This window comes from Colwellia sp. MEBiC06753, from assembly GCF_053470325.1.
Map to the genome: position 1 here is coordinate 1 of NZ_JBQMTM010000023.1, position 57,671 is coordinate 57,671.

General features: G+C 40.5%; 42 protein-coding genes. 15 read left to right on the forward strand and 27 right to left on the reverse strand.

What is annotated here, in order from left to right; translation table 11 throughout:
- Positions 1-444: 444 nt before the first annotated feature.
- Positions 445-867 carry a CBS domain-containing protein gene (locus ACOB82_RS15610; protein WP_448213914.1) on the reverse strand — a complete coding sequence of 141 codons (423 nt, stop codon included), beginning with the start codon at positions 865-867 and terminating at the stop codon, positions 445-447.
- A 103-nt stretch (positions 868-970) separates the two neighbouring features.
- Entirely contained in the window at positions 971-2,062 is a 1,092-nt protein-coding gene (locus tag ACOB82_RS15615) for an isoaspartyl peptidase/L-asparaginase family protein (protein WP_448213915.1), read from the reverse strand.
- Positions 2,063-2,249: 187 nt separating this feature from the next.
- Here ACOB82_RS15615 and ACOB82_RS15620 point away from each other — a divergent pair, with 187 nt between their 5' ends.
- Positions 2,250-3,053 carry a crotonase/enoyl-CoA hydratase family protein gene (locus ACOB82_RS15620; protein WP_448213916.1) on the forward strand — a complete coding sequence of 268 codons (804 nt, stop codon included), beginning with the start codon at positions 2,250-2,252 and terminating at the stop codon, positions 3,051-3,053.
- Positions 3,054-3,235: 182 nt separating this feature from the next.
- Here ACOB82_RS15620 and ACOB82_RS15625 read toward each other — a convergent pair whose 3' ends face one another.
- The 5 genes from ACOB82_RS15625 to ACOB82_RS15645 form a co-directional block, all read right to left on the reverse strand.
- On the reverse strand, positions 3,236-3,757 hold the full coding sequence (locus ACOB82_RS15625; protein WP_448213917.1) for a DUF3087 family protein: 522 nt from the start codon (positions 3,755-3,757) through the stop codon (positions 3,236-3,238).
- Positions 3,758-3,768: 11 nt separating this feature from the next.
- Positions 3,769-5,763 carry an exodeoxyribonuclease V subunit alpha gene (recD, locus tag ACOB82_RS15630; RefSeq protein WP_448213918.1) on the reverse strand — a complete coding sequence of 665 codons (1,995 nt, stop codon included), beginning with the start codon at positions 5,761-5,763 and terminating at the stop codon, positions 3,769-3,771.
- Positions 5,763-9,365 (reverse strand): exodeoxyribonuclease V subunit beta, encoded by a 3,603-nt coding sequence (gene recB, locus ACOB82_RS15635; protein WP_448213919.1) that lies wholly within the window; start codon positions 9,363-9,365, stop codon positions 5,763-5,765. Before recB ends, recD begins: the two co-directional genes overlap by 1 nt.
- Positions 9,365-12,931 carry an exodeoxyribonuclease V subunit gamma gene (gene recC / locus ACOB82_RS15640; protein ID WP_448213920.1) on the reverse strand — a complete coding sequence of 1,189 codons (3,567 nt, stop codon included), beginning with the start codon at positions 12,929-12,931 and terminating at the stop codon, positions 9,365-9,367. Before recC ends, recB begins: the two co-directional genes overlap by 1 nt.
- Positions 12,932-13,034: 103 nt before the next feature.
- Positions 13,035-13,361 (reverse strand): DUF4870 domain-containing protein, encoded by a 327-nt coding sequence (locus ACOB82_RS15645; protein ID WP_448213921.1) that lies wholly within the window; start codon positions 13,359-13,361, stop codon positions 13,035-13,037.
- Between the two features lie 130 nt (positions 13,362-13,491).
- On the opposite strand from ACOB82_RS15645, the gene ACOB82_RS15650 reads away from it, so the two are divergent.
- Entirely contained in the window at positions 13,492-14,163 is a 672-nt protein-coding gene (locus tag ACOB82_RS15650) for a DUF2982 domain-containing protein (RefSeq protein ID WP_448213922.1), read from the forward strand.
- 49 nt (positions 14,164-14,212) lie between these two features.
- Here ACOB82_RS15650 and ACOB82_RS15655 read toward each other — a convergent pair whose 3' ends face one another.
- The 4 genes from ACOB82_RS15655 to aroG form a co-directional block, all read right to left on the reverse strand.
- On the reverse strand, positions 14,213-16,267 hold the full coding sequence (locus tag ACOB82_RS15655; RefSeq protein WP_448213923.1) for a transglutaminase family protein: 2,055 nt from the start codon (positions 16,265-16,267) through the stop codon (positions 14,213-14,215).
- On the reverse strand, positions 16,264-17,289 hold the full coding sequence (locus ACOB82_RS15660) for a hypothetical protein (RefSeq protein WP_448213924.1): 1,026 nt from the start codon (positions 17,287-17,289) through the stop codon (positions 16,264-16,266). Before ACOB82_RS15660 ends, ACOB82_RS15655 begins: the two co-directional genes overlap by 4 nt.
- A 10-nt stretch (positions 17,290-17,299) precedes the next feature.
- Positions 17,300-18,229 carry an AAA family ATPase gene (locus ACOB82_RS15665; RefSeq protein WP_448213925.1) on the reverse strand — a complete coding sequence of 310 codons (930 nt, stop codon included), beginning with the start codon at positions 18,227-18,229 and terminating at the stop codon, positions 17,300-17,302.
- 133 nt (positions 18,230-18,362) lie between these two features.
- The gene (aroG, locus tag ACOB82_RS15670; RefSeq protein ID WP_448213926.1) at positions 18,363-19,412 is read right to left on the reverse strand and encodes a 3-deoxy-7-phosphoheptulonate synthase AroG; all 1,050 of its coding nucleotides are present in this window, start codon (positions 19,410-19,412) and stop codon (positions 18,363-18,365) included.
- A gap of 488 nt (positions 19,413-19,900) precedes the next feature.
- Here aroG and add point away from each other — a divergent pair, with 488 nt between their 5' ends.
- The 3 genes from add (at position 19,901) to deoD (ending at position 21,991) form a co-directional block, all read left to right on the forward strand.
- Positions 19,901-20,908 carry an adenosine deaminase gene (add, locus tag ACOB82_RS15675; protein WP_448213927.1) on the forward strand — a complete coding sequence of 336 codons (1,008 nt, stop codon included), beginning with the start codon at positions 19,901-19,903 and terminating at the stop codon, positions 20,906-20,908.
- Between the two features lie 10 nt (positions 20,909-20,918).
- Complete coding sequence (locus ACOB82_RS15680) at positions 20,919-21,089, forward strand: XapX domain-containing protein (RefSeq protein ID WP_448213928.1); 171 nt, start codon at positions 20,919-20,921, stop codon at positions 21,087-21,089.
- Between the two features lie 197 nt (positions 21,090-21,286).
- Positions 21,287-21,991 (forward strand): purine-nucleoside phosphorylase, encoded by a 705-nt coding sequence (gene deoD / locus ACOB82_RS15685; RefSeq protein ID WP_448213929.1) that lies wholly within the window; start codon positions 21,287-21,289, stop codon positions 21,989-21,991.
- A 95-nt stretch (positions 21,992-22,086) separates the two neighbouring features.
- On the opposite strand, the gene ACOB82_RS15690 is transcribed toward deoD, so the two are convergent.
- Both ACOB82_RS15690 and ACOB82_RS15695 read right to left on the reverse strand, forming a co-directional pair.
- The gene (locus ACOB82_RS15690) at positions 22,087-24,342 is read right to left on the reverse strand and encodes a TonB-dependent receptor (protein ID WP_448213930.1); all 2,256 of its coding nucleotides are present in this window, start codon (positions 24,340-24,342) and stop codon (positions 22,087-22,089) included.
- 75 nt (positions 24,343-24,417) lie between these two features.
- Positions 24,418-25,644 carry a phosphopentomutase gene (locus ACOB82_RS15695; RefSeq protein WP_448213931.1) on the reverse strand — a complete coding sequence of 409 codons (1,227 nt, stop codon included), beginning with the start codon at positions 25,642-25,644 and terminating at the stop codon, positions 24,418-24,420.
- 384 nt (positions 25,645-26,028) lie between these two features.
- On the opposite strand from ACOB82_RS15695, the gene udk reads away from it, so the two are divergent.
- The 5 genes from udk to upp all read left to right on the forward strand — a co-directional run bounded on the left by udk (position 26,029) and on the right by upp (position 30,181).
- The gene (gene udk / locus ACOB82_RS15700; protein WP_448213932.1) at positions 26,029-26,697 is read left to right on the forward strand and encodes a uridine kinase; all 669 of its coding nucleotides are present in this window, start codon (positions 26,029-26,031) and stop codon (positions 26,695-26,697) included.
- 8 nt (positions 26,698-26,705) lie between these two features.
- On the forward strand, positions 26,706-27,950 hold the full coding sequence (locus tag ACOB82_RS15705; protein ID WP_448213933.1) for a NupC/NupG family nucleoside CNT transporter: 1,245 nt from the start codon (positions 26,706-26,708) through the stop codon (positions 27,948-27,950).
- 34 nt (positions 27,951-27,984) lie between these two features.
- Positions 27,985-28,776, forward strand: coding sequence for a deoxyribose-phosphate aldolase (gene deoC, locus ACOB82_RS15710; RefSeq protein ID WP_448213934.1), 792 nt, complete (start codon positions 27,985-27,987; stop codon positions 28,774-28,776).
- Between the two features lie 112 nt (positions 28,777-28,888).
- Positions 28,889-29,467, forward strand: coding sequence for a thymidine kinase (locus ACOB82_RS15715; RefSeq protein ID WP_448213935.1), 579 nt, complete (start codon positions 28,889-28,891; stop codon positions 29,465-29,467).
- Positions 29,468-29,551: 84 nt separating this feature from the next.
- Positions 29,552-30,181, forward strand: coding sequence for a uracil phosphoribosyltransferase (gene upp, locus ACOB82_RS15720; RefSeq protein WP_448213936.1), 630 nt, complete (start codon positions 29,552-29,554; stop codon positions 30,179-30,181).
- Between the two features lie 159 nt (positions 30,182-30,340).
- Here upp and ACOB82_RS15725 read toward each other — a convergent pair whose 3' ends face one another.
- From ACOB82_RS15725 to ACOB82_RS15750, 6 genes are all read right to left on the reverse strand, one after another.
- Positions 30,341-30,583: a GNAT family N-acetyltransferase gene (locus ACOB82_RS15725; RefSeq protein WP_448213937.1), complete on the reverse strand. Its 243-nt coding sequence runs from the start codon at positions 30,581-30,583 to the stop codon at positions 30,341-30,343.
- An 8-nt stretch (positions 30,584-30,591) separates the two neighbouring features.
- Positions 30,592-30,777 carry a hypothetical protein gene (locus tag ACOB82_RS15730; protein ID WP_448213938.1) on the reverse strand — a complete coding sequence of 62 codons (186 nt, stop codon included), beginning with the start codon at positions 30,775-30,777 and terminating at the stop codon, positions 30,592-30,594.
- A 46-nt stretch (positions 30,778-30,823) separates the two neighbouring features.
- A complete protein-coding gene (locus tag ACOB82_RS15735) occupies positions 30,824-31,042 on the reverse strand; it encodes a DUF7661 family protein (RefSeq protein WP_448213939.1) in 219 nt (72 codons plus the stop codon).
- 23 nt (positions 31,043-31,065) lie between these two features.
- Positions 31,066-32,379, reverse strand: coding sequence for a thymidine phosphorylase (gene deoA, locus ACOB82_RS15740; RefSeq protein WP_448213940.1), 1,314 nt, complete (start codon positions 32,377-32,379; stop codon positions 31,066-31,068).
- 23 nt (positions 32,380-32,402) lie between these two features.
- A complete protein-coding gene (locus ACOB82_RS15745; protein ID WP_448213941.1) occupies positions 32,403-32,831 on the reverse strand; it encodes a cytidine deaminase in 429 nt (142 codons plus the stop codon).
- 267 nt (positions 32,832-33,098) lie between these two features.
- Positions 33,099-36,209: a TonB-dependent receptor gene (locus tag ACOB82_RS15750; protein ID WP_448213943.1), complete on the reverse strand. Its 3,111-nt coding sequence runs from the start codon at positions 36,207-36,209 to the stop codon at positions 33,099-33,101.
- Positions 36,210-36,742: 533 nt separating this feature from the next.
- On the opposite strand from ACOB82_RS15750, the gene ACOB82_RS15755 reads away from it, so the two are divergent.
- The 3 genes from ACOB82_RS15755 to ACOB82_RS15765 are packed head-to-tail and all read left to right on the forward strand — an operon-like array spanning position 36,743 to position 39,936.
- A complete protein-coding gene (locus ACOB82_RS15755; RefSeq protein ID WP_448213944.1) occupies positions 36,743-37,378 on the forward strand; it encodes a TetR family transcriptional regulator C-terminal domain-containing protein in 636 nt (211 codons plus the stop codon).
- On the forward strand, positions 37,375-38,562 hold the full coding sequence (locus ACOB82_RS15760) for an endonuclease/exonuclease/phosphatase family protein (protein ID WP_448213945.1): 1,188 nt from the start codon (positions 37,375-37,377) through the stop codon (positions 38,560-38,562). The genes ACOB82_RS15755 and ACOB82_RS15760 overlap by 4 nt, the downstream gene beginning before the upstream one ends.
- A gap of 12 nt (positions 38,563-38,574) precedes the next feature.
- The gene (locus ACOB82_RS15765) at positions 38,575-39,936 is read left to right on the forward strand and encodes an alkaline phosphatase (RefSeq protein ID WP_448213946.1); all 1,362 of its coding nucleotides are present in this window, start codon (positions 38,575-38,577) and stop codon (positions 39,934-39,936) included.
- A 78-nt stretch (positions 39,937-40,014) separates the two neighbouring features.
- On the opposite strand, the gene ydiJ is transcribed toward ACOB82_RS15765, so the two are convergent.
- Together ydiJ and ppsA are read right to left on the reverse strand one after the other, a co-directional pair.
- Complete coding sequence (gene ydiJ, locus ACOB82_RS15770; RefSeq protein WP_448213947.1) at positions 40,015-43,068, reverse strand: D-2-hydroxyglutarate dehydrogenase YdiJ; 3,054 nt, start codon at positions 43,066-43,068, stop codon at positions 40,015-40,017.
- A 197-nt stretch (positions 43,069-43,265) separates the two neighbouring features.
- The gene (gene ppsA / locus ACOB82_RS15775) at positions 43,266-45,644 is read right to left on the reverse strand and encodes a phosphoenolpyruvate synthase (RefSeq protein ID WP_448213948.1); all 2,379 of its coding nucleotides are present in this window, start codon (positions 45,642-45,644) and stop codon (positions 43,266-43,268) included.
- Between the two features lie 294 nt (positions 45,645-45,938).
- On the opposite strand from ppsA, the gene ppsR reads away from it, so the two are divergent.
- On the forward strand, positions 45,939-46,748 hold the full coding sequence (gene ppsR / locus ACOB82_RS15780) for a posphoenolpyruvate synthetase regulatory kinase/phosphorylase PpsR (RefSeq protein WP_448213949.1): 810 nt from the start codon (positions 45,939-45,941) through the stop codon (positions 46,746-46,748).
- 106 nt (positions 46,749-46,854) lie between these two features.
- Entirely contained in the window at positions 46,855-47,916 is a 1,062-nt protein-coding gene (locus ACOB82_RS15785; RefSeq protein ID WP_448213950.1) for a 3-deoxy-7-phosphoheptulonate synthase, read from the forward strand.
- An 80-nt stretch (positions 47,917-47,996) separates the two neighbouring features.
- On the opposite strand, the gene ACOB82_RS15790 is transcribed toward ACOB82_RS15785, so the two are convergent.
- The 6 genes from ACOB82_RS15790 to sbcD form a co-directional block, all read right to left on the reverse strand.
- A complete protein-coding gene (locus ACOB82_RS15790; RefSeq protein WP_448213951.1) occupies positions 47,997-48,476 on the reverse strand; it encodes a low molecular weight protein-tyrosine-phosphatase in 480 nt (159 codons plus the stop codon).
- Between the two features lie 335 nt (positions 48,477-48,811).
- Positions 48,812-50,110: an amidohydrolase family protein gene (locus ACOB82_RS15795; RefSeq protein WP_448213952.1), complete on the reverse strand. Its 1,299-nt coding sequence runs from the start codon at positions 50,108-50,110 to the stop codon at positions 48,812-48,814.
- Between the two features lie 428 nt (positions 50,111-50,538).
- Positions 50,539-51,021 (reverse strand): FKBP-type peptidyl-prolyl cis-trans isomerase, encoded by a 483-nt coding sequence (locus ACOB82_RS15800; protein ID WP_448213953.1) that lies wholly within the window; start codon positions 51,019-51,021, stop codon positions 50,539-50,541.
- 157 nt (positions 51,022-51,178) lie between these two features.
- Positions 51,179-52,066 carry a DMT family transporter gene (locus ACOB82_RS15805; RefSeq protein ID WP_448213954.1) on the reverse strand — a complete coding sequence of 296 codons (888 nt, stop codon included), beginning with the start codon at positions 52,064-52,066 and terminating at the stop codon, positions 51,179-51,181.
- A 51-nt stretch (positions 52,067-52,117) separates the two neighbouring features.
- Positions 52,118-56,062 carry an SbcC/MukB-like Walker B domain-containing protein gene (locus tag ACOB82_RS15810; RefSeq protein WP_448213955.1) on the reverse strand — a complete coding sequence of 1,315 codons (3,945 nt, stop codon included), beginning with the start codon at positions 56,060-56,062 and terminating at the stop codon, positions 52,118-52,120.
- Entirely contained in the window at positions 56,059-57,399 is a 1,341-nt protein-coding gene (gene sbcD, locus ACOB82_RS15815; RefSeq protein ID WP_448213956.1) for an exonuclease subunit SbcD, read from the reverse strand. The genes ACOB82_RS15810 and sbcD overlap by 4 nt, the downstream gene beginning before the upstream one ends.
- Positions 57,400-57,671 lie beyond the last annotated feature (272 nt).

Below are 57,671 nucleotides of genomic sequence, written 5' to 3' on the forward strand. Positions count from 1 at the left end.
GATTAATGACATCTAGGGCTTGAGAAACGAGCATAAAAAATCCGATAAACAATGTTTATCGGATTTTTACATACTCAGAAGATCGTTCAATTGATCTGTAAATAAATGCCTAACTGATCGGCATTAGGTCAATCGCGGCCCTTAATATAAAGTTTGGTTGTTCCAAATGCATATTAAGCAACAATGAGTGATACTTTTTCAAAACAACCCGAAGGGCTATGGCTAATTTTCAACCTAACTACGTTGAAAATCGTTAATGTAGAATAACTACATTACACGCTTTTCGCCTTGTCATCTTAAAAATTAGCCTATAGCAGAGACTAAAATGAAAGATCACCAGACCCTACTTTTTATATTAACAGCCTGAGTAAAAGTCATAAAAAAAACCATAAAAAAAGGAAACCCAAGGTTTCCTTTTTAAAACAACATTTACCACTTATTTCGTTATTGTTTACTTAAATGGTAAGCGGCGCGTAGGTGTTTATCTACTGCCATCAGCACTTCATTACGACTAATTGTGCCCATTAATCTGCCGTCTTCATCAATAACCGGGTAAATTTTAGGTTTATCACCCATCATTCGTTGCGCTAGTTCAACAATACTGTCATTGGGTTTAGCGGTCAGCACTTCACTGCGCATCACGTCAGCAACATTTGCTATGTGTTCATGATAATAACTTGATTCAAGTAACTTACTTAATAAATCACTTTCAGACAAAAAACCAATAACCCTTTTATTTGAATCGATTACCGGCCCACCAAGTTGCTTAGTTTTAAGCAACCTAAACGACGCTTCTTCTATCACCATATCTGGTGTAAAAGTAACGGGATAATGATTCATGTATTTTTCTACGTTTACTGATTCCATGTGTCGCCTTTTTTAAAACCTAATTACTTCAAATTAACTTTAGACTGAAATCCCCAATAATTCATATTGTTATTGGCAAAAAATTTATTTAGCCAATCACTGCTTATTCCATATCGTCAGCAAATATTGCCGCTTTCGCTGCTTGACCTTCTACTCGGCTAGCGCGATACATACCGCTACTGTTAAATGGCATGGCAATATTACCTTTAGTATCAATAGCAATAACGCCACCTTCGCCGCCCGCCTCAACTAATACGCCGTTAACCACTGTTTCTGCCGCTTCCGCTAAACTTTTACCTTGGTATTGCATCCGAGCACAAATATCGGCTGCAACATGATAACGAATAAAATACTCACCATGACCAGTTGCAGAAACCGCACAACTTTCATTGTTAGCGTAAGTACCGGCACCAATAATTGGCGCATCACCAATACGGCCAAAACGTTTAGCTGTCATGCCACCAGTGCTGGTACCAGCAACAATATTACCTTGTTTATCTAACGCGACCGCGCCGACAGTACCAAATTTATATTCACTGTCTAAGGTTTGATGTGCTGCTTGGAAATCTTTTAACTCTTTTGTTTTTTCCGCTAACTTTTTCTTAGCTTTTAATAATGCCTTATAGCGAAATTCAGTATCAAAATAACTATTTTCAACTGATACTAAACCTTGCTGCAGTGCAAATTGCTCAGCACCTTCGCCACTTAACATCACATGTACTGATTTTTCCATTACCGCTTCGGCTAGGGCAATTGGGCTTTTAACAGTTTTAACCCCAGAAACAGCACCAGCGTTTAAAGTTTTGCCGTTCATAATAGATGCATCAAGTTCGTGGGTTTCATCATAGGTATAAACTGCACCACGACCGGCATTAAAAATTGGCGCATCTTCTAGTATTTGAATCGCAGCAATAACTGCCTCTTGGCTTGATTTACCTTGCTCAAGCAAGGCATAACCGGCATTCACCGCTTCTTTTAGCTTATTTTTATATTGTGCAGTAAGCGCTGGAGTAAACTTGGCTTTATCTATGGTGCCAGCTCCGCCATGAATGGCGATGGCAAAATTTGGGGTGGCGTTACTATCTCCACTAATGCCTTGTCCACTGAGTGTTTGTCCACTTAAAGCTGGGGCTGAAAGTACAGATAACACGGAAAAGATTGCTGAAAATTTAAAAGGCTTGGAAATTGAATTCATTATATTGACTACAAATTAAAATTAATGGCTTCAATTTAGTTGCCTTTAACCGCAATGTAAATAGCACAGTTTATTTACATTTAATGATAAACTGGTTAATGTTTTGTGGTCTAACCAGACTAATAAGGGACATTGCTCTATAGAGATACTGTTCCGCTCCTGCAACAACAATAACTAAGAATTAAAGATGCATAACCCAGTTTCTATCCGTTTCGAAAACAAAATCGCGATTGTCAGTTTAGATCGCCCTGAAAAACACAACGCCTTAAATATGGATATGTTTTATGCGATAAAAAAAGCGATAAAAAAACTGAAAGCAAACCGACAAATTCGCGCGGTTATCGTTAATGGCAATGGCGTTGATTTTTGTACCGGACTTGATGTGAAGTCGGTGATGAGCTCACCACTTAATACCTTACAGCTACTGTTTAAATGGCTACCGGGCCAATCAAATCTCGCGCAATACGTTTCCACTGGTTGGCAAGATATTCCGGTACCCGTGATTATGGTGCTGCACGGCAGAGTTTGGGGAGGCGGTTTGCAAATTGCACTAGGTGGCGATTTTAGGTTTGTCCACACAGACGCCAGTTTATCGATTATGGAAGCGAAATGGGGGTTAATTCCTGATATGGGCGGTACAGTGGCCTTGCGTGAACTTATCGCGACAGATAAAGCAAAACTACTCGCTATGACTGGCCGCGAATTAACCGCTAAGCAAGCTCAAAGCTTGGGGTTAATTACTAAAGCATGTGATGAGCCTTATGAAGCTGCTATGGCACTGGCTAAAGAAATTAGCCTTCAGTCACCTGACTCTGTAGCTGGAGTTAAACGCCTTTATAAGCAGGCTTGGTGGCACACTAAGGCATTTGCACTAGCACGTGAGTCTTGGTATCAAATTAAGATAATCAAAGGGAAAAATCAGCGCATTAAAACCCATAATCAACTAAAGCCAGATCAAGCAAAAGACTTTAAAGATCGCGGCAGTTGGTAATACTGTTCTAGCTCCTGAATTTCTCAAACCTCAAGTTTATCCGCTGAAATGGCTTACATAGCTTGCCATTTCAGCGAGATTTCAATTTACGTGACTTCTTAGCTAGATTACTTCTTAGCTAAGTTATTGTTGAGCTAGGTCTAACCTTAACTACATTTCTTGTTAACTACATTTCATCTTAACTAATAATTATCCAGCATTGATGGTTCAAAGGCTTCAATACTATCATGCACTTGCTGTTCACCCAGCTTTTGCTTTAATCGCTCTATTTCCTGATTAACGCTGCTGATAGTTAAGGTATTATTGTCTAACTCATAAACATACTTTAACGACTGAAAATAAAACGCCAGAATAATATCTGCGTTTTTATCGCCTTCCGAGTGAGCTTGCTTAATTTTAACTAACTTACGATAAATGCGGTTCTGTAACTGCTTTAGTTTCCAGACAAAATATACCGAAGTTAAATAAGGGTGGCGCTTTACACTATTGATGATCATTGCCATTGTCACTAACGCTAGCACAACACCAGCAACATTATATTTAAAGTTACTTTGGGTTTGTGGGTCGGTTATCGGCTCAGCAAACAGCGCTATAAATACACTGCCGAAAATCAATGATAACAGCGCAAATGTCACGACAAATGCGATAGAAAACACATTTAATGACTTTTTATATTCTTGTTGGTTAATTTCAATTAATTTCATAACATCTTAAATTATATGGATAAATTTGAATAACGTTGTACTTTGGCTTCAACACCACCAAACCAAACATTTTCATTACAGCTAATGCTTAGCTGCTGTTTCGCGCGAGTAATTCCGGTATAAACTAGCTCTCTTGATAGTAAATTATTGTCACTTTGTTTTGGCAGTACCATAGCAACATGAGCAAATTCACTGCCCTGAGTTTTGTGTATGGTCATTGCGTAAACGGGCTCATAAGCGGGTAAACGTGACGGGATTATCCCACGAAAACCGCTTTCATTATTAGCGGCATCTTCAAAATAAACCACTAAATTGCCCTGTTCATTTTTCCAAACCAAGCCAATATCGCCATTATACAGATTTAACCCATAATGATTTTCATTGATCATTATGGGTAAGCCGTGAAATAACTGATCGCGATATTGATAACCAAGTAGCTGTTCGATAACTTGCTGATTAAATGCTTCAACCCCTTCACTACCTACGCGGGTAGCGCATAATATTCGAAATTGACTGAGCGCAGCAAAAGCTTGAGCAATATCAGTTGCCTTAAGCAAAGGCCGATAATAACGTTCAACAACGCTAGATAACCATGATTGTTGATCAGACGGCAACAGATAAATATCGCCGTCTTGTTGACTATTTTCTTGCATATATTGCCAACTGCGCTGAGCATTGCCAGCGATAACGTCTATCGCTATTTTGCCAATCGCCCCTTCACCATCAAAACGACGACTTTTCATTAATAGTGATAAATGATCAGCACATGGTGCTTCGACTTGGCTATCCGCTTGGTATTTGGCTTTCGGTAGCTGTTGCCGCTGCTTGGCTGATAAAGCGCAAACCTCAGTTAAATAATCTTGCGCTGCTTGGCTATAACCAAGATGCGGGCGATGAGCAATATCCGCTAAGACACTACCTAACGCCACAGACGGCAGCTGATCGGCATCGCCAAGCATAATTACCTGACAATGCTCTGGCACCGCCCTAAATAACCGAGCCATTAACGGTAAATCAACCATTGAAACTTCATCAATAATTAGCACGTCAGCGTTTAGTTGATTATTAACGCCCTTTCTAAAGTTCACTTGATTAGGGATATACCCCAATAGTCGGTGGATAGTTTGCGCCGCGGTTGGTATTGCCGATAACACATCAGGTTCAATAAAACCGGAAAAGTTAGCCACCGCGCTGGCAATTGATTCAGATAAACGCTGTGCCGCTTTGCCCGTTGGCGCTGCAAGTTCAATGTTTATTTGCTGACCTCTTAACATCACTAACGCCGCTAGCAGTTTAGTGACGGTATAAGTTTTACCAGTGCCGGGACCGCCTGCAATCACGGTAAAGTTTTGTCGAATACTGTTGGCTACCGCCAGCTGCTGCCAGTCAATTTCCTCAACATTTTCAGCATCTGGAAATAGCTGGGTTATCACTCGCGCTATTGCGTTATTTTCAATGGGCAAATGTTGAGACAGCTTTGCTCGCAACGCCTTTTGTAACTCTTGCTCGAAAATAAAGTTTCTACGCATATAAAGGCAGTTATTTGCCAAAACCATTTCTTTTAAGGAAAGTGCTTTAGACGAATGTGGTTTTAGTGAATGAGGCTCTTGGGTATTTACTTCTAGGGTAAGCGACTCTAACTGTTCTTGATAAATACCTACTGCCTGCAAACAGCTTTCAATTTCTGCCAATGCCGGAAACTGATAACCATGATGCGTAATCACTTCTTGCTGTCTCTGAATACCCCAAACATGGTTAGCGAGCTTAGCTAATGGTAAACATGTATGACCTTGCCGTACCGACTCACTAAGAGCTGCTAACAAATGAAACCATAACGTTTGGTATTTTTCTGGAAGTTTTTCTTGCTGCTTGTCTTGGTGCAGCTGGTGATTTGGCTGCTCTACATTCCCCGAAAACTCAGCAACAAATTCTTTAGCAAAAAAATAATCAATAGCGGTAATGCCGGCCAATTGCTGTTGTGCCTGATAAAAACTAGTGTACATCATCAAACGTCTGCTCCAGCAAAAATTGCATCTAATGTCGCGAGCTCTTCGCCAGTGATATTGCTATAAAATACACCGGTATTATGCTGCTCGCTCTCATTGTTATTAGCTTTAACAATGCTGTCAGCGTTTTCACTTGTAATCGATGTAGTCATATTGCCCTGACCACTCTTACCACTCATGTCACTCTTGCCACTCATGCCGCGTAAATACAAATAATAAACCCCGCCAAAGTGTTGTTTGGCATCGTAATCTGGCACTCTAGCTTTCAACAAACGATGCAACGCCAATGAATAAATAAGATATTGCAAGTCGTAGTAACTTTTACTGATATTTTCATAAAGCGAATGCCACTGATAATCAAGGTAGCTATTACCTAAATGGCTAGACTTGTAATCGCAAACATAATATTTGCCCTGATGTTCAAACACTAAATCAATAAAACCATGCATCATGCCTTTTAGTTGCTGATAAGCTGGTAACTTAATCGATAAAGCGGGCTGTAAAGGATTAATTCGTTGACGGTGTTGTAACAATAAATCGGTTAATTGCTTAGCACTAGCATTGGTCATTGGGAAGTAAAATTCCTGCTCTTTTAATTGCTGTGTAGCCTTAAGTTGATTCAGCGTTAAGTTTGTTGCCAGTTGAGTATTAACAATATCGGTTAGCCAAGCATGAAACTCATCATCTTTCCATCCTTCGAGAATTGCCGCGTATTTTCCCCTAAGCTGCTCAATATGAGTGTGCCAATCACCACTTTCAAAGTCAGTTAACTCCATAATATCGTGTAATAAGTTGCCCGCTTGAGCGCCTTTTACCAAATCAAAACGCATATTGTTTTGTTGGCTTTGTCCTTGATGCTCTAGTGCCGACATATCTCGATCTGGCAAGGAAACCCCACCGTGACGTATATTTCGACTTAACGCGGTAAATGAACTTAGCCACCAATTTCGTTCTATCTTACTGGTAAATTTTGCTACTGACGGTTGTTCAATCAATTCGTTATGTACCGACAGTAAAGGCCCGGATTCAATCGCTTGCTCGGTTATAAGTTGACAACCTATTGCTTGAGGGTATTGGCTGGCTAATTCATCAAGTGATGCGGCTATTGATTGCTGTGCTTGCCAACCTAACGTTTTCCCTAATGGTGAGTCACTGGCTTTATCAAATGGCGCCACCATTAAATAACAACGCTGAGCGGCACGAGTAACTGCAACATAGAGTAAGCGTACCGATTCGGCATAGGCTTCTTCTGCCATAAGCAGCTTTTGCTGATCATCGCCTGCAAGCGCAGTAACAAGTTGCTGTTGCTGATTGTGGTACTCGATCACTGTAACTTGGCGATTACCTATCATGCGAGGATCTTTGTGGCGTGAGGCAAATGGCACAAATACCACCGGATATTCCAACCCTTTTGAGCCATGCTGAGTAACGATTTTGATTAAGTTCTCGTCGCTTTCCAGTCGCAGCTCAGCTTCACTGTCCACTACATCTAATTGTTGTTGCTGCTCAAACCAATGTAACAAGGCTAATGGTTGATGATGCCTGCTACTAGCCGACTGCAATAACTCAAACAAATGCATAATATTGGTTAGTGCTCGTTCTTTTTGCCCGTCTTGCACCTGAATATGGTTGTGCAATAGCTTAAGCGCCGCTGAAATAAAGCCTTTATGCTCCCAGTCTTCCCGCAACGCTTTAAATGCATACTTTAAAGACTGCCACTGCTGTTCATCATGGCTTATCGCCAACATTGACTCAGGCGTAAAACCTAATAACCCCGATGCGAGAGCGGCATTGAAATAGCGATCTTGCTCAAAATATAAAATGCCTTTCAACACCAGAATAAGTTGGCTCGCCTGTTCACTTAACCACAAGTTACTGCGGTTACTTAAATACACAGAGGCTATTTGTTGCTGGCTTAGCGCCTGCTTAATGATGTCAGCTTCGGTGCCATCACGCACTAAAATAGCAATATCTGCTGCTGATAGCTGGTCGCGGTTATCACTTAATAAACTAACAATTTTATTAGCAAGCCAAGTTGCCATGTGCGCTCTGAACGCAGGTTTAACCGATTGCCCTTCTTCGCCACCATTAAAGTAAACAAATTGCAGCGCTTTATCGTTATCGTTAAGCTTTAGCGGAACAATGGTATTAGACGGTTTTACCGGATGGTATGGAATCGCCGCACCAAAGGTATTTATGCCAGCGTCTTCTGCTGATTCATCTAATGCTGTGCCGTAAAACAACCGGTTATAACCCAGCAATACTCCAGCATTCGAGCGCCAGTTAGTGTCCATCACCCAAGCATATTGGCAAAACTGTCTTGCCGCTAAATACGTAAAAATATCGCCACCACGAAAACCGTAAATCGCTTGTTTAGGATCGCCAATCAAGGTTAAAAAACTTTGGTCACTTTGCTGGTAGATGGCCTTAAGAATATTAAATTGGTGAGGATCGGTATCTTGAAACTCATCAATCATTGCTGCCGGATATTGCTTAAGCAATTGCGCTGCTAAATGCTGACCGTCAGTTTGGGTTAATTTATTTGCCAGTACTTCTATAAGATCATCAAAACTTAACAGCGATAATTTTTGCTTTTTCTCGGTGATCGCTCGATTAATATCACCAATGCCATCAGCAACGATTTGATAGGCCTCAGCCTTTCGAAGTTGCTCACTTAGCTGTTGCACCTGCTTTTTCACTAAGTTAACGGGTTGGCAAATTTCATTAATTTCAGCTTTTGCCGGTGATCGACCAAAACGACGACCATCAATAAAGTTAGCTGGCATTGCCGACAAGTTTTCAAGTTCACTTGCTATTACCGAAGCCTCGCTTGCTTCAACTTGCGTCAACCAATCAATTAATTGGTTAAATTCGGCAATGCGTTCATCGCGCTTGGCGCCTTTTTGGTTATCAACTAAATACTCAAATAAGGTATTTTGACCATCCAATAAAGATAATTTGGCGGTAACCACCAATTGCTTAAATCGCATGGCAATATCTTGTTTTGATTGCACTTCAAGCGCATGTGCTTTACCTAAAACTTTGCCGAATACTTGAATAAACGACAATGGTTCTGGCCAAAACTCGGAAACTGTTAGGCTATGTTCAGGGGCAATTTTCGCGAGTTGTCGATACCAGTCTTGTACCGCTTCAATGGTTTGTTCCTGACAGTTTGATTCCATGGTTAAGTTAAACAGTAAGCCACTGTCAAAGGCATATTGACTTAACACGCGTTTACAAAAACCATGGATGGTAAAAATGGCCGCATCATCAAGAAATAACAAGGCTTTTCTAAGTAGTGTACAGGCTTTTTCTGCTGAAACCTTTTCAGCTAACGATTGATAAAAACTATCGTTTTGAGCAAGTTCATACCAATTAGCTAATGCGTGTCTTAGGGTATTACCGATACGACTTTTAATCTCTTCGGTAGCATCTTTGGTAAAAGTCATCACCAAAATTTGTTCAACACTTAGCTCGCGCTCAAGCAATAACCGCAGATAAATGCGGGTAATGTTAAATGTTTTACCAGTACCTGCGCTTGCTTCAATTAAATGCTTGCCATTAAGTGGCAAGGTTTGGGCATCAAGTGGAGTTAATTGCATTATTTCACCTTCTCCAACACTTGATACATGGTTTGATAAAGCGGCGTTATGCCTTGCATTACCTCACTTAATTCAGGGCATTGTGGCCAGAAAAATTTCATATAAGGATCATGACCAGGTGAGGTTAAACTGTTGGCATCAAACCAATAATTTTCAAATTGTACCTGCTCAAATGTCCGCGCAGCAAACGCTTTATCTGCAATTGCCGCATTGACTAATAATGGCTGCTGCTGACCAAGTACGTAGGTTTCAATTAGGCGTTGCAATTCCACTAATGGCTCAGCGATATTTGCACAGTGATATTGGATCACTTTTTGTTGCTTAGTATCAAAATAGCAACCGATAACCTCAGTTGCCGTAGTAATATCAGAGTTAGTTTCTCCATTACATGGAACTAACTCCGCTTTCAGTTGCGTCATTAACTTGGCAAAATATAGCGACATTAAATCTTTCGCTTTAGGTGTGGAACTGCGGTAAAAAGCAACGGTTTGAGCATGGTTCGCAGTTTCAGCAATGGGTAAGTTGGCACTTAACCCGACCTTAATTTTACGAGCGCGCTGTTTACTAGCACCCTGTTTTCCAGCCCCCTGTTTACGAATACCATAGCAAGGATCTGAAACCGTAAATACAATTTTAAAATGGTGATCAAGGGTCTGTGCCAGCCCTCGCTCAATAATGGCATTGGCAAACACGTTATTATCTTCCAGCCATTTATCAAAATAGCTGTCAGTGATCGGCGAGTCGGCAAAACTACCGGATAATTTCGCTTGAAACAGGGCCTGACCAATTGCCTGCTCTTCGCTTAAAGCCTGCGGTGTTGTATGAGCGTTGTTGCCGGAAAACGCTAGTTTAGTTTGTAATAATGTTTGCTTTAATTGATAGCTCGCCAGCCGGTCGTAGCTAAAGGTTTCGACATCTGATAACGCTACGCTTTGCTGTTCAAAATATAAGGACAAATTGCGCTGGGCGTAATACTTACTGGGATGTTGATAGAAACGAATAACATCATCAAGTTCTACCTCAAGTTCAATATCAGGCTCTAAATCAAGCTCTATATCAAATAAAGCATCAGCAACATGTTGCTCGGCGCTTTGTTCTTCATTTTGCTCGCCATGTTGTTCGAGTAAGTTATTTTCTGATTCTGCTTTGTTTAGTTCTGATTCATCTAGCTCTGGTTCACCCAGCTCAGGCTTGTTTAAAACTAACTGCAACCAATTTCGATCAAAACTTGGATATTTTCCTAAATAATTATGCTGACTAAATGCCTGCAACGGCATTTGCCTAATATCGCTTGGCTCTGATTCGTGGCTAGTAGATAGAGCCGATAGCTGGCATTTCCAACCGTAACCTTGGCTTAAATAATCAAACAGCTCCTGTAAAATAATACTCGGCTCTCTGGTTTTATTATTTTGAATACTGCGTCCTTGATAACTTAAATACAGTTTTTCTTGCGCTGAGACTAACGCCTCTAAAAACAAATATCTGTCGTCGCCTCGCCTTGAGCGATCGCCTAATTTAGCCGGAGATGTTGCCATTAGATCAAACGCTAATGGCTGACGAAGCCTTGGGTAATCACCATCATTAAGACCTAATACGGCAATGACTTTAAACGGAATACTGCGCATTGGCAGCATAGAACAGAACGTAACCTGACCTATCATAAACTGCCGGCCAGTATCTGGCGTAGCGAAATGCGCAGTTAAAAATTCGCGCACCACTTCCAAACTAAGTTGCTCGCCAAAGTTAGCATGATAGGTGTATTCAGCTAACAAGCCGATAGCTTGATTTAACGCGTTGATACTTTCTTCGGCGCTCGGATGATAAAGGCTTTCAACTAACTGACTTAAGTATTTTTGCCATTGCAGTGGTGTTTTATTCTGCGCCATTGTTAGCGCGCTGTGTTGGAGATTTTCCAAAAACAACATCAACTGCCCTAACAGCCGCGCGTTATCCCCTTCTACATACGGTAAGGTTAACCTATCTTCAACCACACTAATTTCATCACCGAAAGCAAAGCCTCTAATCAACTTTGATAAACCTTGCTGCCAAGTAAAAGCATTTGAAACCTGAGGGTTATTTAACACTTGGGCTTTGTGTTCAATTGACATGCCCCAATGCACGGCGGCTTGTTCTAACCAAAAGCTTAAAGTGTTGATATCTTCAAAGGTTAAATCAAATTGTTGCTGAATTGCGGGTAACCTAAGCATGGCCACCACGCTGGTAACATGAAAACGGCTGTCAGGAAGCGATAATAATTCAACAAATGCGGCAACTAAAGGATCGGCATCTTGCGCATTTCGATCGGCAATGGAACATGGCAGTGGCGGAATATTTTCATCAATATCGTGCCAACCGCGAGTAAAAACCGCATGTACATAGGGTGCATATTGCTCCACTTCTGGGCACATCACTAAGATATCTTTCGGCGTAAGTTCAGGATCTTGATTAAACTGATGCAATAACCAATCATGAAGCGCTTGTACTTCGCGAAATGGGCTGTGACAGCTGGTTATCGTTAAGCTGTCATCAATTAATTGGCTTGGCGCTTGCCTAGCGTCAGTTAACTGGAGAATATCGCGTTGTAGTTGCGATAGAATCGTTTGCTGTACTGTTATTTCGCTGTCGATATCCTCGAATACGTCAATATTAATTGTACTGATATTTTGTAATAACGAGAGAAATTCGCGGCCTTGTTGACCCCAGTTGGCTAATAGTGGGTTACCAACTAATGATGCAATATCATCAACGTTATCTACCCAGTCAGTCACTTGCTTAGCAAGTTGTTTTTCCGTTTGAATATCTCCCCAAAAATCAGCACAAGGATTTAAATGGAAAAAGTGAATATCAACGTACTGACCAAGTCTTTCAAGAAAATTTAGCCACATAGGCGGCATAGCATTAATACCAAAAAATGAAATTCGTTTTGGCAGTAACTCGACCTTTTGCGGTAGCTGTTGATCGGCTATTCGCATTAATTCATTGGGGTTATAAGGCGATTGTTGATGTAAGTGCTGCCATAACTTTCCTTGCCAACAGAAGCTGCTAGCAAAATCTGAGTTATCGGTTAATTCCGCAGGTGTCGTAAAGTCGCCCTGGCTCCATTGGTCAATCCACTGCGGTCTAAAAATTAAATATTGCTCATATAGATCGGCAAGTTTTACCGCTAATTGATAACGTTTATGTTGCTGCTCAGCAATCTTACCTGCGCTGTGCCAATAGCTTGTTGCCGGAGCAAAAGCATTGTCATCAGTGATATCTTGTTGTGCCAAAAGCTCAAATATCCGCCATACCAGCACTTCACGAGAATAAGGTGATTGCTCGGGAATATCATCGTCACTGGCAATATCACGCAAAAGTTTCCAAAGAAATTGTGCCGGCAACGAAAAATGAACATTCATCGATATACCACTAGTTTCGGCAATCGACATGTTTAGCCAATGCTGCATACCGGCATTTTGGACAATAATTTGTTCTTGTTCGAACAGGGAGAGTGGCGAGATTTGTTGGATTTTATTAAATAGCGCCAACAAATTATCCATTTTGTTCGCTGGATATAGGTAAATCAATCGTAAGCCAATTTAGAATTATTTTACGATAAATTTAATCACAGCCGCCCAACGAACTCTAGCGGTAAATTTATATTTAACTAAGAAATTTTAGGTTAGCAGCTTAAGTAATAAACCTGAAATAGGTTTGAAAATCTACTCCTAAATACGGCACTGTGTAGAAATCACCTTTATATGCGTGATAAGCACTGATCAGCCAAAAAACTGCTACAACAATAGTTAGTGCCCAACCAATAAGCGGAATAAAAGACAATATTGCCGACAAAATGATCAGTCCAAGCGCTTGTCTTAAATGAAAGCCAGCTAAGGTACTGCGATGGTTGCCATACAGTAAAATTGCGACTAACCAGCCAACAATGGTGAGATAGCTTAATACCGAAATAAAGCGATCTAAATCATGATCAGAATGTGCGTCCGTGTGCGAATGCATAATTACTACTCCCAATTACACCCTTACTTTAAAGTTAGCGCAAAATTGCCATCTCACAAGACAAACCAGCGTGATAAATTGGCTGATTTCTGATAATTTCTAGCTAGTATTTTGATAACTATCGTGATTTATGCCGGAAATAAAAATTAAAGCAATTGCTCGTAATCACAGCCAGTTTTTAATGGTGTTAGGTACGATTAGTTTGATATTGACAATCGCCCTAAGTCACCACTTTTGGCAAGAATTTCGATTAGCATTAATATTTATGCTGTTAGTTAGTATTGTGATCATTTTTATCGGTTATATCAAAAGGTTAGAGCCTGATTTTAGCTATACACTAACGCCAGAAGCTATACATTATCGTCATAAATATGGAAATTGGACCATAGCGTGGCGTGATATCAGGCGTATAGGGCCGGTTAAAGTAAACACTGGATTCTATCAGCAACAACTGCCTTACATCGGTATTAAGCTGAATGAATTTAGCAGCCTTTTCAGCGCTGTTTCACCAAGGCTTGCTAGCCGCTTGCCTCATGAACAACGCCCGTTGCTAACCATGGCTGTGAGCCAACAGCTTATACCTTTAGCACAAGCACAAATTAACTTTATGCCTTTTAAGCCTGTAAACCAGCGACCAATTAAAGGGCCGGTTGCGATGTTTTTACACCATACCAAAGCATTGGAAACCGCTTATGGCTATCACTTATTTCTTCCTGTATCGTCAATGGATAGGTCAATCGATGAGTTTCTTGCCTTGTTAAACGGTTGTAAACATTACCAATTTAATTATCCTCAGCAATAAGCTAAAAAACATTTCCCAACGCTAAACGTTAATAAGGCTCTACGTTTAATCACTTAACTTTAAACCGTTTAATTTTGCGCGTTAATCGTTTGGCTTGTAGCTCAAAGCGCTGACTTAACTGCGTATGTCGCTTAACGGTTAACGGTTGGTATAACAATTGTTGATATAACTGACAGACATTAATTAACTCTGCCTTTAACTCTGCCTTTAGCGCCGACTCTGCTATTGAAACTGAATGAGCAAACGCGACTGGCGATTGCGCCGCTGTTCGCGTAAAACCTTGTTGCATCAGTTGCTTCAATAACAAGTCAAATTGGTGCTGCCAACGCGGAATAGTTTGACGTACCGGCATGATTTCCTTAAACCATAAAATGAGTACCATCAAAATAAACACCGCAAACATTGCTAATGCAGCTTTCCAAAGTTTGCCGTTGCCAAACAAGCTATCTAACAACTTGGATTGCTTTTCCATGCTAAAGCTAATAACTAAGCGATTCCATTGATAATCAATGGCATCTATTTGCATTTTGATCTGTGTTAACCACGCCAAATTACTTAATGTTTGCCAGCTAAACTGTCCAGCCAAACCTTCACGCTCCTGCCTAAGCGCATCGGACATATTATCACTGACCCGATCGGGGCTTACCGCAGCGGTTGGATCAACTCTTACCCAACCTTGCCCATCAAGCCAAACTTCCGTCCAAGCATGGGCGTCATACTGGTAAATACTGTAATAATTGCCCTGCTGATTATATTCTCCGCCTAAATAGCCAGTCACTAGTCGCGCAGGTATACCTGCTGCTCGCATTAAAAAAGCAAAGGCACTGGCGTAGTGTTCACAAAAGCCAGATTTCGTTTCAAAGTAAAACTGATCCAAACTATTGTTGTTGAGCCTTGGCGGGCTAAGCGTATAAAAGTATTGCTGCTGCCTAAACTGGCTTAAGACATGGTTAATGAGTTCGCGGTTATCACTAAACCTTGCTCGCAAAGATTGACCTAGTTCGGTTAACTGTGGATTGCTATTATCAGGTAAGCGCAAATAAAACCGCTGAAATCGCGCCGGTAATTCAAGATCTTGCTTGGCATTGATAAAGCTTGTCACTTGATAACTTAAGGTTTTATTAATCGGTTTATGATAAATGAAACTAAAATCAGACAATTGTTTAATACGCTGATCATCAGTTTGCGCAGTATCTAGGGCAAATAACCAGCTTTGATTACTAGGCTCAGCCATGACTTGATAGTCATAAGAAAGCCCCGATAGTTCGCTAATATCCGGTTTAAATAACAAATAATTCGGTATGCTTTCTTTTTTGCCACGTGACCATTGGTTGTCATCAAAAATCGGCAATGTCATCGCTCGCCAATACATCGCCTGTTTAGCCGGGGCACTTGAGCTAAATTCAACCCTAAACGCCAATTCATCGGATAATGCCAACTGTGCGATATCGCCCGGTTTAACCTCACTGCCTAAGCCTGTTTTAGCCGTATTGGCCAGTGGTACTTGCCAAAATGGTGATAACCGTGGAAATAAAATAAATAGCGCAATGGCTAATGGCACACTAAACACTAATAGTTTAATGACTTGCTTAGGCGCCATCGAATATTTATCAACCTGAGCAAACTGCTGAAAAAGAAGTGAAAAATTTAGCACTACCGCTGCTACAACTAACAAGGTAAACCAAATACTTTGGAAGAATATAAGCGAGCAGGCGTGTAGAAATAAGCCAATGACCACCAACTGAAAAAAATCTCGGCGCTGTCTAATTTCCAACGATTTTATTGCATAGGCAAAGCAAATTAAGTGCACCATGCTAGAAAGTAACCCTAAGCTTTTACCATAAAGCACAATAATCATAGTGCCGGTTAGCGCAAACAACACCACAATCAATCGCGGGGTTGGTTTAATTTTCTGATTGGTTAAGCCACCAAATGGCTTCATATTAAGGCATCGAGTTAACTGCCAAACAAGGCTCAAACCTATTAATGCCAACATCCAGCCAGAGAGCTCTTGTACAAACAATAAAATAGTCGCCAGCTGTACCAACAACAGTTGTAGAAAATGTTTGCTGGATAATTGAAAGTGAGGCTTAGCACTGGTCATGCATTTTGCCTCACACTTGCTTTAGCACTTTCTTCCCCATTTTGGTTAACCTGATAAGGGTAGCGAGCCAATGCCGTTAAAGATAAATGTTTGTGTTGGTCACCATGATTAATCGCTATTTGTTGATTGGGCAACGATAAGCCAAAGTCCGTGTCGGTTTGGCTATATTGCAAAATTAAATAACATAAATAACTGAGCCGAGTTTCAATTGGCGCTGGTGGCAGCATATCAAGCGATAATACTTGCGACTGCCCTATTTGCTCTTGATAATGCTTAGTAAGTTTACCTTGTCCGCGCGCCAATTGTTTCCATGCCACACGCGACATTGACTCACCCAGTTGAAATGCTCTAAGCTCATAAAACTCATCGCCAGTATTTCCTGTGCTTGCATGCAGCCCTTGTTCACCACATGCCAGCGTATTATTTAATTGGCTGCTAGCAATCGCTTTGGGCGCAGGATAAACCGTAATTTCATGATCAAAATCTAACCATGACCACACGCGAAACAAGCCAAACGGATATTCGCTAACAATTTTTACTCGTCCAGGTTTAATTATGCCGCGCTGGCGTGCTTGATAAACAATGTGCGCTCGCTGTACTTGGTCCACCTGTTTAATCAAGGTCATCGGTAACTGCCGATAGCCTATGCTTAAGTTATATTTAGGCGCTTGCGCCTTGATGACCAGCTCAATATTAATCACCTGCTGATTAAATCCTTTCGCTTTAGCATTGGAACTAACAACAAGACCTTTTACGTTAAAAAATGCCGCTAACGTACACGTAATAAAAAAACTCGCCATTAAATAACTGAGTAAAATAATGACATTATTCTGATAATTAGTACCCAGTAAAAACAGCAATAACACCACAAAAAGAAAGACTAAGCCAAAGCTAGACGGGAAAATAAAAATATTGCGATTGGACAACTCAAATTGCTGTGCTTTAGGTACCCGACGAGTTAGCCAGCGATCAAAACGTTGATTTATCCGCTGGCTAATTATTGACTGTACTTGGGCAAACATAACGCTATTGTTATGGCTTTAACGGCTGTAAGACGTCAACAGCTTCAAGAATTTTAGCTGATAGTGAGTTACCTGACGATAACACAATTACCCCCGCATCTAAGCGATGCTCGCAAACATTAGCAAAAACCGCTTGGACATCTTCAGGTATTACATAGTCTCGTTTCTCCATATAAGCCCATGCTTTTGCGCAGGCCAATAATGCTTTACCTGCTCTTGGGGAAAGTGGGTTACCAGCAAAGTCAGGGTTTCGGCTAACCGTCGACAAACCAATAACATATTCTAACACTGCTTCTGATACCGCAACTTGACTTACCGCCTGCTGAATAGCAATTAATTGCTCATGGCTTAAAATTGTCGAAATAGCGGCAATTTTTTGTTTTAAACTATCTCCCAGTAAAATTTGTTTTTCTGCTTCAACATCAGGAAAGCCAAGGGATAAGCGCATGGTAAACCGATCTAATTGCGACTCAGGTAACGGGTTGGTACCGGCATGAAACAATGGATTTTGTGTAGCGATAACAAAAAATGGTGATAACAATTCATGGGTCACGCCATCAATACTTACCTGATGCTCTTCCATTGCTTCAAGCAGTGCACTTTGCGTCTTAGGGCTAGCACGGTTAATTTCATCCGCCAGCATTAACTGGCTAAAAATAGGCCCTTTATGTAGCACGAACTTATTAAGTTCAGCATCGAATATTGAAATACCGGTGACATCAGAAGGCAACATATCACTGGTAAATTGTGTACGCTGAAAGCTTAATCCAAATACTTTTGCCAACACTTGTGCCAGCGTGGTTTTACCCATGCCAGGTAAATCTTCAATCAACAAGTGTCCTTTAGCCAATAAACAGGCAACGGCCAACTTTACTTGCTTAGGCTTACCTAAAACTACTTGGCTTATTTGCCCTATCACGTTATCAATTAAGTTTTCCATATTGCCAGTTACCACATTTAATTCTGCTTGCTACTATCTCAGAAAATATCATCTGACACAAAAAACACGTATAAAAAAAGCCGCTAAAAGCGGCTCTGTTAATTCAATGTTTAGGGTAAAACCAATAAACTAATTAGCTATTACGTGCACCAACTGCTTCATTGAGTTTAGCTAATAAGGTTTCCGTATCATTCCAGCCAATACAAGCGTCAGTAATACTTTGACCATAAGTTTCTACCTTGCCATCAACTAAATCTTGGCGACCTTCCACTAAGTGACTTTCTACCATCACACCTGCGATATCGGTATTGCCTGCTTCAATTTGACCACAAACATCTTCACAAACCAGCATTTGGTTTTCAAATTTCTTGCTGCTGTTAGCATGACTAAAGTCAATCATAATGCGGGTATTCACACCAGCTTTATCAAGTTGGCTCGTTACTTCCTGAACACTATCACTATCATAGTTTGGCGTTTTACCACCGCGCAAAATAATATGACAGTCAGGGTTACCCGCTGTTTCAACAATCGCGGAATGGCCAAGTTTAGTTACCGATAAAAAGTGGTGTGAAGCACTAGCGGCACCTATCGCATCAATGGCAATTTTTATTGTGCCATCAGTACCATTTTTAAAGCCAACAGGACATGATAAACCAGACGCTAATTCACGGTGAACTTGGCTTTCAGTGGTACGTGCGCCAATTGCGCCCCAACACATAAAGTCCGCCATATATTGTGGCGTGATCATGTCTAAGAACTCACCGGCTGTTGGCAAGCCCATGTCATTTAAATCTAACAATAATTTACGTCCCATACGTAAACCATCATTTAAATTAAAGCTGTTATCGAGATAAGGATCATTAATTAACCCTTTCCAGCCGACAGTGGTGCGCGGTTTTTCAAAATACACTCGCATGACCACTTCTAAATTATCTTTATATTTTTCACGTAACTTTACTAAACGTTGACCATATTCAATAGCAGCGTTAGTGTCATGAATTGAACAAGGGCCAATAACCACTAACAAACGATTATCTCGTCCGTTATAAATATCACTTATCGCTTTACGGCCTTCAAAAACTGTTTCCGACGCTTTCTCAGTGGCAGGAAATCGCTCAATTAAGGCGATAGGAGGTAATAATTCTTTGATTTTACTGATGCGAATATCGTCGGTTTGATACATGTTTATTCTCTTTTTTTTACTTCATTTACTAAATTATATTTACGTCTAGACACCTAGATGACTTAACCCGCAGTTAATCTAACAGGATATCTGAGCAATACCAACATTAAATACGAAAAACAGGGTATAATTTAACGTAACTTTAACAAGTGCCGATTTTGCTCAACGATAATTAGCTTAGGGCGTGTTGCTCTTTCAAGTTTGTTTTGCAGCAGTTTGTCGAAAATTTATACACGGAAGCACTTTTGATGTGTGGTTATTCCCCATGATAAAGTGCTAACACAGTAGAAATGACAACAAACGCTGCCTGAAAGGTTCGGCTAAAAGCGTTTTACTCATTGTTGTGAGGTGGTTTGCTTAGATGACTAGGCGTCACACCTCACGCCGCGATTAAAACGCTTTTATCTCGAACGAAAATTAAACAGCAAAGATCAACACGCCCTAATGAGTATGTTTATTTAACTGGCACAGATAATACATTGGACCCTATGACAAGTTACAATACTGCATTGCCACTGATTGACTTGCATCGTCATTTAGATGGCAATATTCGCCCTAGCACCATTTGGCAACTTGCCGAAAAGCATCAAATTGCCTTACCCGAAAAAACACTGAACGAATTTTTACCTCATGTCCAAATTCAGCACAGTGAGCCAGATTTACTGGCATTTTTAAAAAAGCTCGATTGGGGCGTAAAAGTTTTAAAAACCTTAGACGATGTCAAACAAGTTGCTTTTGAAAATGTCGAAGATGCCTACAATGCTGGCATTAGCTACGCGGAATTAAGGTTTTCTCCTTTTTATATGGCCATGACCCATCAATTACCGGTTGCCGATGTCGTTGCCGCGGTTATTGACGGCGTTGCCAGTGGTCAAAAACATTACCCAGTAAAAATTAATTTACTGGGCATTTTAAGCCGGACCTTTGGTGTTGAGCATTGCACCACTGAGCTCAACGCACTTTTGGCTCACAAACAGCATATTACTGGGCTTGATTTAGCAGGTGATGAATTAAACTTCCCAGGCGATCTATTTACCGAATTGTTTACTACCGCGCGAAATAATGATTTTCGCATTACAGTGCATGCTGGTGAGGCGTGTGGTCCCGAAAGTGTTTGGCAAGCAATTCAGGTGTTGGGCGCAGAGCGTATCGGTCATGGCGTAAAAAGTATTGAAGATCAGGATTTACTTGACTATATGGTCAAGTATAATATTGGACTCGAATCATGTTTAACCTCGAACTTTCAAACGGGCACGGTTAGCGACTTGCATCAGCACCCAATAAAAGCGTTTCTACGTAACGGTAACTTGGTATGTCTTAACACCGACGACCCAGCTGTAGAAAATATTGAACTTAAGCATGAATTTGAATTAGCAAAACAGCTGTTCGACTTTAGTGAACAAGAAATTACTCAATTGCAAGAAAATGCCATTGCCATGAGTTTTCTCTCAGACAGTGAAAAACAACAGCTACGTACAATAAAAACAACACGTTAAGGAAGTACAGATGACAGAAGTACTTATATCACTAGCAACTGGTGCATTAGTTGGTATTGTCTTCTCTGCAATGAAGTTGCCATTACCTGCCCCGCCAGTTTTTGCTGGTATTGCTGGTATTTTCGGCATATATCTAGGCGGCGTTGGCTATCATTGGATAGTTGAACGATTTTTTAGCTAAACTTTTTAATTAAGTACATAGTTAAGTACATTATTAAATACTTGGTTAAATGCATAGTTAAATACTGATTAGCGAATATATTGACTAAAATAAAAAACATTCATCTTATTATTGAACATAACCCTTCAGTAAAACACCCTTGATAGCAGTACTTTCTGGCTTGAAACTTACTGAAACCTACGACAAAAGGTTTTATTATGACTACACCTCATATCGAAGCAGCAGTTGGCGATTTTGCCGAAACCGTATTAATGCCAGGCGATCCGCTACGCGCTAAATTTATTGCTGATAACTTTTTAGAAAATGCCAAATGCGTAACACGCGTGCGAAATATGTTTGGCTATACCGGCACTTACAAAGGTAAAAAAGTTTCTGTAATGGGCTCAGGCATGGGTATTCCATCAATTTCAATTTACGCCACCGAACTATATAAAGATTACGGCGTCGAAAACATCATTCGCATTGGCTCATGTGGCGCAGTGCGTGATGATATCAAAGTACGCGATGTCATTATCGGCATGGCAGCCAGCACCGACTCAAACGTTAATCGCAGCCGTTTTAATCAATATGATTTTGCTGCTTGTGCTGACTTTAGCTTACTGCATAAAGTAGTAAACACCGCATCAACCTTAGGTAAAAGTATTCATGTTGGTAATGTATTTACTGCCGATTTGTTTTATACCCCTAACCCTGAAATGTTTAGCAAAATGGAACAAATGGGTATTTTAGCGGTAGAAATGGAAGCAGCGGGCTTATATGGTGTTGCTGCTGAATATGGCAAAAAAGCGTTAGCGGTATTAACCGTAAGCGATCATATTAAAACCGGTGAGCAAACCACCGCTGATGAGCGTGAAAATACCTTTAAAGATATGATGGAGTTAACGTTAGAAAGCGTGCTTTAATTAACTTCTCATTCTTCATCGATGAGTAAACATAAAAAAGGCTAGCAATTGCTAGCCTTTTTAGTCTATGTTTTATTTAGCGTGAATATTACGAATTAGAAGAAATTCGCTTTAAATTCAATACCAAAGAAACGACCTTCATTGATATAACCCGTTAAGTTATTAAAGTCGATTGCACCAGTGAGTTGCTCTTCGTCAGTAATATTACGGCCATATACTGCTACTTCATATTCAGCATCATCACCAAACCACTCATAACCTACACGTAAACCACCTTCTAATAAGGCGTCACCTTCAAACTCTACTGACTCGTATAAGAAGAAGTTAACGTCGCTGCGGTATGACCAATCTGAATAAACGTATAATTCACCGTTGCCTAATTCTTTAGACCAGCGAACAGCAAGGTTTGCAATCCACTCTGGTGATTGTGGTAGTGCATTACCATCAATTAAAGCAAAACCTTGATCGTTGATTGGATCTTTAACTGTACAGCTTGCACCACATGGCGCTACACCTAAGTCACTCTGTTGAATTTCAGTGTTGTTATAGCTAACGCTACCGGTAAACACTAAATCTGCAGTTGCGTAGTATTCACCATCTAATTCAAAACCGTAACCCACTGCTTTATCAGCGTTTAATAACGTTGCTAAGTTGCCTGAGCCACCTACCGCTGTTAATTGTTGGTCTGATACTTGATAATAGAAAATCGCACCATCTAAGCGCCCCATATTATCGGCAGTCGTTGTTTTAAAGCCGGTTTCAATAGAGGCAACCGTTTCTGAATCAGCAGTTGTTGCGTTACCAGAGAATAACAAGTTACGACCTTGAATACTTGGTGCGCGGTAACCTCGAGCGATACGACCATAAAGGTTAGTTTGATCGTCATAGTGATAGTTAATGCTAAAATCACCACTAACTTGAGAATCTGAAACATCTGTTGCTTCGCTAAAGCCTGGAGCGCCAAATGGAGATTGTACTAAAGTACCGTCCCACTCACGTTCATCGTCTGAATAGCGTAAACCACCGTTAATTTTTACTTTATCAGAAACATCGTAATCAATTGAGGCAAATACCGCCCATGCCGTTGTTTGCATGTTTTGAACAGCTAAACCATCTTGAGCACCGTTAGCTAAGGTGTTAAAACTTAAGTTATTAATCGTTAAATCTTCATCAAAGTAGAAGAAACCAAATTGATAATCCAAAGCGCCTAACTCATTACTTGCGATACGAAGTTCTTGAGTTAACTGCTTGTGATCTGGCATTTTAGCGCCAGTTTCTGATGGGAATGGAATAAAGCCAGGGCCCATATACGGTAAAAATGCCGCACCATAACCACCGTCAATATCACCAACTGAGAACATTTCAGCTGACTCATAACCACTTACAGACGTTAACGTGTAATCGCCCATATTGTATTCAAGCTTTAAGTTCGCACCTTTCATGTCGATAGTTTGCTTGTTACGGCTTGCGGCATCGTGATAAATAGTATCGCGATCAAAACCACTGACTAAGTCATTAGTACCTGGCTTAATGATGTTGGCACGAAATACACGGGCATCGGCTTCAGCATCTCTAAAGTGGTAGTTTAATAATGCGTTAAAATCAGCATTTGGTTCCCACAATAATTGAACTCGACCAGCAGTCTCACTGTAACCGCCTAATTGATCTTTTTGCTCAAAGCCTGGCGCTTTGTTATCAATGTAGTCATCGCGATCTTGTTGTAAAAGTGAGATACGACCTGACAAGGTATCAGTTAAGCCACCACCAACAGCTACACGGAAATCTGTTGAGCCGTAGGTACCGTATGAACCAGAAACATTAGCATCAAAATCTTGCGTTGGTCTTTTCGACTGAACTTTAATAATACCGGCAGTAGTGTTACGACCAAACAAAGTGCCTTGTGGGCCGCGTAAAACTTCTACGCGCTCGATATCAAACATCGGCATACCTTTGGTCAAGGCATTTTCCAAAACAACGTCATCATAGATTAATGAAACTGGTTGCGAAGCAAGTAAGTCAAAATCGGTATTCCCTAAACCACGCATGTAAAAACGCGGAAAGGTACGGCCAAACGATGACTCAATTAATAAGCTAGGCACTTTTGCAGACAAAGCACGAACGTCCATGCCTGAAGAGCCTAATACTTCTAATTTTTTAGGGGTTAATGCGGAAATGGCAATCGGTACATCTTTGACGTTTTCTGTTCTTTTACGAGCAGTAACTTCAATAACTTCGATGCCGACAACTTCATTTTGACTTGCCGCTTCTTCTGCGTAAGCTAGGTTTGCGCTAGTTGCTGCGATAGCTGCATTCACGCATAGTGCTAAAGACGACTGTTTTAACAGTTTCATCATATTCTCCCAAGGATTAAAAAAATATTTATTTTTAGTGAGTTATTATTATTATTTTCACTTTATCTTCGGGAGCTAATTGTAATCGTTAAATAACAATTCGTCTAAAAAACTTGACCCATAAGGCAACTTTTTTACATTAAAAATGTCAGAAATTGTTTGGCCTAAGTCTGCAAAGGTGTTGCGTTTGCCTAATTCAACGTCGCCAATATTATGGTGATAAGCAATAACGGGGACATATTCGCGGGTATGATCACTTCCCGGCCAAGTAGGATCACAGCCATGATCAGCAGTAAAGAATAAAATATCATCTTCACTCATTGCCGCTTTAATATCACTGATGCGCAGATCAAACTCTTCAAGTGCTTTACCATAGCCAACCGGGTCACGCCTGTGGCCATAATCTTGGTCAAAATTAACTAAGTTGGTAAAAATTAATGAATTATCAGGTGCGGTTTTAATATGTTCAATGGTGGCATTAGTCAGCGCATCAATACCCGTTGCCTTAGTTTTAATCGTTACCCCTTGATGGGCAAAAATATCAGCAATTTTACCGACACTTATAACCGTGCCACCACTTGCAGTTAAGTGATCAAGCACTGTCGGTGATGGCGGTAAAATAGAATAGTCGCGACGATTACCAGTGCGTTGGAAACTTTTTGCATCTTCACCGACAAATGGACGGGCTATTACTCGACCAATATTTAACGGTTCAACAATTTTCTGCACAATTTCACAATAGCGGTATAAATTTTCTAAACCAAAATGCTGTTCATGAGCGGCTACCTGAAACACGCTATCAGCACTGGTGTAACAAATAGGTAAGCCAGTTATAATATGCTCTTCACCCAGTTGCTCAATAATCACTGTACCAGAGGCATGACAATTACCTAGCATGCCACTAAAACCGGTCGCCTGATTAATTTTCGCCATTAACTCATCAGAAAAACTATGGGTTTTATCGTGAAAATAGCCCCAATCAAATAGTACGGGAACGCCAGCCATTTCCCAATGACCAGACGGAGTATCTTTACCGGTACTGATTTCTGCAGCATAACCGTAAGCCCCTTTTATCTTGCTGTTTTCATCGGTATGGGCAATAACTTTGCCACTGGCTTGATTAGCCAATTTAAATAATCCAAGTGACGCCATATTGGGCATATTCAATGGTCGACCTTCGGACTGTTCAAAAACTGACGCTAGATTGGCTAAGGTATTGGCGCCAACATCACCAAATTTTTCAGCGTCTGGGGCTTCACCTACGCCAAAGCTATCAATGACCATTAATATGACTCGTGCCATTATTACTCCTAAAAGCTTGATTCATCAAACTGACGAACGTCAATGCTAAAGTGCGCTATCGTCAGTTATTATCTCTTAAATTTTAAGCGATCTGCGCTTATTAAGCGAAAGATCACACTTAGCTTTATAAATGCAATAAATGAATAACTATCATCCATTAATTTTAAAGTTTTTACATAATAAACATGACCAATCGGTCAGCTTATGGTAATTTAGCACTTTTTTAAACAAGACAACATATTTACCGAACGATTAGTTTTACCACAATCAATCTCGCTATTTCTCTTCCGCTAAAATGGACATTAATTAGCCAAAGAAAAATGAGAATTCATCAGTAAAATAAGTCAGAATACGTAACAATTGTTAAAGCATAGATCAAATTGCATGAATCCTAACCAAGAGCCTTCTCGCCTCGCCACCAAGCCTACTATAATCGCAGTTGTAGGTGCATCAGCCTCCGGCAAAACATTATTTTCTCAAACCGTTTATGATGAGTTGTTACCAGAGCTTGGTGAAAATGGCATTTCTATCATTAAAGAAGACGCTTATTATCGCAATCAAGACCACCTGCCGATGGCTGAACGAATTAAAACGAATTACGATCACCCCAGTGCTTTTGAACATGAGTTACTACATCATCATTTAACAACATTAATGCAAGGTAAAAGTATTAACTGCCCCGTGTATTGTTATAAAAATCATACACGTACAAATGATACCATTCGTGTAGCGCCTACCCCTATTATTCTCATTGAAGGCATCATGTTGTTAACTAATGAGCAATTGCGTGATTGCTTTGATATTAAAGTTTATATGGATACTCCGCTCGATATCTGCTTAATTAGACGCATAAAAAGAGATACATCAGAGCGCGCTCGCAGCATTGAATCAGTAACCGAGCAATATTTGGAAACCGTGCGCCCAATGTATTATCAGCACATTGAGCCAGCTAAATCTTATGCCGATATCGTCATTACCCGAGGCGGTAAAAACCGTATGGCAATAGAGGTAATTAAGGCGAAAATACGTCAACTAACCAATAACTATAATTAGAGGTCTTTATGGATTTAACAGCAATACGTGGCGTATTGGGTGTTTTTGCCTTACTCGTGATTGCCTTTGCCCTTTCTTACAATAGAAAAAATATCAATTGGCGCACCGTAGGCTTAGCGTTTATTTTACAAGTTAGCCTTGGTGCGTTTGTGTTATACATTCCTTTTGGAAAAGACGTATTGGCGTCAATGTCCAATGGTGTACAACATGTAATTGACTCAGCCAAAGCAGGTATCAACTTTTTATTTGGTGGCCTAGGTACCGATGCCATGTTTGGTAACGGTGTTGGCTTTGTGTTTGCCATCCGAGTATTGCCAGTCATTATCTTTTTCTCTTCACTGATCGCCGTCCTTTACTATTTAAATATCATGCAAAAAGTGGTGACGGTCATTGGTGGCGGTTTACAAAAACTATTAAAAACAAGCAAAGCAGAGTCACTTTCAGCTACCGCTAATATCTTTGTTGGCCAAACAGAGGCGCCATTAGTTGTTCGCCCATACATTAAAAATATGAGTCAATCTGAGCTTTTTGCCATTATGGTCGGTGGTTTGGCTTCTGTAGCAGGCTCAGTATTAGCAGGTTATGCCGGCTTAGGCGTTGAACTAAAATACTTAATCGCTGCTTCATTTATGGCAGCGCCTGGCGGTTTATTAATGGCGAAAATTATTTTGCCTGAAACTGAAAAACCCCATAGCGCAGACCAACCTATCGAAATTGTTGAAGATGAAAATAAACCAACGAATGTTATTGATGCAGCAGCTTCTGGTGCCGCTTCTGGCTTAAAATTAGCAGTCAATGTCGGCGCAATGTTATTAGCCTTTATTGCACTAATTGCCTTGCTTAACAGCATGGTACAAGGCTTAACAGGTTTAATTGGCTTTGAAGGTATTACAATAGAGTGGATTTTAGGCTACGTGTTTGCACCTATCGCATTTATTATCGGTGTGCCAGTTGAGGAAATGCTGCAAGCAGGCAGTTTTATTGGTCAAAAAATCGTGGTCAATGAGTTTTTTGCCTACGTGCAATTTGTTGAGGTTAAAGAAACACTTAGCGCATCGACACAAGCTATTATTACTTTCGCGTTATGCGGTTTTGCGAACCTATCATCAATTGCTATTTTACTTGGCGGTATTGGCTCTATGGCGCCGACACGTCGTGCCGACATCGCCCGTTTAGGGGTAAAAGCGATGTTAGCCGCAACATTAGCCAACTTAATGAGTGCAGCAATTGCCGGTGTATTTATTGCACTTTAATTAGCATTAATTCGCATTTATAAGGTAGATTCAAATGAATAATAAAGCACTTCAACACTACGCCAAACAAGCGTTGTCGTTGATGGATTTAACTAGCTTAACTGATAATGAAACGGCAGAAGATATTGTCAAACTTTGTCACAGTGCCCACAGCCCAGCTGGCGACACTGCCGCCATTTGTATTTTCCCACGCTTTATTCCACTAGCGAAAAAAACACTTAATGAACTTGGCGCGACCAAGATTAAAGTGGCCACTGTCACCAACTTTCCATATGGCAATGACGACCTTGATATTGCATTAGCCGAAACTAAAGCGGCTATCGAATATGGCGCAGACGAGGTTGATTTAGTATTCCCCTACCACGCACTAATGCAAGGTAATACTGAGATTGGCTTTACGATGGTGGCACAGTGTAAACAAGCATGTAAAGAACGCGGTGTACTGTTAAAGGTGATCATTGAAACCGGTGAATTAAAAACACCAGAGTTAATTGCTCAAGCCAGTGAAATTTGCATTAACGCAGGTGCTGATTTTATTAAAACCTCTACCGGTAAAGTTGCGGTAAATGCAACGTTAGAAGCGGCTGAGGTCATGCTTAATGCCATTAAGCGACTAAATAATCAGGTTGGCTTTAAAGCCGCTGGCGGTGTGAAAACCGCTGAAGATGCCAGCAAATACCTTAATTTAGCAGCCGACATTAATGGGCAGCAGTGGGTAAATGCTACTACTTTCAGGTTTGGCGCTAGCGGTTTATTGGCCAGCCTTCTTGATTGTCTAGGTCACCTACAAGAAAATGATGCTGACACTAATAAATCGCATTACTAAAAGTACGCAGCTAATGTACCCAGCGAAAACACAGTGTAAAGCACACTGTTAAAACCGGCTATTAAACGCCCAACAAATAGCACTAATGAAGCAATTATATAACCACTAAAACATGGCTCAACTTTATTTTTACTACTCGGCGATGAATGCCGGCAAATCAACGCACTTACTGCAGTCAGCGTATAACTATGAAGAGCGCGGAATGCGATGCGTACTTTATACCGCGCTAATCGATGACAGATTTCAAGCAGGAAAAGTCGCATCACGACTAGGTATTCATGCTGACGCTGCGCTTTTTGATGACTCAACCAACTTGCTGGAGCAGATTTCCAAGCAAAATAAAGCAAGTAAAGTAGATTGTGTATTAATTGATGAAGCGCAGTTCTTAACCGAACCACAGGTTCAACAGTTAACTGACATTGTCGATAATTTAAATATTCCGGTATTAGCCTACGGTATTCGTACTGACTTTTTAGGTAAAACCTTCTCTGGTAGTGCCGCATTACTTGCTTGGGCTGATAAATTAGTGGAATTAAAAACCATTTGTCATTGCGGAAAAAAAGCAAATTTTGTCGTACGCTTAGATGAAAATGGTCAAGCGGTCACTTCAGGCCAACAAGTGGAGGTTGGCGGTAACGACCGTTACGAATCACTTTGCCGTAAGCACTTTAAACAGTTGGTTTGGCTATAACTTTAATTGTTGTAACACAGTTCAGTTAACACTTAATTCAATTAACATTTAGTTCAAATAAAAACGCGCTAATAAGGATTACGAATGTCAGTTTATGAAAGTCAGCATCCACTAGTTAAACATAAAACTAGTTTACTTCGCGATCACCATATTTCAGTAAAATCATTTCGTGAATTAGCTAATGAAATTGCCATGATTTTAACCGTTGAAGCAACAACTCAGTTAGCGTTAAAAACCACACCAATTACTTGTTGGTCAGGCACTATTTCGGCACCTATTCTTGCGGATAAAAATCCAACCTTAGTGCCGATTCTACGCGCAGGTCTTGGTATGTTAGACGGCGCGTTAAAAGTATTACCTTGTGCCAAAATTAGTGTCGTTGGCCTGCAACGCAATGAAGATACACTTGAACCAGAAAGTTACTATGAAAATATAGTTGGTGACATTGCCGAGCGCACTGCCATTATTATTGATCCTATGCTGGCAACTGGTGGTTCAGCATTAGCGGCAATTGACTTATTAAAAGCTTCGGGCTGTAAACATATTGTCGCGTTATTTTTAGTGGCGGCACCTGAAGGAATTGATGCCCTGCAGTCAGCGCACCCAGATGTCGATTTATATATTGGTGCCATTGATGAAAAGCTTAATGACCAAGGTTATATCCTACCGGGATTAGGTGATGCAGGTGATAAGCTCTTCGGTACGTTAGCTTAAGTGCATTGTATTAAGTGCATTGGCTTAACGGCTTATTGAAACTAACAATATCTAATAATGTAGAGTTTGAGGCGAGCCCCAAACAAAGGGTTTTCGGTTTTATCAGTTAAAAGCATTCGCCAGAAAACCCAATTATGCTAGCAGCTGATTAACGCTGAATCACAATTCAGTTATTGAAAAGTGATGACTGGCGATATTGAAACCATGTCTAAGATAAAAACGATGGGCAGCAAATCGCTGCTCACCCGAGTCTAAATGCAGTTGCTGGCAACCTTGCGCTTTAGCATATTGCTTAAGCCAATCAATAAGCAAGGTGCCAACACCTGTTGAGCGATATTGTTGATTTGTCACTAAATCATCAATATAAATATGCTTGCCCCACGCCAATTTTTCACCAATCACAAAGCCTGCTACCGCCAATATTTCATTAGCTGATTTACTATTACCCTTTTTACATAAGCGAGCTGGTAGCCATGAGATTGTTGTAACTTTATCTGCTCAATAATTGCAGCTTGCGTGTATTGTGGCCGCAGTTGTAATAGCACTTCGGCAACATTTACTAGTTCGGCTTCAGATTTAACGAATTCAACGTCCATATTTCTTTCATGCAAAAACTATTAGCTGGCAATAACGCAAACGCCATTAAGGTATAGCAAATACTTTAGCGTATTTCTCAGACGAATATTCATGGTAAATATCATCTAAATAACTTGCTAACTGTTGTTCAGATAAGTCAACTGGAATGACAACATCATAAACTCTCGAACGAATACCCGTATCCGATTCATTAAATAGCAACCATTCGCCATCTTTTCTTTGTACCGACATTGCCTTACCAAACACATTAAACTTAATAAACACTTTCTTTCCTAATCATTTTTGAGCTAATCAATCACCTGATAAATTTCAGGCAACGATTCAGGTACGTGGTCGCTAAACCTTAAAGCTGATAAGTATTGCTGTGAAGCTTCAATTGCTTGCTGTTTATCTTTAGCATGAACTCTGGCAATAACCTCGCCTTTGTTGACTTTAACTCCAACCGCTAAAATTTGATCAAAACCAACCGTATGATCTATTACCTGATCGCCAGCCGTTCTGCCGCCGCCCATTGCAACAATAGACAAACCAATGTCACGGGTTTGCATAGCAGAAATATAGCCGGCTTCTGGCGCTAAAATATCACCCACAACATTTGCCTTAGTCATTGAGTGCCAAGGTGCTTCCAGTAAATTCGTTGGCCCGCCCATTTGATGGATCATTTCACTAAATTTTTCTGCGGCAGCCCCTGAGTCCAACACTTGATTTATTTGAGTTAATGCTTCTTCGAGGCTAGCAGCAAGCCCAGTATTTATCAGCATACTTTGCGCTAAACGCACGACGATTTTATGTAATCTTGGCTCTCGATATTTACCGGTTAAATAGTCAACGGTTTCAATAATTTCTAACGCGTTACCAGCACTATTGCCAAGTACTTGATTCATATCAGTAATAATCGCCTGCGTCTTCACGCCTGCGCCATTAGCAACGTTAACAATACTTTGGGCTAATGCGGTGGCACTTTCAATATCTTGCATCATAGCGCCATTGCCAACTTTAACGTCCATGGTTAGCGCATCAAGTCCAGAGGCTAATTTTTTCGATAAAATTGACGCTGTAATGAGCGGCAACGATTCAACGGTAGCTGTAATATCACGAATACCATATAAACGTTTATCTGCAGGGGCTAAATCACTCGTTTGAGAAATAATCGCTAAACCCAAACGTTTAACCAATTGCTGGAATTCATTGATTGACGGTTGCGTATTAAATCCTTTAATTGCTTCTAATTTATCAACCGTACCACCGGTATGGCCTAAACCTCGGCCAGCGATCATAGGCACATAAGCGCCATAGCAACTCACAATGGCCGCCAACATAAAGCTTACTTTATCTCCAACCCCACCAGTTGAGTGTTTATCAACAATTGGCGCATCAAGTTCAGGCCAACTAAGTACGCGGCCCGAATGCATCATCGCGGTAGTTAATTCAACAATTTCTTCGGTATCCATACCTTGTAAAAATATCGCCATCGCCATTGAACCCACTTGCGCGTCATTAAATGCACCTGTGGTTACTCCATCGACAAAGTATTGAATTTGCTGTTTATTTAATGACAATCCATTACGTTTTAAGCGAATGATTTCTTGCGGTAATAACATTCCTTTTCCTTTTATAGATTAAATTAGTTCGATGAGATCAAGTCGTTTGGTGTAAAAGCATCGGGCAATAATGCTTGTACTGCCCAAGTTTTCTCACGACCTAAATGATTCATTGCTTTAATTTCAGCTGTTGGTGCCATAAATTCCGCGATAACCTGTCGGCAAGCACCACATGGCGGCGTAAGCTTTTCTTGCTCAGTATAAATAACCAGTGCGGTAAGCTCTCGGCAACCATTGATAACCGCTTGCGCCATACAGTTGCGCTCTGCGCATACGGTCAGGCCATAAGAAGCATTTTCAACATTACAGCCACAATAGTAGCTACCTTGGCTGTCTTGCGCTGCTGCCCCCACCTGAAAACGACTGTAAGGCGCATAAGCCCGTTCAAAACCTGTTTGGGCAAGCTGTTTAAGCTGTTGCCAGTTTGCATTGTTATTTTTATCTATCGTCATCAACTTCACTATCACCGTTGTTAAAGCGCCTCTTACCTTACTGTACTTAAGTGGCGCTTATATATTTTTGTCTAATTGCTTTTGGATAAATTAACTTGTTCATTAACTTTAAGAGTAATTACCTTTACTGCAATTGCTATCCAAAACCATTTACCTGACCAAATAGTCAACTTTATTCATCTTAATTGCTTGATAACTTTATTACTAGCCTAAAAATAAAAAACCGCACTAAAAAGTGCGGTTTTAATAAATTAACTAAAGTTAATCCTAGAACTTATATTCTACACCCATGCGCATTTCCCACAATGATGCAGGTTGTGCAGTAGGCTCTGGACGGAAGAAGTTATCGTAGATATAAGTGTTTGTTGTTGGATCAATAGTCGCTTCAACAACACTTTGCGTATTAAAGTTGTATTGCTCTAACACACCCCACTCGTCATTAAGTAAGTTGCCTACGTTTTCAATAACAAAGAACACTTTACCTTTATGACCTTCAACAAAACCAGGAAGTTCTTGGCTGATTCGTAAATCAACTTTTGTCCACCAACCCACATCTAACTTATTACGAGGGGCAATTTTACCGCGGTATTTGCCTAAACCAACATCGCTGATCCAATCTTGGAATGCAGCTACGTCGAAACCTTCAGCATATTGTACTAACGGATCGTTTTCAGTTGGTACATACATTAACTGACTATCACCAGACCAGTTAGAGTCACCAAATTGACTGTCTGAATCATAGAAAGTATATGAAATACGCTTGCCTTCAGAGCGTGTCGCGAATAACGAGAAGCGAGTTGTATAACCGTCGAAGAAATCAACACCGTAGCTTAAGTTTAATGTAAAGCGATGTGGAATTTCGTAATCAGACGTTGCTACACCTGGGTTATTATTATCAGTACGTGCAAAGTAAGAGAAGTTAGAACCCGCAACAGAACTTGTCATTGGGCTAACATCTGATGAATCAGTGTAAGCATAACCAAATGATGCATCTAAGCCGAAGTCATAACTTTTCGCAACGCTAAATGATAGAACCGTAGAATCACCATCATCACCTTTAACGTTGGTTAACATAAAATCAGAGAAACGACCTGCAACTTTTTGCTCATAGATTGGACGACCATCTGGTGCTGTTTGACCTTCAGCATAATCATACGCGATATTATTAATTAACGCAGAATCTTGTTTCTGTGTGTAGATAATATCAGCATTGAAAATATAATCGCTTTCAGTCACGTAAGTAGCACCTAATGCGTACTTCCATTCTGAAGGTACTTCAAAATCTGGGTCAATCGCGTTTACGTCACCATCACCACCATTTTCAGGGGTATTTGCCACTTGATCGTATAAACCTTGTGGGATGTCATAAATTGGACGGCCTTCACCTGTTAACTCTTTTTCAAATAACGACTCACCAGAACGATCTTGGAACGCTAATTGTACTAGACCATCGTTAGAGTAACTGTTTGAAACCCAAACATTCGGGTTACCACCAGAGAATAAGCCAAAGCCACCACGTACTTCTAATTGATCATTTGCTACCCAGTTAAAACCAAAACGTGGTTGAATTAAATCAATACCATCGAAGTTATTGTTGTTAGCAAAACCGTAACGATCAAAGAACTGGCTGTTGTAACGAGGCTTGTCATCACTAGTGTACCAGTCATAACGTAAACCGTAAGTTAAGGTTAATGCGTATTCATCTAACGTCCACTCATCTTGGATAAATAATGAATTAGTTTGATATTTGAACGTTGCTGCAACATCATCTGGATTATTAGTACCAGCCGAGTTGTTATAGTAAATACGTCCAGGTGTACCTGCTTCAAAATCATCAATGCTATTAAAACGGTATTCACCTTGGGTGTGTTGCATAAATAGGTTGAATACTTCTAAATCTTCGTATTCATAACCAAAAGTAATTTCATGCTCGTCTAAGTAATAAGTACCGGCAAGTTTTAATGATAAATTGTTCCAGTTTAATTCGTTTGATTGACGTGAATCATCTGGACCAATAAATAGCGTTTGACCATTGTGACGAATCTGTACTTCAGCAAAACTTGATGCTGCATCTAACGATTTTTGGCGGTATTTTAAATCAGATTTTTCAACACGAACTTCTGTAGAGAAATTGCTTGTCCAGTCAGAATATAAAGAACCAACATATGACTTCATCTCTGCACCACGCTCATAGAAGTGGCTGTCAAAGGTTAATGCCCAGTCATCTGATTGGTTTAACGAGAAACCATCGTTGTAGTTATACACTAATGCTGCACGGTGATCTTCATTAATGTTCCAGTCTAATTTAACTAATAGTTTTTCATCATCAACGGGCATACTGGCTGGGTTGCCACCAATATCGTAATCATATAAGTCACTAGCAATTTGACGAACGCGGTCAATAGCGGCCTGATCAACACTGTCACCTAAACCAGGGTAAGTAAATAATTGTGCGCCTTCTAACTTTTCATACGCCATGAAAAGGAATAATTCATCTTGAATTAACGGTAGGCCTACGTTGAAACCGTAACGTTCTTCCGTGTAGTCGCCGTTATCGACCTTCTCACCGTCAATCTTGTCACCTTTTAACGAATCAGAGGTGTAATCGTAGAACACACCACCGTGAATTTCGTTAGTACCTGATTTAGTAACAGCATTGATGTTACACGCAGTAAAACCACCATAATTTACGTCAAATGGTGCCAATTCTACAGCTACCTGCTCGATCGCATCATAAGAAAAAGGAATACGCTCAGTTGGGTAACCGTTACTATTTAAACCAAAACGGTCATTCATACGAACGCCATCTAACGTTAACGAGTTAAAACGAGGGTGAGCGCCGCCACATTGGATTGAATCTGAGCTTGTTTCATCGATGTAAATACGTGGATCAACACGAACCACATCTTTAATGTCACGGTTAATAGCAGGTAAGTTTTCTAACTCTTCAATACCAAAATGAGTTGCTGGGCCTGTACCACCAGCATTAGCGCTGATAACACGACCGGTAACTTCAATACGCTCAACTTGATCAATGGCGTTTAAAGTAACATTTAATGGGTACGCTTCACCTACAGTTAGATAAACATCATTAATCACTCGATCTTCTAAAGACTTAGAATCGAATACAATGGTATATGGACCACCAACACGTAAGCCTTTAGTTGAGAAGCTGCCCAATTGGTTAACAGCAATAGTTTTGCTAGTACCAGAAGGAACGTGAGTAATAGTAACCGTTGTATCAGTAACCGGGGCACCGTTTGTATCAACGATTTGACCTTTTACTGCTGAAGTAATGGTGTTTGCCATTACCGGACCAGATAGACCAAGTGCTACTACCACCGCACCAGCTATATGTGAGAGACGATGAGTTTTCATCAGAATTTTCCCTTAACGTTGTTAAATTTATGATCTCGATACATAGTCGAAATACTTATTACAGTTTTATGACCCTGCTATTAAAGCAGAAATAAATGACAAAATCATTACACTTTGTCTACATGGTCAACATTTTTTTCTACTTTTTTGAAACAGTAATTTATTTTCATCTATTAGGCATTGGTTGTGTTTTTTGTATAGTAAATGAATGGCTATGTATCTAACCTAACATCCACTGCAAAACACCAAGGGCTAACACCTTGTTTAATTTAGCTTTTAGTTGACCCACAGGTTAGTTTTTTTCAATTGTAAAACCTGAGCTTAACGGCGCTTGGTTATGATGGAAAATAACCTAATCTTGTGACCAATAGATGAATATTTTTCAACTTATTTATGACAGTATCATTGCAATCGCTAATTAAATAATCTGACTACTTGGTTAGCACTGTTTTATTATTTTTATCTCAGGTACACTTGGTAAAAGTTAAAAAAACAATAACCATAAAAACCGATTAACTCGGCTCAAACCACCTATGAATGACGACAACAAATTATCTAAACAAGGACGAATTCGCGCCCAAAGCGAAGCCAAAATCTTAGAGGCAGCTCAGGAAGAATTTATTCTGCAAGGATACAAAGGTGCAACGGTTCAATCTATTGCTGATCGTGCGAAATTACCCAAAGCCAACATTCTTTATTACTTTAAAAGCAAAGAAAATATCTACCATGCGGTGCTCGAGCGCACACTAGATATGTGGGATAAAGGTATTGGCGATATAAACCCTGAAGATGGCCCGAAAGTGGCGATAGAAAAGTTTATCGCCTCTAAAGTAAAAATGTCGTTCCATCATCCAAGTGCCTCTAAAATTTACGCCATGGAGATTATTCAAGGCGCCCAACACTTAAAAGAATTCGCTCGTACTTATCTTCGCAAATGGGTGCGTGAAAAAGCGGGTTTGTTCCAACACTGGATTGATAACGGTGAAATGGCCGATGTCGACCCATACAACTTAATCTTTCTTATTTGGTCTACTACCCAGCACTATGCCGATTTTGAAACGCAAATTTTAACGGTAATGAATCGCGCAGATTACGAAGAAGAAGATGAAACTCAGGTCACTGCGTTTTTAACCGACTTTATTTTACGTGGTTGTGGACTGAAAAAATGAATACTCGTTTAAAAAAAATGTTGCTTGGGGCTGGCGCCCTACTAACTTCGGTTAATGTTGCTATGGCTAATGACACATTAAAAATTGCGACCTTTAATGTTTCTATGGAAGCATTAAATTATATGGAAAAAGGTGAGCGTGGTACGGTTATCCCCAAGGGCAGCGAACTGCAAACCGCAATTTCACAACAGCACCAGCAAATTAAAAATATTGCTGAAATTATCCAGCGCGTAAACCCTGATATTATATTACTCAATGAGTTTGATCGTTGTGATAGTAACAATATTGCCTTAACGACTTTTATTAATGATTACCTTAATAAAAGCCAGCATGGTCAAACAGCCGTTAGTTACCCATACTTTTATCAAGGCCCAGTTAACACCGGCGTAAAAATGCCAATTGATGTTAATGGTGATGGTGAAATAACGGCGCCACAAGATACCTATGGCTTTGGTTATTTTCCTGGGCATTTTGGTATGGCATTGCTGTCAAAATACCCGATTGATCACAGCCAAATTCGCACCTTTCAAACCTTTAAATGGCAAGATATGCCAGGTGCGCTAAAACCAATAATCCCTGAAACAAATCAAAGCTATTACTCAGAAAAAGTCTGGCAACAATTAAGACTGTCTTCAAAGTCACATTGGGACATTCCTGTGCTCATTGGCGACAAAACCATTCATGTGCTTGCCAGCCACCCTACACCACCTGTATTTGATGGCCCTGAAGATCGTAACGGTAAACGTAATCACGATGAAATTCGCTTTTGGCACGATTATATAACCCCTGAAGTTTCTGATTATATTTACGACGATCAAGGTCTCAAAGGCGGTATGCAGTCAAGCTCACCATTTGTCATTCTGGGTGATTTAAATGCCTCCGTTGTTGACGGTGACGCTAATACTGACGGCATTGCCAGCTTAATTAATCATCCAAAAATCACTGATGCGATGCCAGTAAGTAAAGGGGGCGAATTACATAAACCTGATAACCAAAATGCTAAACATCATACCGCCTATTGGGGCATGCGAGCTGATTATGTGTTGCCATCAAAAACTGGCTGGCAAGTTAAAGACAGCGGTGTATTTTGGCCAACAAAAGAATCAGAGCTCTATCGCTTAATTGATAGCCGTTCAGCCTCTTCAGACCACCGATTAGTGTGGTTAGAACTAATGTTAGATTAATACGAGAAACACATGCGTAAATTACTGTTATCCTTATGTCTTGCCTCAAGTTTTAGCGCAGTTGCTACCCAGCAACCACAAAATATTATTATGGTAGTTGCCGATGGCATGGGCCCAGCTTATACCTCAGGTTATCGCTACTTTAGCGACGATCCTGCAACTGAGGTGATTGAACGTACAATTTTTGATAAATACACCATAGGTTCATCAACGACATACCCTGCCGCTGTTTCAGGTTATGTGACAGATTCCGCTGCTGGTGCTACGGCATTATCTACCGGACACAAATCTTATAATGGTGCAATTGCCGTTGATGTTAATAAACAACCACTAGAAACCGTATTAGAGCGAGCTAAACGCTTAGGTTATAAAACCGGTAGCGTTGTTACCTCACAAGTAAACCATGCGACACCAGCCGCTTATATCAGTCATAATGAGAGCCGAAATAACTACGACGCAATTGCCGACAGTTATCTCGATGAAAAAATTAACGGCCAGTTAAAATACGATGTCTTACTTGGCGGTGGATGGCGTTATTTTATTCGTAAAGATCGAAACCTAGTTAACGAGCTCAAAGGCTTGGGCGCTCAATATATTGATAGTTATGAGCAATTAACAAAATTAACCAATGATTCAGTCGCTGTTGGCTTATTTGCTGATAAAGGCTTACCGTTTGCCATTGATGATAGTAATCGCCACCGTTTATCGATGATGACGGAAACGGCAACAAAGCTACTTGAAAATGATCAGGGTTACTTTTTATTAATTGAAGCGAGCCAAGTTGACTGGGCAGGTCATGGTAATTTAATTGCCGAAGCGATGACAGAAATGGATGATTTAGCCAAAACCATGGAGTATTTAGAAAGCTATGTTGCCAAACATCCGAATACTACCGTGATCTTAACCGCTGATCACAGCACGGGTGGCCTAACCTTAGCGGCAAAAGGTAAGTACATTTGGGATCCAAAAGTACTACGGTTACAACAACATTCTACTGAAACTATTGCTAAACGCGTACTTAAAACGGAACTTAGTACGGCATTTATAAATGAGTTGTTTAACTTTACCCTAACCGAAGAAGAATACGAAAGTATCGTTAACGCCAAAGCAGATGCTAATCAACAATTAGCTAACTACAACGCGCTTACTTCTGAGCAACAAAAAGCAACGCGTAAACCTTATCTTGAGCGTATTGTTGGCAAAGCAATTAGTGGCGTGCTTGATAGCCGCTCTAACACCGGCTGGACTAGCGGTGGCCATACCGCTATTGATGTACCTATTATTGCCTTTGGCCAACATGCTAGCCTATTTAAAGGGAATCAAAACAATATTGATATCGGCAACAAGATCTTTGGCTTACTAGAAAATAAATAGTCGATTAATTTAGCCTATTAAATCAGCCCAATAAAAAAGACATTCCGAAAAATAGCTGACCAAGTATCTGACAAAATATTAATCAGACAATACACTTGCCAGTGCTTCAACCGGATGGCGCGACTGTACTTTAGCAAAGCGTTTAGCCTGACTACGACAAGAAAACCCTGTCACCAATACTTGCTCGTCATCTAACTCATTTAACTGCCCTTGCCAACTCATTTCAAATAAGCTTTTTGAATTATCGTAATTAGTTAATTCATGGCCATAAGTACCCGCCATTCCGCAACAGCCCACCGCTACTTTTTCCAGTGTTAAACCAAATGCAGCAAATATTTCAACCCACTGTGCTTCTGATTTAGGTTGGGCTGTTTTTTCTGTACAGTGCGCAAACAATTTAAATGCTGGCTGTTCAGTTGCACTGGTAACTGGCGTAATTTGCTTGCTAATATTCGTTAACCACTCGTGAGCTAATAGCACCTGAAACTCGCCACGTTGCTCACCAAGTATTTGTCGATATTCATCGCGAAAGCAAAGTGCTAATGAAGCATCTATGCCAACCATTGGAATATTTAGCTGGTGAAGTTCATTAAGAAACTCCGCCATATTCTGCGCAGTTTTGGCGAAACGCTTTAAGAAACCTTTGACATGTTGCGGCTTACCATTCGGCTTAAATGGCAACAAAATAGGCTCAAAGCCCAGTTTTTTCGCCAGTACCATTAACGCTTCAACCGATTTAGCATCATAAAACGAGGTAAATGGATCTTGAACAATAAGCACGGTATTAGCTTTTTCTTCAGCCGACTTTGCTTTTAACTGCGTTAAATTAAATGGCGTGAACGCTTGTTTGGCAATACGTTGTTTTAATGTTGGGTAGCTTAATAACGGCGTATCGACATAACCAATAGTGGCAGCAGAAAATTTTTGATAAAGCGTTGATTTAAGCACGCTGTTAGTCAGCTTAGGCATAGTTGCCATTAATGGTGCCAGTTGTTCAACGTTGGCCACCAAATGATCTTTTAACGGTCTGAAGTATCGGCTGTGATAAAGGTTTATAAACCGAGCGCGAAAATCTGGCACATCGACTTTAATTGGGCACTGGCTAGCACAAGCTTTACACGCCAAACAGCCTTGCATTGCTGCCATCACTTCATGCGAAAAATCTTCGCTTTTATTTGGCTGAAAGACATTGGCGATTTTATCTAACAACTGTTTCACCGACCAACCGTTGATATTTCGCTCTAATGCTAAAATATCAACGCCGTTATTTTCTAGCAGTCGTAGCCATTCGCGCATTAATCCGGCTCGACCTTTTGGAGAGTGACGACGATCGCGGGTAACTTTTGATGACGGGCACATAGGGCTAGCAGTGTCATAGTTAAAACAAAGGCCATTGCCATTACAGCCCAGTGCGGCTTCAAAAGAAGTTTTTACCGGTGTTGATATTTGACGGTCAAAATAACCACGCTTGGTATCATCAACACTGACTAAAGATTCGGCTGATTCAATTGGCGTACAAATTTTGCCAGGGTTCATTTTATTTAATGGATCAAACGCGGTTTTTATTTTTCTTAGCTCGGTAAATAACGCCTCGCCGAAAAACTCTGGGCCATATTCACTGCGATAGCCCTTGCCATGCTCGCCCCACATTAAACCGCCATATTTAGCGGTAAGTGCCACCACTTGATCAGAAATAGTGCGCAGTAGCTTTTCTTGTTCAGGATCGCACATATCTAGCGCTGGCCTAACATGTAAAACCCCAGCATCTACATGGCCAAACATGCCGTAGTGCAAGTTATGGCTATCGAGTAACGCTCTAAATTCTGCAATAAAATCGGCTAAATTTTCAGGTGGTACGGCAGTATCTTCAGCAAATGCTAGTGGTTTTTGACTACCTTCAGTATTGCCCAATAAACCCACCGCTTTTTTACGCATGGCATATAGTCGGCCAATGCTCTGTAAATCATAGGTAATTTGATAACCAATAATGCCTTTATCAGCCTTCATATCACTGGCTAACATAGCTTCTAAATCAGCAATTCTAGTTTCTAACGCCGCAATGTTTTCATCGTTGTATTCCACCATATTTAAGCCATCCATGACTTTATCAGGAACATCGGTGATCAAATCACTGACCGAATGCCAGATAATATCTTGTTTTGCTAAATTTAAGACTTTACTGTCGATGGTTTCTACCGATGTCGCTTTGGCTGCGACTAAATCAGGCGAATGACGCAGCGCTGAATCAAAGCTATCGTATTTAATATTAACCAGAGCTTTTGCTTTGGAAATAGGCGTAAGATTAAGCTTTGCTTCACAAACAACGGCTAACGAGCCTTCTGAGCCGGTAATAATGCGACTTAGATCGAACTGAGTAAGCTCATCATTAAACACATGTTCTAAGTCATAACCGGTTAAAAAGCGATTTAATCGTGGAAATTTCTCTAAGACCAATGCGCGGTTATCAAGGCAGCTTGATAACACTTGCTTGATAATGTTACCTGCCGTTGAACCTTGCTCAGCCATACTTTGTGCTTGTTCAATAGACATTGGGCTAGTATCGAGCAAAGTGCCATCAGCCAAAACAGACGTTAACCCTAGTACATGATCTGAAGTTTTACCGTAAACTAATGAGCCCTGACCTGACGCATCTGTATTGATCATTCCGCCAATCGTGGCACGGTTTGACGTTGATAAATCAGGTGAAAAGAAAAAACCATGTGGCCGTAAATAATCATTAAGTTGATCTTTAACTACGCCCGCTTCAACACGCACCCAATTTTCTTCAACATTAATCTCCAAAATTCGGTTCATAAATTTGGATAAATCAATGACTATACCGGGGGTTAAGCTTTGGCCATTAGTACCTGTACCGCCGCCGCGGGCACTAAATTTAATCTCATCAAACCGAGTTTGGCTGGCAAGCTCAGTAATTAACTGAATATCTTGCTTACTTCGTGGGTGTAACACCAGCTGCGGTAATTGCTGGTAGACACTGTTGTCAGTTGCCACTGCTAAACGCGCACTATACTGGCTATTAATTTCGCCTTTGTATGCGGTTTGCTTTAGCGCATTAATAAAATCTTGATAAAGGGGTTTAATTAATTCAACAGGGTCTAACCTAGGTAACATAAGGGTTTACAGCGATTATTTGGTCAAAGAAAGACAGTATATCACGCAATATTTTTTATGGCAGTGAGCAAATAAAAAAGCCTAAGAAAAATTTTATCTTTCTTAGGCTTATCTGGTTATTACCGTTCTTTTTCTTAAGCGCTAATTTTCTTAAACGCTAATTGTGTTAAACGCTAATACTTGTATAACTTACATGGCTATTTAGCGTTAGCTTGCTCAGCTAAATATAACCAAGTTGGCAATACCGTATCTGGATTAAGTGAAACACTATCAATCCCCTGCTCAACTAACCAAGCAGCAAAGTCAGCGTGATCACTTGGGCCTTGTCCACAAATACCAACATATTTACCACGTGCTTTACATGCTTTAATTGCCATTTCTAACAATGCTTTAATTGCTGGGTTACGCTCATCGAATAAATGAGCAATTAGGCCTGAGTCACGATCTAAGCCAAGGGTTAACTGAGTTAAATCGTTTGAACCAATTGAAAAACCGTCAAAGTGATCTAAGAATTGGTCGGCAAGTAAGGCATTCGATGGTAATTCACACATCATGATCACTTTTAAACCATCTTCGCCACGTTTTAAGCCTTGCTCAGCTAAAATATCAATAACTGCAGAAGCTTCTTCTAATGTCCGAACAAATGGGATCATAATTTCAACGTTAGTTAAACCCATAGTATTGCGAACGCGCTTAATTGCTTCACACTCAAGAGCAAAACAATCACGGAAGTCTTCTGAAATATAACGTGAAGCACCGCGATAACCTATCATTGGGTTTTCTTCTTCCGGCTCGTATTCTTCACCGCCAACTAAGTTAGCATATTCGTTTGATTTAAAATCAGACATACGAACGATAACACGCTCTGGCGCATAAGCGGCAGCTAGCGTTGAAATACCTTCAGTTAACTTAGCAATATAGAACTCAACTGGGCTTTCATAACCGGCAATAATGTCATCAATTTCTGCTTTTAATGACGCTGATTGCGCATCGTAATTTAATAGTGCTTTCGGGTGAATGCCGATCATTTTGTTAATGATAAACTCTAAACGCGCTAAGCCGATACCTGCATGTGGCAAACGAGCAAACGAAAACGCACGATCTGGATTACCAACGTTCATCATTATTTTTAACGGCACTTCCGGCATTTTATCGATTTCAGAGGTTTTAACCGTGTAATCAATTTTACCTTGGTATATAAAGCCAGTATCACCTTCGGCACAAGAAACCGTTACTTCATCGCCAGCTTTAATTAATGAGGTAGCATTACCACAACCAACTACCGCAGGAATACCCATTTCGCGAGCAATAATTGCTGCGTGACAAGTGCGGCCACCACGGTTAGTCACAATTGCTGAAGCCTTCTTCATGATCGGCTCCCAGTCAGGATCCGTCATATCAGTGACTAAAACATCGCCCGGCTGAATTTTATCCATTTCATCAAGTGACGATAAAACTTTAGCGCTACCGCTACCAATTTTGTGACCAATGGCGCGACCTTCACAAACAATCGCAGCGCTGCCTTGTAATTGGAACTGTTCCATTACATTGCCACTTTCGCGACTACGTACCGTTTCTGGACGTGCTTGAACGATATATAATTTGCCGTCTAAACCATCTTTTGCCCACTCAATATCCATTGGACGTTGGTAGTGCTGCTCAATGATCACCGCTTGCTTTGCCAACTCCATGACTTCTTCATCAGTCAATGAAAATTGGTTAGACTGCGCTTGGTCAATATCAACAATTTCAACTTGCTTGCCGTGTTCTTGCGTATCGGCATACACCATTTTAATTGCTTTACTACCAATGGTACGGCGAACAACTGCAGGGTTACCTTTGGCTAACGTTGGTTTATGTACATAGAATTCATCTGGGTTGACTGCGCCTTGTACCACCATTTCACCTAAGCCGTAACTTGAGGTGATAAACACTACATCTTCAAAGCCTGATTCAGTATCAATTGAGAACATGACACCACTTGATGCGATATCACTGCGCACCATGCGCTGAATACCAGCAGATAGCGCTACACCACGATGGTCGTAGCCTTGGTGAACACGATAAGAAATAGCACGGTCATTAAATAGCGAAGCAAATACATGCTTAATAGCAACTAATACTGCGTCAAATCCTTTAACATTAAGAAACGTTTCTTGCTGACCAGCAAATGATGCATCTGGCATATCTTCTGCGGTTGCAGATGAACGAACAGCAAATGAAGCATCTTCGGTAAATTCACCAGCTAGTTTGGCATAGGCTTGCTCAATATCTTGCTGCATTTGCGGAAGGAATGGTGTATCGATAACCCACTGTCTGATGGTAGCACCACATTCTGCTAGCGCATTCACATCATCAACATCTAAGTTATCAAGTAATTGATGAATTTTGTCGTTGAGTCCACTTTGTTCGAGAAATTCGTTAAAGGCAAAAGATGTGGTAGCAAAACCACCAGGCACTTGCACACCCATATTAGATAGGTTTGCAATCATTTCACCTAATGATGCATTTTTACCACCTACGCGGTCTACATCATTCATTCCCAAATCTTCATACCAAAGTACGTTTTCTTGCACGACATATTCTCCAAGAGCGTTTATGAAAGTATCACTTTTTTGAAAGTATCATTTCTAAAAGTATATAGTTAAGTAACTTTACACCTTTATACTTAAGGGCTCGTTATAAACCACTTAAGTCTAAAGCTACTTGAATATAAACCTTGGTCATACCCGAGAATATCGATTACGTTACATTTAGCTAAACAAGTGAACCAAATGCAACTAACGCTTGGTATTTCAAACGCGGACATTCTACACTGTCGCTAAAAATTTCCAAAACTGTTTTTAAAAGTTTTCAAAAGAGAGATCAAAATGCGCCCTGCTTTTTATATTTCCGACGGTACTGCCATTACTTCTGAAGTATTCGGTCACGCCTTATTATCGTTATTTCCAGTTGAATTTGAGCACCACACCATTAGTTTTGTTGAAACCATAGAAAAAGCTAACGAAGCTAAAGCAAAAATTAATGCAGCAAGTAAACGTACGGGCCAGAAGGCACTGGTTTTTCATACCTTTGTTAACCCAGAAATAAGAACCATTATCGACAGTTGTGATGGTGTTATTTATAACTTTTTAGAGCACTTTGTTGCACCTCTTGAAAAGGAATTAGATATTCCAGCAAAACCTAAAGCGCACAGAACCCACAGCATTCATGAAAATAGTTATGATTATCGAATTGACGCGGTTAATTACGCCTTAGCCAATGATGATGGTTCAAATATCAGCAACTACAGTGAAGCAGATATCATCTTAGTCGGCGTCTCGCGCTCAGGGAAAACTCCTACTTCGCTTTATTTAGCGTTGCAATATGGCGTAAAAGCGGCAAATTACCCATTTACCGATGATGATATGGATGAGTTAAAGCTGCCGGAATTTTTAAAGCCGTATAAGAAAAAAATCTATGGTTTAACCATTGATGCTGAGCGTTTAATGGATATTCGTGATAACCGCATGGCTAACAGTCGATATTCGTCAGCGCGCCAGTGTCGCATGGAATTACGAGAAGTAGAGAAACTCTATAAAAAAGAAAAAATACCGTTTACTAATACCACCAAATTTTCAGTTGAAGAAATTACCGCCAAAATTCTCGCTGAAAAAGGTCTACAGCGATATAAATATTAAGCTTTGCTAGAAAACCGGTTCACTTAAGCAAGGATTTTCGTTATGTTAGGCGCAATAAATTGATGCCGCTAATGCGGCATGCATAAATCGAATTAATTACCTATTAATGACTATTAAAACTGACGAAATTAGAACGACGCTAATTGAACATTTAGCGTCACCTGCTGAGCTTGCCCAGCAAATTCCTCTTGATGAACAAACGGCACAATTTATTTTAGATAGCCGCCAAGCCATTGAAGCAATTATTAACCAACAGGATGATCGTCTTGTAGTGGTAATTGGTCCTTGCTCTATTCATGACACCGAAGCAGCACTTGACTACGCCCGTCAACTAAAAGCGCTACAAGAAAAATACCGCAATGAACTTTATATTGTTATGCGAGTTTATTTTGAAAAGCCACGCACTACTGTTGGTTGGAAAGGCCTTATTAGCGATCCCGATCTGGATAAAACTTTCCATGTCGCCAAAGGACTAAATTTAGCCAGAACATTGTTATTAGAAATTAACCAGTTAGGTCTTGCCTGCGGTACCGAGTTTCTCGATATGGTCACCGGCCAATATATTTCTGATTTGATCAGCTGGGGCGCTATTGGTGCCCGCACTACAGAAAGTCAGGTTCATCGAGAACTAGCCTCGGCTCTTTCCTGCCCTGTTGGCTTTAAAAATGGCACCGATGGCAATGTTAAAATTGCTGTGGATGCAATTAAGGCCTCAAGCGTACCGCACGTGCTTTATTCTCCAGATAAAAATGGCCAAATGTGTATCTACCAAACCCATGGTAATCCTCATGCCCATGTTATTTTGCGCGGTGGTAAAGCGCCGAACTATCAAGCACAACATGTACAGCAAGCCTTTGATACTCTGCAAGAAGCGAACATTGACCGACCTCTTATGATAGATTGTAGCCATGGCAATAGTAATAAAGATCATAACAGGCAAGCACTTGTTGCCGATGATATTGCTAAGCAAATTGAAAGCGGTACCAAAGCCATATTTGGCGTAATGATTGAAAGCTTTTTGGTGGCAGGAAAACAAGAGGTGACTAACGGTAAAGCTGATACTTATGGACAAAGCATTACTGATGCTTGTGTTGATTTAAGCACTAGCGAAGTGATGCTAGCAAAGCTTGCCGAGGCCATAAACCACAGAAGAAATATCCGCAAATAAAAATTAAAAAAGATAATAGAAAAGGCTGCAAATGCAGCCTTTTTAATACTTAAAATTCATAAAATTACGCACTAAAGCTTTTAACTGTGTGCTAATAATTGTCGAATTAAGCCATCGCTGGCATCTTCCACTAAATCTAAAACAAATTTAAAGCCACCGGCTCCGCCATAGTATGGATCTGGCACTTCTGATTCATCGAAATTTTCAGCGTAATCTAAAAACAATTTCACTTTATCTAAATGCTGAGCAGGTGCAATAGCGGTTAAGTCTTTGAGATTTTGATGATCCATCGCAAGTACTAAATCAAACTGTTCAAAGTCTTTAGTAACAACTTTTCGTGCTCTAATTCCATCAAAGCGATACCCTCGATCAAACCCTGCTTTTTGCGCACGATGATCAGGCTTTTCTTTACTGTGAGCCCCTATGGTACCCGCTGAATCAATAGTTAAGCTAAGCCCAGCTTGCTTGGCTTTCTCCTTAAAAACCGCTTCAGCTGTCGGCGAACGGCAAATATTGCCCATACACACGAACAAAATGCTGTTTATTTCCTTATTATTCATAGAGGTACCAAGTAATTTTATAGTTAGCGTAAATTTAAAATTGCATATTTCCCATATAACAAAATCAATAAGTTACCCTTTATTGTTTTGTCAAAAATTATGCAGCTACTGTATTCGTTTGTTTAACAAATGTTAATAAGTTTTTAACAATAAAAAAAGCCCTAAAAAGGGCTTATTTTTATCAGGTTTTATTGAACGTTATTGCTTGCTTGAAATTAATGCTTGTTTGAATCAATAACAGTTCTATCAATATAATGGTCCTACCAATGCCACCATAAAGGACAATATGCTTGAACATCATTCACTTTAAAGAAGCGGCATTCGCGCTAAGAGCATTAAAATTTAAAAACTTTACCACCTTTCATTACGAAATCGACATCTAAAAGCTCTTCAATATTAGTTAATGGGCTTGCATCGGTTGCAATAATATCGGCATATTTACCAACCTCTAACGTACCTAAGCTATCACTCATGCCAATTAAGTCAGCAGCATTAACGGTTGCCGATTTTAAAATATCTGAGGTCGTCATACCTGCTTGGTGCATAAGTACCGCTTCTCTGGCATTAATGCCGTGATTGGAGACACCACTATCGGTACCAAACGCAATTTTTACACCGGCTTTATATGAGCGAGTAAAGTGTTCCATCATGTCGCCGCCAACACGGATCGCTTTTTCTTTTACTGGTGCAGGCATACGTTCCGAGGCTTTTGCCATAGTAACTACGGTATCACCAGCAAGTAAAGTTGGCACTAAGTAAGCACCGGTCTTTTTAAATAACTTAATACTTTCTTTGTCTGCATAACTACCGTGCTCGATACTATCGACACCGGCGCGAAGTGCCGCATTAATACCTTCAGCGGCATGCGCATGGCTAGTGACCTTACGTCCTAATGAGTGTGCGGTTTTAACGATTTCTTGTAACTCGTCATCTTCCATTTGCTGACCAGTACCAGTATTTGTATTAGACAAAACGCCGCCAGTTGAAGCAATTTTAATCATATCGGCGCCATATTTAATCGCATAGCGGGTGATTTTTCGACAATCATAAGGGCCGTCACAAACCGTAGGCGCGGTTTTTAAGGCAAGCAGATCAGGCGCCATACCATCGACATCTAAATGACCGCCAGTAACCGACACACCAGCGGCAGCAATGATACGCGGTCCATCGATCCAGCCTTTTTCAATACCATCGCGCAGTGCATACATTTGTTCACTTTCACTTAATAAATCACGAACGGTGGTAAAGCCCGCCATTAAGGTTTTATTGGCATAGTGAACGCTGTGCATAGCAACATCTGCATCGGATAACTTTAGTTTTTCCGCAGCACGATCTGAGCCGTATTCGAATTGTAAATGCACATGCATATCCATCATGCCGGGCATAACAAAACTTGAAGATAAATCAATCAGCTCTGCGTCATCACCATAGTCTTTTGCAGCAACAAAACCTTTTTCAACTTGCTTAATTTTGCCATTTTCAATAACTAGGGTGTGTTTTTTTAATGGCTTTTCACCCGGAACGGCAAGTAATTCCCCGGCATGAATAACTTTAATATCCGCCAAGGCACTGGTGGAAAAGCTAGCAGCTAATGCTACTGCCAAGACTGAAAGCGGTTTATAGATTTTCTTCATGTTGTTCCCTTATTGTTTTTATCTTAATTATCAATCTACATTAACAGCAAATGCTCAGATGACAATCACCAATAATCGCAAAAATTAAGCAACTGAACAGATAACTGGCTATTTTTGTTGAAAATAAAATCTTGTACCCGTACTTCAGATTTTTTATCAGCCAACTTTTGATGTATTAACAACCAACTTGTTGTTAATTTATTCTTTTTGCTAAAAATAACGCAGGTAATTAAAAATTTATTTAAAAGCGTTTAAGCACTAGCAACAAGCAATTTGAGAAATAAAAAGCGATATGGACAGAGATAGAGAGAAAAGAAAAGAAAATAAAAAGGATTAAAAACTAAAAAACACAGGAATAACCAAAAGGGAAAATCACATATACGATGGAAATTTGAGTTAGCAGCTCGCTACTGCTAACTCAACTAATATTAGTGGTGATGACCACCTACGCCATGGGCATGGCCATGAGCGATTTCTTCTTCAGATGCTTCACGCACATCAACCACTTCCAAATCAAAGGTTAATGTTTTACCCGCTAACGGCGGATTTAAATCACAAGTCACCATAAAACGGCCTACTTTTAATACCGTTACTTGACGTTGACCTTGCTCAGTTTGAACAACAGCCACCATACCTGGCTTCCAAGTTGCAGCACCGTGTAAGTGTTTTGTTGGGATACGTTGAATAGCATCTTCTTGACGCTCGCCGTAAGCATCTTTTGGCTCAAGCGTTACGGTAAATTTATCACCAGCCGCTTTATCAGCTAATGCATTTTCAACACCTGTGATCATGTTGTTATGGCCGTGTAAATAAGCCATTGGATCGCCACCGCTTGATGTTTCAATTTGTTCACCTTGTTCATCTTTAATTGTGTAATGAAATTGAACAACTGTATCTTTGGTAATTTGCATAATCGTTTCTTAACTTTTATTTAAATAGGTTGGTTTTCAATGGCGGCAAGTTTAGCAAACTTTTACTAAATATTACGCTAAATTATTTATCTTGCGCGCAACTATTTTCATCCCCTGCTTTTTACACTTTTTATGCCATTCTCTTACAAGTGCGTTATTACGCCCAAACCAGCAAAATGATCACGCTAGCAACAATTAATGCCATTCCAATTAATTCAGCCAATGAGATTTTTTCTTTAAAGATTCGATAAGTCAGCACAAGCGTAAAAAAGAACTCTATTTGCCCTAATGCTTTAACATAAGCGGCAGTTTGATAACTAGCAGCGGTAAACCAACCAATTGACCCTAAAACACTGGTAACGCCAACAAATAACGATAATCGCCAATAACTAAACATCCCGCTAATTTGCTTAGGATTAGTGACTAAAAGATAAGCTAATGCCAGTAGCGATTGAGCGGTCACTAAAAACACTAAGGTGATGGCAGCGCTCACCATTAAATGGGTGTTCAGGGCTAAACTCGATTCTCTGATCAATAACGTGGTGATCGCTAAGCCTAAACCAGACGCTAAACCGTAACCGGCACCAGGATTACCAATAAAGTCCGCCAGTCTAAATTTAACTTTTGACAGCAACAACACCCCAAGCACACCAATAATTACCGATAGCCAACCTAAAAAGCTTAAACTGGCTGAAAAGACCATAGCGCCAATAATTGCCACTTGAATGGCTTCGGTTTTAGCAAGACTAGTAGCAACGGCAAAGTTACGATAATTAAAGGCTGCCACTAAACAGGCGGTGCCAATTAACTGCGAAACACTAGCGATGCTGGCATACTGTAAAAATTCGGCGTTAAGTGTGGGAAAATCCACCTGATAGATGGTTATCATCCAGTACAGATAACCCCAAGCAAATGGCAAGGCAAAAATATACCTAACGCCGGCGGTTGCCATTGCCGAAAGTTTTTCACCCAGTTGCTTTTGCCCTGCGGTTCGCACAGATTGCATGAACGCGGCCAGCAAAGTAAACGCTATCCAAGTGTCCATTGTATTAATTCTTCCTTGTTATTTTCTGGTTTCGCCTGATTTATAGGCTGTTCAACTGGGCTGATAAGCAAATTGTGGTGATAATTTACTGATACCTAAGCCACTGATTTTATCTACTTTAATTTGCGTAGCAATACGCTCTTTTAATGTATCTATATGACTGATCACACCAATCATTTTTCCTGAAGCATTTAAGCTATCGAGGGCATCAAGTGCAACTTCTAAGGTATCGTTATCTAAAGTACCGAAACCTTCATCTAAAAATAATGAGTCAATTTGCGTTTTTGTGCTGACCAAATCACTTAACGCCAAGGCCAGCGCTAATGAGACTAAAAAGCTTTCACCACCGGATAACGTTTTGGTGTCGCGCGCGGCATCGGCTTGCCAAGTATCAATGACTTCCAATGATAATGACTCACCCTGTTGGCGCTGCAGCTGATAACGACCATGTAACCGCATGAGCTGTTGATTAGCTAAATGTACTAAATACTCTAGGGTAAGGCTTTGGGCGAAGCGTCTAAACTTAGCGCCATCAGCCGAGCCAATTAAGCCATTTAAATGGCTTATATCATCAAGCACAGCTTGTTTTTCGGCGATGGTTTCAATTAATTGCTGCTGAGATTGGCGCTGCTGAGCATCTTTTTTAAGCTCAAAGTTCACTTCAGATAGGCCGTTTTGCTGCGCTTGCAACTGCAATTTTTGCTGGGCCAATTGAGCTTTTAACTCTGCTAAAACCTGTTCAAGTTTTTCTGCGGGTTCATTTACCAATGCACTGAGTTCAAATGCTGACGGCAATTGCTCGCCAAGCTTAGTCGGCTCATTTAACTTAGTCGGCTCATTAAACCAAGCAGGATCGTTTGCCATAGTTAAATCACTTTGCTCAGCTTGCACAGAAAGACGTTGTAACTTAGTTTGATATTCTTTAATTAGTGCTTGGTTATTGGCTAGCGCTTGCGAAAGTTGTTCTACAAGCTGTGTCCAGGCATTAAACTCATCTGGTGCAATTCGCGCCGCTAAAAAGTCTTCTTCATTAGCAAATGGACTTTCTTGCATAGCTTGCTGCCAATTTTCGAGCGCCGTATCGAGCTTTTGCTGCAACACCGCTAATTGCTCTTGGACACTTTGCTGCTGCCCTATTAATAGCGCATGTTGTGATTTAGCCTCACTAAGCTTAGTTTTATCGTCCTGAATTTGCTGCTCTATGGCCTGCTTTTGTTGTTGAACTTCAACCCTTGCCTGCTGAGCGGTTTGGCCATTTAACCATTGGCTTAGCTGTTTAGCCAATGCCGATAGCTGGGTTGTAACTTGTTGATTTTGGGTTTGCAGCTGAGTTAACTGATATTCAAAAGCCTTTAATTGCTCTTGCTTGACCGCTAAGTCACTAGTCAACGCTTGGATCGTTTGCTTTAACTGCTCGCTTGCTTCAGTTGTTGTATGAAAATGCGCTAAGTCTTGTTGCAACTGCTCAGCCCACTGAGCAAAGTTATCAACGCTCGGTAATGATAACGAACTATCAGGTCTCGCTTGCTCAGTACCATTGTTCTCACCTGATCTTTGTTCAGCGCGATTTTGCAAAGAACCGCTATATAACAGCTGCTCAATTTCATCAATTATCGCCGTCCAAAGCTCATTAGCACGTATGGTTAGCTGTTGTTGCTGCTGCGAGTTGTTATTTAACTGCTGGTCAATTTGTTCAACACGCTGCTTGGTGATCGCTTGCTGCTGACTAATTTGCGCCAGCTGCTCTGAACATTGAGCCAATGCTTGCTGACTCGATTGTTGTTGACTAGTTAACTGACTTAGTTGGCTAATAGCTTGTTGAAAATTTGCCAGCAACTGTTCATTGCCAGTAATCAACTGCGCCAACTCCGCACTTTGACCAATAGTTAGGTTAAATGGCTCGGATGTTATTGGCGTAGCGGTTAATGTCGTTTGCGTTGGTTCGAGCGTAGTTGCAATAGTCTGCCACTCTTGCTCAATCTGGTTTTGCTCAGTTTGTAGTTGCTCGGCTTCTTGTTGCAGATTAACTAATAACTCAGATAAATGCTTTTGTTGCTGGTTCAGCTCTATGCCCTGCTGCTTAAGCTGTTCAACCAATAGCGTTTGCTGATTTAACTCCACTTGCTCTTGTGAACTATCGACTTGTTGATATTGCTCAATTGCCGGATGTTCAACAGATCCACATAGTGGACATGGCGTATCAGGCTGCAATTTAGCGCGAAAATCCGCCAACTGCATAATGGTTTTTTGTTGCTCAACAATGGTCGTTAGGTGTTTTAAGGTATTTTGCGCCTGAGTATATTGTTGACGACGCTCAATAAGTTGCTGTTCAAACGTTTGATATTTGCTTTGGCTGTCAGCAATTTGTGCACATTTTTTCTGATAGTTACCCGATAGCTGCTGATAGCTTTGTCCTAAATGGCGCAACTGAGCGAGTTGCTGCAGCCGATGCTGTGCAGCCTGATAAGCTTGTTGTAACTGATTGTTGTCAGTAAAATTCAGCTGCAGAAATATTGCATTAATTTGCTCATCTACTGCCGCTTGAGCATTAACAACTTCAACTTTTTCTTGTTCGATACGAGCTCGTTGCTCATTATCATTTCCACCAGTAGCAAGTAACTGTTGTTGCTCATCTTTTAATGCCAAGCATTGAGGTTCTAGCGCAGTCAGTTCAGTGGTAATGCTCTGCCATTGACTAAATTGGGCTTGCCAGCGCGGCAATTTACTATCAATTGTTTTTAAATAGTGATGTTGAGCTAAGTAGTCTTGCTGTTTAGCAAGCTGTTGTTGCTGGGCGGCCAGTTGTTGTTGAACCACCGCGATTAATTGCTGTTGCTGTTGATAATTGCTGTTAATAGCTGAAATTTGACTATTAAGCTCAGCCTGTAACTTTTGCTGATCAAGGTGTTCTTTTTCCATCGGTAACACTTGTTCAATCAAGTGTTGTTCACGCGTAGTCAGTTCAGCCAATTTTTGTTGCTGCTGAAGTGCATTGGCTGTTAACTGATTTTCCAACGTGCTAAGCGCTTGTGAACTAGCCTGTATTTGCTGATCAAACTGCTCAATTTTTTGGCTAACACCAGTAAATTGTTGCTTTGTATCCGATTTAATTTGATAGGCAGTTTCCATTTTTTGAGCGGGCTTTGCTCGCTCTAACGCTGCTATTTTTTCAGCTTCATTAGCCTGCTGCGTTTTTAATGTCTGATGCTCAGCATCAAGCTTTTCCAATTGCTGTTTAACGTCGCTAAGTTGACTTAATTGTATTGATTGTTGCTCAAGTCGCTCTAGCAAGGTTTGCTGATCGTTAACTTCTGCCTGTAAGCGTTTAGCCTGTTGGTTAAACTCACTAATTTGCTGCTCATCAAGCAGCTTCATGCCTTTTTGTTCAGCTTGCAACAGCGCTAATTGCTCATTAGTTTCTTTATACTGCTGGTAAACATAACGCGAAATTTCACCGTAAATTTCTGTGCCGGTAAGCTCTTCCAGCAACTCTGCACGATCATTTGCCGAGGCATTTAAAAACGCGGCAAACTGCCCTTGTGAAAGCATCATAGACTTGGTGAAACGAGCAAAATCTAAACCGGTGATCGCGGCAATTTCCGCTTTAACCTGTTGCAGCTTTTCTGCCAAAATTTCACCATCAAGGGTGGATAACTCAGCCTTTGCTGCCTGTAACTTACCGTCTAATTGATTTTTTGCTCGACGTTGACTCCAAAACGCGCGATAGCCTTTACCCTTAACTTCAAATTCTACTTCAGCTAAGCAACTCGCGGTATCTCGCGTCATTATTTGATTGCTTTCAGCAGACACTTTTAGCCTAGGCGTTTCATGATACAGCGCTAAACAAATTGCATCTAAAATAGTGGTTTTACCGGCGCCAGTCGGGCCGGTTATGGCAAACAAGCCACTACCATCAAACGGTGGCTGGCTAAAATCAATGTGCCAATGGCCTTTTAGTGAATTTAGGTTTTCAAAGCGTAACGATAAAATTCTCATGACGCACTACCTTGACCAGCGCCCTGATGTTTGATTTGCTCGACCATTTGGCCAAATAGTTCGGTTAAGCGCTGCTTTTTATTTTGATTGCCCTGATGACCTTCAACTTCAACTTGATCTTCAGCTTGAATGTCGGTGAACTCTGGGTATTCCTGCGCTAAACGGGCAGCAAATACATCATCAATCGAGAGTTCATCTAACGTTACCGAGCGCTGACTTTCTAACATTTGCTGGCGCTGCTGCTTGCTGCGGCGGATCAGTAAGACCTCAATCGGTTTATTTTCAATAAGTTGCTCAACACGGCTTGAAATATCAGGCAAATAACCTTGGGCGGTAATTTCTATATCTAGCCATAGCGTTAATCCGTTCTGCTGCTCACTTTTTTGATGTTGCTTGGCTAATACGTCAAGTTCCTCGGCGAGTTGCTCAACATCAGTTTTCAGCATCGCCATAGGTTGAAAGCGCGGAATAGTTATGACTGAAACATCGACTATTACGCCATCGCTATCGGATTGGTTTATTTCAACTAAATTAACGGTTTTATCATAACCTGCTTCATCAAAACTTAGCGGAATGGGGGAACCGCAATAGCGAATAACCTCGCTACCCGCGACTTTTTGCGGACGATGAATATGGCCAAGGGCAATATAATCAGCTGGCGGAAAGGCACTTGCTGGAAACGCATCTAAGGTACCAATATAAATATCGCGCACTGAATCGGTAGTTTTACTGCCGACCGTGGTTAAATGGCCAGTCATAATCACAGGTAACTGATATTTTTGAGCCTGTTCAAATAAGCCCTGGTAATGATCGCTGATAGCTTGTTGTAAATTTTTTTGCTTTTGATCGGCACTTTGTCCGGCCTGACTTTTAATTAAATCTCTTGGCCGCAAAAATGGAATCGCGCAAACAACGATTTGCTCTGTTTTTGCTTTGTTAGAAAGTGTGATCAGCTGTTCACTGACATTACTGGTCTCTGTTTCTGGACTCTTACTTGCGGCACTTGGGCTTTCGGCAACCGTTATGACATGGGTATTTAGTTGCGATAACAGCACTTTTGCTTCGTTTAACATAGCAACCGAATCATGATTGCCTGCCAACACTACAAGTTGGCAATTAAGCTGGGAAAGTGCAGTGATAAAGTCAAAGTATAACTCTCGAGCATAACTAGGCGGCGTACTGGTATCGAAAATATCTCCGGCAACAATCACCGCATCAATATTTAGTGTTTCAACTTGCGATAATAACCACTGAAAAAAGGCTTTGTGTTCATTAGCTCGGCTTTTGCCGTAAAAATATTGACCTAAATGCCAATCAGAGGTGTGAAGTATTTTCATTAACCGCAAAAAATTATTGTTCTTAATTAAGGCAATTTTACCTGAACAAGCAAATATAGATAGTCTAACTTTGGCGGGTTCACCGCTTAACCAACGAAATGATATTTAACACTATTTTTCAATCTTAATTTGACTAAATATTCCCCTACTTCTATTGTTAATTTAATTATTTACATCGAGTTAACACAATATCAACCTATGTTTTTTTGATAGCTTTTCGATAGGTAATAGGCTCGAAATAATTAAAGCAACTAACTTGGTACACCGAACAC

What these genes read in the sequence shown, in the direction of transcription:
- ACOB82_RS15610 (WP_448213914.1), bottom strand. Translation starts at nt 867, where the DNA reads ATGGAATCAGTAAACGTAGAAAAATACATGAATCATTATCCCGTTACT.
- ACOB82_RS15615 (WP_448213915.1), bottom strand. Translation starts at nt 2,062, where the DNA reads ATGAATTCAATTTCCAAGCCTTTTAAATTTTCAGCAATCTTTTCCGTG.
- ACOB82_RS15620 (WP_448213916.1), top strand. Translation starts at nt 2,250, where the DNA reads ATGCATAACCCAGTTTCTATCCGTTTCGAAAACAAAATCGCGATTGTC.
- ACOB82_RS15625 (WP_448213917.1), bottom strand. Translation starts at nt 3,757, where the DNA reads ATGAAATTAATTGAAATTAACCAACAAGAATATAAAAAGTCATTAAAT.
- recD (WP_448213918.1), bottom strand. Translation starts at nt 5,763, where the DNA reads ATGATGTACACTAGTTTTTATCAGGCACAACAGCAATTGGCCGGCATT.
- recB (WP_448213919.1), bottom strand. Translation starts at nt 9,365, where the DNA reads ATGCAATTAACTCCACTTGATGCCCAAACCTTGCCACTTAATGGCAAG.
- ACOB82_RS15645 (WP_448213921.1), bottom strand. Translation starts at nt 13,361, where the DNA reads ATGCATTCGCACACGGACGCACATTCTGATCATGATTTAGATCGCTTT.
- ACOB82_RS15650 (WP_448213922.1), top strand. Translation starts at nt 13,492, where the DNA reads ATGCCGGAAATAAAAATTAAAGCAATTGCTCGTAATCACAGCCAGTTT.
- ACOB82_RS15655 (WP_448213923.1), bottom strand. Translation starts at nt 16,267, where the DNA reads ATGACCAGTGCTAAGCCTCACTTTCAATTATCCAGCAAACATTTTCTA.
- ACOB82_RS15660 (WP_448213924.1), bottom strand. Translation starts at nt 17,289, where the DNA reads ATGTTTGCCCAAGTACAGTCAATAATTAGCCAGCGGATAAATCAACGT.
- ACOB82_RS15665 (WP_448213925.1), bottom strand. Translation starts at nt 18,229, where the DNA reads ATGGAAAACTTAATTGATAACGTGATAGGGCAAATAAGCCAAGTAGTT.
- aroG (WP_448213926.1), bottom strand. Translation starts at nt 19,412, where the DNA reads ATGTATCAAACCGACGATATTCGCATCAGTAAAATCAAAGAATTATTA.
- add (WP_448213927.1), top strand. Translation starts at nt 19,901, where the DNA reads ATGACAAGTTACAATACTGCATTGCCACTGATTGACTTGCATCGTCAT.
- ACOB82_RS15680 (WP_448213928.1), top strand. Translation starts at nt 20,919, where the DNA reads ATGACAGAAGTACTTATATCACTAGCAACTGGTGCATTAGTTGGTATT.
- deoD (WP_448213929.1), top strand. Translation starts at nt 21,287, where the DNA reads ATGACTACACCTCATATCGAAGCAGCAGTTGGCGATTTTGCCGAAACC.
- ACOB82_RS15690 (WP_448213930.1), bottom strand. Translation starts at nt 24,342, where the DNA reads ATGAAACTGTTAAAACAGTCGTCTTTAGCACTATGCGTGAATGCAGCT.
- ACOB82_RS15695 (WP_448213931.1), bottom strand. Translation starts at nt 25,644, where the DNA reads ATGGCACGAGTCATATTAATGGTCATTGATAGCTTTGGCGTAGGTGAA.
- udk (WP_448213932.1), top strand. Translation starts at nt 26,029, where the DNA reads ATGAATCCTAACCAAGAGCCTTCTCGCCTCGCCACCAAGCCTACTATA.
- ACOB82_RS15705 (WP_448213933.1), top strand. Translation starts at nt 26,706, where the DNA reads ATGGATTTAACAGCAATACGTGGCGTATTGGGTGTTTTTGCCTTACTC.
- deoC (WP_448213934.1), top strand. Translation starts at nt 27,985, where the DNA reads ATGAATAATAAAGCACTTCAACACTACGCCAAACAAGCGTTGTCGTTG.
- ACOB82_RS15715 (WP_448213935.1), top strand. Translation starts at nt 28,889, where the DNA reads ATGGCTCAACTTTATTTTTACTACTCGGCGATGAATGCCGGCAAATCA.
- upp (WP_448213936.1), top strand. Translation starts at nt 29,552, where the DNA reads ATGTCAGTTTATGAAAGTCAGCATCCACTAGTTAAACATAAAACTAGT.
- ACOB82_RS15730 (WP_448213938.1), bottom strand. Translation starts at nt 30,777, where the DNA reads ATGGACGTTGAATTCGTTAAATCTGAAGCCGAACTAGTAAATGTTGCC.
- deoA (WP_448213940.1), bottom strand. Translation starts at nt 32,379, where the DNA reads ATGTTATTACCGCAAGAAATCATTCGCTTAAAACGTAATGGATTGTCA.
- ACOB82_RS15745 (WP_448213941.1), bottom strand. Translation starts at nt 32,831, where the DNA reads ATGACGATAGATAAAAATAACAATGCAAACTGGCAACAGCTTAAACAG.
- ACOB82_RS15750 (WP_448213943.1), bottom strand. Translation starts at nt 36,209, where the DNA reads ATGAAAACTCATCGTCTCTCACATATAGCTGGTGCGGTGGTAGTAGCA.
- ACOB82_RS15755 (WP_448213944.1), top strand. Translation starts at nt 36,743, where the DNA reads ATGAATGACGACAACAAATTATCTAAACAAGGACGAATTCGCGCCCAA.
- ACOB82_RS15760 (WP_448213945.1), top strand. Translation starts at nt 37,375, where the DNA reads ATGAATACTCGTTTAAAAAAAATGTTGCTTGGGGCTGGCGCCCTACTA.
- ACOB82_RS15765 (WP_448213946.1), top strand. Translation starts at nt 38,575, where the DNA reads ATGCGTAAATTACTGTTATCCTTATGTCTTGCCTCAAGTTTTAGCGCA.
- ydiJ (WP_448213947.1), bottom strand. Translation starts at nt 43,068, where the DNA reads ATGTTACCTAGGTTAGACCCTGTTGAATTAATTAAACCCCTTTATCAA.
- ppsR (WP_448213949.1), top strand. Translation starts at nt 45,939, where the DNA reads ATGCGCCCTGCTTTTTATATTTCCGACGGTACTGCCATTACTTCTGAA.
- ACOB82_RS15785 (WP_448213950.1), top strand. Translation starts at nt 46,855, where the DNA reads ATGACTATTAAAACTGACGAAATTAGAACGACGCTAATTGAACATTTA.
- ACOB82_RS15790 (WP_448213951.1), bottom strand. Translation starts at nt 48,476, where the DNA reads ATGAATAATAAGGAAATAAACAGCATTTTGTTCGTGTGTATGGGCAAT.
- ACOB82_RS15795 (WP_448213952.1), bottom strand. Translation starts at nt 50,110, where the DNA reads ATGAAGAAAATCTATAAACCGCTTTCAGTCTTGGCAGTAGCATTAGCT.
- ACOB82_RS15800 (WP_448213953.1), bottom strand. Translation starts at nt 51,021, where the DNA reads ATGCAAATTACCAAAGATACAGTTGTTCAATTTCATTACACAATTAAA.
- ACOB82_RS15805 (WP_448213954.1), bottom strand. Translation starts at nt 52,066, where the DNA reads ATGGACACTTGGATAGCGTTTACTTTGCTGGCCGCGTTCATGCAATCT.
- ACOB82_RS15810 (WP_448213955.1), bottom strand. Translation starts at nt 56,062, where the DNA reads ATGAGAATTTTATCGTTACGCTTTGAAAACCTAAATTCACTAAAAGGC.
- sbcD (WP_448213956.1), bottom strand. Translation starts at nt 57,399, where the DNA reads ATGAAAATACTTCACACCTCTGATTGGCATTTAGGTCAATATTTTTAC.